This is a genomic window from Flavobacterium sp. 5 (genome assembly GCF_002813295.1).
Classification (GTDB): Bacteria; Bacteroidota; Bacteroidia; order Flavobacteriales; family Flavobacteriaceae; genus Flavobacterium.
Genome location: NZ_PHUE01000001.1, coordinates 2,306,860 through 2,364,530 on the forward strand (window position 1 = coordinate 2,306,860; position 57,671 = coordinate 2,364,530).

The following is a 57,671-nucleotide window of genomic DNA, read 5'->3' on the forward strand; positions in this document are numbered from 1 at the left end:
TTCTTTTAGTTTTGATGGACTTAAAAGTGGAATAATACCTGCTATAATTGTTTTGATTGCGGGGTTTGCATTTAAAAACTATTTATCAGAAAAAATTGTCTTTAAGACTGATATCCTTGCCGAAAAAGTAGGTGCACAATATAGCGTAATCGTTCAAGAATTTCTTGAAGAAGGTTGGCAATATGAACAACCAGAAGCCTAAAAAACACACTATTATTTTACTCTAAAATTATAAATTACCGTTGAGAAATCAGTGGTTTTTTTTATGTCTAAAATTAAAATTAACTCCAAAAAAGCAAAGGCAACTTTTTTAAAATACCAATGCGAATAATATTTTTATATATTTGTTGGCTATTTAAGTTATTATCTGCCTTAAATTAAGAATATCCTTATTATAATCATAAAAAATTAAAGGGTTAGTAAATCAATGTCAACAACAAAAGACTTTAGCGAACAATTGTTGGTAAGTGAACTCAAAAATGGTAACGAAAAAGCATTTCGTAAACTGTATGATTTCTATTACCAAGATATCTATGGTTATAGCATCAGTCTTTTAAAATCCAAAGAACTTGCAGAAGAAAATGTACAAGACGTTTTTTTGAAAATTTGGTTGCATCGAGAAAATTTAAATTTGGAACAATCCTTCAAATCTTTTTTATTTACCATTGCCCGAAACCAAGCTTTTAATCTTTTAAACAAAGCCGCAAATGATGTGCTTTTGAAAGAAGAGGTTTTTTACACTAGTGAGAAATCACATGCGGAAGGAGATTTTTCTATTCGCGAAGATGATTGTAAAAAATTAAAAAAGCAGGCGATAAAACAACTTCCACCCAAACGTAAACGCATTTTTAAAATGTCAAGAAAACAGGGTAAAACATATGAAGAAATTAGCCAGGAATTAGGTATTTCTGTCAATACTGTCAAAAATCAAATGAGTAAAGCCCTCGAATCCATGCGGATATTTTTTCGGGCTCATGATGGTTTTACTTAAAAATAGATTTCATTTTATTCTATAATCACTCCTTAGGGGTGATTTTTTTTGCTTTTTATTGAAATAATTTTTTATTTATAATGCTTTAAAAATCAATACTTTATAGTTTAAAATATTGATTTTTTATTTTTAATTATGTTAAAATTAAAAAAATTACAACGTTTGAGTAGTAGTCAACTCTCTTTCAACTGTATTATATAAAAGCAAACAAATATTTAGTCATGATGAATGAAAATTCAGAAATAAAAGAAATACTCAATAAGTTCATTTTGAACCAATGCACTGCTGAAGAAACAACAGTAGTAATTGACTATTGCAAAAACAATAACCTTACCACCGATTTCCCAACTGTTGATGAAGTGAAAACTTTATTGAATGAACTTCCTCAAATGGATGCGAATACAGCAGACCAATTATTTTCTAAAATTTTGATTCAGGCTCAAGAAAGCGAAGAAATCGAACAAATAAAATTTCCTTTCAAGAAATATTTGGCTATTGCAGCTTCGATTATTGTATTACTTTCTATTGGATTTTCATACAGAAAGAATTTTAATGCCCCAAAAATTAATCCTGTTATTAGCAGTAATGAGATCACCTTACAGTTAGAAAATGGTGATATTCAAGTTATTTCTGAGGGTAAAAAAAGCCAAGTTGCCGATGCTGATGGACACATTGTAGGAAACCAAAACGGAAACAAAATTGCATATGATACCGAAACATCAATTGAAAAACTGGTGTATAATACTTTGAAAATTCCAAACGGAAAACGATTTGAATTGGAACTATCTGACGGAACCATTGTGCACTTAAATTCAGGTACTACATTAAAATATCCTGTAAAATTCATAGCTGGTGCAAACAGACAAGTTTTTCTTGATGGTGAAGCTTTTTTTGATGTTGCAAAGGACAAGAAACACCCTTTTATCGTAAATGCCGATAAATTGAATGTTAGAGTTTTAGGGACACATTTTAATGTTTCCAGTTATCCAGAAGATGATTTAACTGATGTTGTGTTAGTAGAAGGTTCAGTAGGAATGTACTCGGCAAATGAAACTTTTAATGCTGATAAAAACACGATTCTTAAACCAGGATACAAAGGAAGCTTCAATAAAAATAACAATCGCATCAATACTAAAGAAGTTAATACAGATATGTATACGTGTTGGATGAATGGTGGATTAGCTTTTCGTGATATAACGTTTAATAGTATCTGTAAAAAATTAGAAAGAAAGTATGATGTTACTATCGTAGTCAAAAGTCAAAAATTAGCTAATGAAAAATTTAATGCCCGTTTTGGTGATAAATCTATAGAAGAAGTATTGAGCTACTTCGATGATGCCTATGGTTTTAATTATAGCAAAAAGAATAATATAATAACTATTAACTAACCCTTAAAACCAATGAAAAAATAATGAATTGAATTTACTAGAATAAAAAAATCGGAAAGAGCTGCGAACAATTTCCGATTGAAGAAGTGATTGAACCTAACAGATTAAATACAATCAATTAACAAAATTATGAAAAAAAAATCAAAGAATGATGGAATGCAATTTTCATTGTTCAAAATTGACCTGAAATTGAAACTAACTACACTATTACTTTTAGTTGCCATTTTTAATTCACGAGCCGATACTTATGCCCAAAAGACAAAAGTTAGCTTAGAATTAAAAAACACTACTGTGGAGAAGGTTATTGAAACTATTGAACAAAAAACCGACTTTAAATTTATTTATAAATTGAACGATATCGATTTAGATCGTGTAATATCTATTCACGTAAAAAATCAAAATATAAACATCGTTTTAGACTATATTTTTAAAGGGACTTCTACGGATTTTATTATTCGAGATACCCAAATTATGCTCAAAAAACCGAATATAATTAAAACCGAAATTCTTCCTTTTTTGCAACAAACCATAAAAGGAAAAGTAGTCGATGAGAATCGAATGCCATTATCTGGTGCGACTGTTACTGAGCAAGGAACAAAAAATAGTGCACTAACAGGCTATGACGGTTCTTTTGAAATTGTAGTACAAAGTAACACTGCGATGTTAGTTGCTACTTACATGGGCTATATTAAAAAAGTGTTTTTGGCAGATCAAATAAATCCAACAATACAATTAGAACCAGAAACAACTTCCTTAAAAGAAGTCGTATTAGTAGGTTATAGTTCTATGGCCAAAAGAGATGTAACAGGTGCAGTATCCTCTATTGTTCAAAAAGACATGAATCAAGGTTCTATTGTAAACCCCTTGCAATTGATTTCTGGTAAAATGGCGGGTGTAAACATCACTCAAACAGGTAGTGAACCAGGAGCTACCCCAAGTATTAGAATTCGAGGATTAACTTCATTAGTTGGAGGAAATGATCCATTGGTAGTTATCGATGGTGTACAAGGAAATCTTGATTTATTAAATCAAATTCCTCCAAGTGAAATTGCTTCTATAGACATTTTAAAAGATGCATCTGCTGCTGCGGTATATGGTTCTAGAGGAGCTGCTGGAGTGGTCCTTGTTACTACTAAAAAAAGTAAAGCTGGTAAAACTTCTGTAGAATACTCAGGAACAATGTCGGTAGATGAAATTCCAAACCCATTAGAAGTTCTAAATGCAGACGAATGGTGGCAACAAGCTCAGTCAGTGGGTGTACCAGCATTAGCAAATCATGGTGCAAGTACCGATTGGTTTAACATTTTGACACAAAGAGGATTTACCCAAACGCATGCTTTGGCCTTTGGTGGCGGAGCAGAAAAATTTAATTACAGAGCTTCTATTTCGGCTATTTTACAAGAAGGAGTCGTAATAAACACAAAAAGTAATAAATATATTGGACGCATCCAAGCTACTCAATTGGCAATGGATGACAAGTTAAAATTGACTTTTAATCTTAACAGTGGTATTATTGATACTGATTATAGTATTGGAACCATAGGTAGAGCATCATTTAGGTCTAACTTGATTACAAACTCTTACTTTGTAAGTCCCACTACTCCAGTTTATAATGTGGATGGTACTTATTTTAACGATCCTAACGTATTTAATTATTTAAATCCATATGCGGCTGCAGAAACCGTTTCCAATCATAATGAAAACAATAATTTGTTTGGAAGTTTAAAAGCTGAATTAGAAATTATCGACGGCGTAACTGCAGGATGGTTTGGAAGTTGGAGAAATACCAATATTACTCACGGCTACTATCTTCCATCAGAATCAACAGATGCTGAGGCTATTGATCAAAAAGGTTACGCCAATATCAGTAACAATAAGACAAATGAAAGGCTTATGAACATGAGCATTAATTACAAAAAAGTATTAGGCAATCATAGTCTGGATGTATTAGGTCTTTATGAGTGGCAAAATCAAACCTATCAAGGGAACTTTGCTCAAGCCCGTGGCTTTGTAAATGATATTGCTACCTACAATGCTTTGCAATTGGGCGATTTTTCAAATGCAAAACCAGGTGATATATCATCTTATAAAAATGACAGAACCGTAATATCTTTTTTAACTCGTTTTAATTATAGCTATTTAGGTCGTTATTTACTTACAGGAAGTATTAGAAAAGATGGTTCTTCTGTATTTGGAGACAATAACAAATGGGGGGACTTCCCATCAGTGTCTTTAGGATGGGCTATTGACAAAGAATCTTTTATGGCTAATCAAACCCTCTTTACTCAATTAAAATTACGTGGAGGATATGGAGAAACAGGTAATCAACAGGGATTATCTCCTCAACAATCTCTTTCGTTAGTGGGTCAAGGTACGCCAAATCTTACTTATTTTGGAGGCTCAGTAGTCAATAATTATGGTCAGATACAAAATGAGAATTCTGATTTGAAATGGGAAACAAAAAAACAGACCAATATTGGTATTGATTTTGCTCTTTTTAACAATAGACTTAAAGGTTCTTTTGATGCTTATACTGCTACTACAGATAATCTTTTATTTAATTACACTGTTCCACAACCTCCTTATCCTTTTGATAGAGTATTTGCTAATGTGGGAAGTCTTTTGAACGAAGGTATAGAGGCTTCATTAAGCTATGATTTAATAAGTAACGACAACATTCTCCTTACTCTAGCAGGAAACGTATCCTTTATGCGAAATGAAGTACTTAATTTGAGCGGAAGCATCGATGGAGTACCATTGAATACGGATTTTGTTGACTGGGGTGCACCAAACTCTTACTTGGTAAAAGGAAAACCAGTAGGTTCATTTTATACTTTGCATAGTACAGGAAAAGACAATGTTAACGCGGAGACAGTATTGGATCGCGATGGAAATGGTATTATTGATCAAGGATCAAGAAGTCCAGACAGAGCTTATAACGGTTCTTCAATGCCAACGTATACTTTTGCATTCAATCCTACTTTTAAATATAAAAATTTGGATATTTCAATGCTTTGGAGAGGTTCTGGAGGAAATAAAATTTATAACACCTTAAACAAAAGTTTGAGTTATCAGGAAAGTATTGGAAAATCAAATGTATTGAAAAGCTCAGTTCCTCTAGGAATGTTCACGACTCAATATGTTTCTGATTTGTGGTTAGAAGATGGTGATTTTATACGATTAGAGAATGTGGCTATCGGTTATAATTTTACTTTCAAAGAGGTTAAATATGTGGAATCTCTTCGTCTTACACTTACTGGTAACAACTTATTGTTATTTACTGATTATACTGGTATGGATCCAGAAATTAATTTAACTGGTGGCGGAGCCAATTTTGGAAGCGACATAGGGATATATCCTCGTACCAGAACAGTTGGTTTAGGTTTAAGTGTTAAATTTAAATAGTAAAAGAAAATGAAAATCAAAAATATAGTATTGATAGGGAGTTTAAGTCTCTTATCATTTGCAAGTTGCACCAATTTAGATGAAAATGTCTACGATAAATACGAAACAGATCCTTTTTATGACGCTCCACAAGGTGCTAATATAGCACTAGCTGGTGTTTATGCACAAATTGGAGGGAACTGGGACGGTATTGGATATGCTGGTGCCGATAATGGCTGGTATGACCTAAATGCCATGTCGAGTGACGAACAAGTAATCCCCCATAGAAATACAGGAGACTGGCAATTAGATTTTGCAATATTGTTCAAACACGATTGGCTGCCTTCCAGTTTTATTGTAGGCAATACATGGAGATGGCTGTATAAATCTGTATTTACTGCCAACTTGGCCATAGAACAGCTGGAAAAATCAAAAGCTGATCCTTCAAAAATTGCCGAAGCTAAAGTATTAAGAGCCTTTTTCTATTATTTGTTAATGGATGATTATGGTAATGTGCCTTTTTATACCTCAAATCATATTACGGTAGATAAAATTCCTCAGGCAGATCGCAAAGATATTTATGCTTTTGTTGTTAAAGAATTAACCGAAAATGTTGAATTACTTTCTGGTACTAAAGGAGGAGAATATTATGGACGTTTCAATAAATGGGCTGGTTATACATTACTGGCCAAAGTATATTTAAATGCAGGTGTTTATACAGGAACTCCTAAATGGGCTGAATGCCTTGCAGTTTGCGACAAATTAAATGAAGGTGGGTTTTCACTGCACCCAGGAATTGATAATGCATCAAGCCCGTTAGGAAATAAATACTTCGAATTGTTTGGAGATGTACTTCCAGAAGACGAAACGATATTAGCTATTTACTCTACGGTTGATGTGGTTTCCCGTAATATTTTTACAGTACGCAGTATGGCAGGAGCAAATGCTTCTAATTTGTTTGGGTATAATGGATGGAATGGGACTGTTATCCCAAAAGATTATTATTTAAAATATGACGATAAGGATATTCGCAAAAAACAATTTTTAGTAGGAGAACAACCTGGAGGTGTGAATTATACTCTAGAAATAGGTTCACTAGACAATCCTGGTGCTCCACCGCAAGCTGGAGTTCGTAATACTAAATTTTACCCTGCAGGAGCAAATACTGGCGGCGGGGCTTCTAATGATTTTCCAATTTTTAGATATGCCGATGTTATGTTAATGACGGCCGAATGTAATGTTCGCCTTGGAAATGCTGCTGCTGCAAAACCTTTTATTGATGCTGTAAGAAAGCGTGCAGGTCTTGATGCTCTAGCCGCTGACCCAACACTTACTGATATTTACGATGAAAGAGGATTCGAATTGAACTGGGAAGGGCACAGAAGACAAGACATGATTCGTTTTGATACCTTTTTGTTGCCAAACGAATTCAAAGCTACTTCACAACCGTATAGAAAATTGTTTCCAATTCCTACTGCGGCACTTAATGCAAATCCAAGTTTAAAACAAAATCCTGGTTACAACTAAAAAAGAACTCACATGAAAACATATATATATAAGTTACTCGTACTTTTCGCAGTAGCGCTGCTTGGCGTATCTTGTGAAGACACTGCGGAACTGACCACTTTGCAAAAGGTTAGTTTTCCATCGACTGTAGAAGCATCAACAAGCACTATTGTTCTTTCAGTTGATAATGAATCAGATCCGGTAGTTACTCTTTCTTGGCCTGCTGTGGTTTATCCAATACACGCTCCAGTTACTTATGCTTTACAATTTGATCTCCCAGACAACATCATCGGAGAAAAAGCTTGGGACACCGCCACTCGTCTCGTAGTTGGGGAAGATGTATTGAGCAAATCTTTATTGGGAGCAGAGCTTAATAGAATAGCTCTTAAACTAGGATTGCCTATAAATAAGGCAGGTGAAATTGTTGTACGTGTAGAATCATACATGGATCATACCATTTATTCTGAACCAATTGTTTTAACAATTACCCCTTATGAAGTCCCAGTAGTTATTGGTCAAATAATAATGCCAGGAAGTTATCAGGGCTGGAATGTTGATACAGCCGCATCTTTACTTGCAATAAGTACTGATGTATACCAAGGATATGTATCTATTCCTGCCGATGCTTTAGGTTTCAAATTAAATAAAGAAAGAAACTGGGCTCAATTTTATGGAGCTGGAGCTACCAACAATGATTTAAAAAACATGAGTGATACTGATTTTCAAATGCCAGGAGCTGGCTCTTATCAAATGACAGTAAACCTGAAAACTCTAAAATGGAATGCAATTGGTTATTCTTGGGGAGTTGTTGGAGATGCAACTGCTGGAAGCTGGGATAATAGCACCCCTATGAATTATGATCATGTTAATAAAACTTGGAAAGTTACTACCGAATTAAAACCAGGAAATGTAAAATTTAGACTTAACAATTCATGGGCAATTAATTACGGAGCAAAAAATAATGATGAAGGTATCATGTATCTTGATAATTCAGGAGCACATTACGTAGGAGAAGCTGGAACATATGAAATCACTTTTACTATAAATGATATTAATCCTGCTATAAATGGTTATCCAGCAACTGGTACTTATACCGTTAAAAAAATATAACAAAAAGAGATAGTCTGCATTCAATGAAATGGTTTGGTTAGTTAAATTGCATCCCTCTTTGCTGAAAAAAGAGGAGGGATGCATCCATTATCATAAAAAATGTGATTATTATAAAAAATAAAACAAATGAAAAAATACATCAAAATCGTTTTTGCAGTATGCTTCACTTCGGTAGTAGCCGCATGTAGTTCATCTGATGATACTCCAAATACACCTTCTCCGTACGAACAATACGGAACGCCATTTGAAAAAATGCCAGCCAAAGAAGATGCTATAATTTATCAAGTCAATATTCGTGCTTTTAGTAATGCCGGAACTCTAAATGGTGTAACCGAAAAACTGGATGCCATTCATGATCTTGGAGTAAATGTTATTTATTTAATGCCTATTTATCCTGTTGGAGTTCTTCATTCTGTTGGTACATTGGGCTCTCCATACTCAGTTAGAGATTATAAAGCGGTTAGTGCCGAATTTGGAACGCTTGCAGATCTTCGTAAACTCGTTGAGGAAGCTCATAAAAAAAATATGGCAGTTATCTTAGATTGGGTTGCTAATCATACTTCATGGGATAATGCTTGGATTACTGATCACCCAGATTGGTACCAAAAAAATGATAAGGGTGAAATCATTTCCCCTCCAGGATCGGGTTATGCAGATGTAGCACAATTAGATTTTAATAATCAAGAGATGCGAGCTGCAATGGTTGATGCTATGTCCTATTGGGTTTATAGTGCTAACATTGATGGTTTCCGTTGTGATTATGCAGATTTCGTACCTCAAAATTTTTGGTCACAAGCAACTACAACTTTAAGGCCAATTAAAAATCAAAATATATTAATGCTTGCAGAAGGATCAAAAGTAAATCATTTCGCAGCTGGATTTGATTATACTTTTGGATTTGGTTTTTTTGATGCTTTGAAAAAAGTATTCAAAGAAGGAAAATCAGCAACTTCTATTCAAGATGCAAATGCTGCGGAATATGCCACAAATTATAATAATTCTCAACGTATTGTACGATATACTTCAAACCACGATGTCAACTGGACAGATGGTACACCTCTGCAATTGTTTGGAGGTAAACAAGGTTCTATGGCTACTTTTGTAGTTGCTGCATATATGAAATCTGTACCTATGATTTATAATGCTCAAGAAATTGGGTACGCTCAAAAAATCGATTATTTCACTCACACTCCTATCGATTGGAGTACAGCCGATGCAGGTGTGCTAGCTGAATACAAAAAGATAATCGCTTTTAGAAATTCAAGCAATGCCATAAAAAGAGGAACTTATAAAGGGTATAGTAATGATGCTGTAAGTGCTTTTACTATGGAAACTGATACCGAAAAAGTATTTGTACTTTCTAATTTAACAAATTCTGCAGCAAAATATATTTTCCCAAATACACTTTCCAAAATAGCTTGGAAAAATGCTTTTGATAATGCTCCAGTAACCGTTACAACTGAAATTACTTTAGAACCATATCAATATATTGTGCTGAAAAATTAATGTAATAAACTGGTAGGGTTACAAATAGTCATATGATACCTTGTGGCTTATCTTTGCAATGGAAAATGATATAAAATTACATTACGAAGACTATTTGTAATCCTCATTATATTACAGCAAAGCCACAAAGACTACTAAGATTTAATTCATACTACCTTTTTGTTTAAATTAATTGTATGGTTGTTTAAATTTTTAATACTTCGAAACTATTTGTCTTTGTGCGCCTTTGCTTTACTCTTTTTACTCCAAAAAAATAAAAAAATGATTTTTAAACTAAAAAAAATACACCTCAATGTATTCTTATTGATTTGTCTTGCTCCCTTTTTAATACAAGCGCAAGAAATAAATTCGCCTAATAAGAATCTTGTTCTAAAATTTGAATTAAAAGAAAATGGTGTCCCTTCATACCAATTATCCTATAAAGGAAAATCTGTAATCAAGCCTAGTACATTAGGATTGGAGATCAAAGATGCTCCTTCATTTATGGATGGTTTTTTGATTACAAATACCGAACAAAAATCGGTAGACGAATCTTGGAGTCCTGTTATGGGCGAAGAAAAAACCATTCGTAATAATTATAATGAATTGGTAGTTACTTTAGCGCAAGCGAAAAATAATAACAGATACATTCGCATTCGTTTCAGATTATTCAATGACGGATTAGGATTTAGATATGAATTTCCGAAACAAAATGACTTAAATTATTTTGTAATTAAAGAAGAACGTACTGAGTTTCAATTAGCAGGTGATCATAAAATTTTCTGGATTCCAGGAGATTATGATACCAATGAATATGCGTACACTACTTCAAAAATTTCTGAAGTTCCCTCTTTGATGAAAAAAGCCACAATCGAAATCAATTCGCAATGGCCAATAAAAGAATTAGCAGTTCAAACTCCGTCGATGATGAAATCTAATGATGGTTTATACATCAACATTCATGAAGCAGCTTTGATAAATTATCCTGCAATGTATCTTGAATTGGATGCGACAACGTATAAAATGCGTAGTCATTTAGCACCTGATGCTGTGGGGAATAAAGGGTATATGCAGACTGATGCTCAATCACCTTGGAGAACCATTGTTGTGAGCGATAAAGCAACGGATATTTTGGCTTCCAAATTAATATTGAACCTAAATGAGCCAACAAGTTACAAAGATATTTCTTGGATAAAACCAGTAAAATATATTGGAATTTGGTGGGAATATTTTGTTGCAGGGAAAAGTACTTGGGCTTTCGGAAAGGAAAATAACGTAAAATTAACAGATGATTTCACAAAGCTTACGCCAAATGGAAAACACGGAGCGACAACCCAACGAGCCAAAGAATATATTGATTTCGCTTCAGCAAATGGTTTTGATGCAATCCTAATCGAAGGCTGGAATATTGGTTGGGAAGATTGGATTAACAATTGGAAAGAAGATGTTTTTGATTATGTAACGGCTTACCCAGATTTTGATGTCAAAGCAGTTCATGAATATGCAGCTTCAAAAGGAGTAAAAATAATCATGCACCACGAAACATCTGGATCTGCAACCAATTATGAACGTCGATTGGATCGTGCTTTTCAGTTCATGAATGATAACGGTTACGATGCAGTAAAAACAGGTTATGTAGGTAAAATTATTCCACGAGGAGAACACCATGATGGGCAATGGATGGTCAATCATTATATTAATGTAGCCAAACGTGCCGCCGATTATAAAATCATGATTGATAGCCATGAAGCTGTTCGTCCAACGGGCTTAAATCGTACGTTTCCAAACTGGATTGCTCAAGAATCTGCTAGAGGAACTGAGTTTGAATCTATGGGAGGATTAAATCCAGATCACACCACTATTTTACCTTTTACCCGTTTAATGGGAGGTCCAATGGATTTTACACCAGGAATTTTTCAAACTGATCTTTCGTATTATCGAACTGGAAGCAAGCAACGTGTCAATACTACTTTGGTAAAACAGTTGGCATATTATGTGACTATGTATAGTCCGTTGCAAATGGCGGCAGATATTCCAGGGAATTATGAGCGTTTTCCAGATGCTTTTCAGTTCATCAAAGATGTAGCAGTGGATTGGGATAATAGTTATATTCTAGAGGCAGAACCTGGTGATTACATAACAATTGCTCGTAAAGCTAAAGGAAAAGAGGCTTGGTTTGTTGGCGGAATTACCGATGAAAATACAAGAACTGCAATCATTCCATTTGATTATTTACCAAAAGGGAAAAACTTTATCGCTACTATTTATGCCGATGCCAAAGATGCCAATTGGAATGAAAAGCCACAAAGTTATACAGTAACTAAAGTGGTTGTAACTTCTAAAACAATTTTAAAACAATTTTTGGCTCCAGGTGGTGGTGTTGCAATCAGCATTACAGAAGGAAAAGATTCTGAAATGAAAGGTTTGAAGAAAATCTAAAATTATATGCGAGTCTTTATGCAACAGAAAAGACGTAGCATACAATTAATTGCAATAAATCTAACTGTAACTTCAACCTATGGTAATAAAACTGCTGCAAGATTTAATACTAGGGTTGGGGTACAGTAGTTGTAATTACAGCAAAATATTTACAAATTCATTCCTCTTTTGTCGGAATGGAAACAGATTATTTAGAGTTTTGAAGATGTGATAAAACAAAATGGACTACTTTAAAGATTCTTATTACACATCTTCGCGTGAGGGATAGAAGTGAAAAGCCCGCAAACAAGTGTAGCGATAGCGAAACTTGTTGAGGACTTGTAACGAATAGCCCGACAGCAATAAAAAAATGGCTTGCCAGCTAGCGAATTTTGCCATTTTTTTATTGGTGGCACGCCCATATTATTTTTTTGGAGTGAATTTCTGGATGTACTAATCCTCGATTTCCAGAATTCCTTTTTAGATTGATTAGGTTGAATTTGGTATACCACAAACGATTTCTGCTTAATGTGTTACCGCAATTTTGTTACGCTTACTCATTTTATTAACTATTAACGATTAGGTTTTCTTATTCATTGGCTAAATCAACTTTAGTTAATGATAGGGCTAAACCTATGCCAAAAAACCAAATTATGAAAATGAAAAAAATTACTAAATTATTTGCTGTTAGCAGTAGTTCATCTAAGGACTGGCTGTTTAATTTGTCTAGAAAAGTACTGATTTTTATGGTGCTAATGACAGGATGTGTTTATGCTCAGGATCCTGTACAATATGGAACACCTTATCAAGGAGTTCCCGATACGAGGGATGTAAATCTATATCAGGTTCACATTCGACCCTATAGTACTGCGGGTAATCTGGCTTCGGTTACTGCAGATTTAGATCGAATTAAAGCACTTGGCATCAATGTGGTGTATTTGATGCCAATTTATCCTTATGGTACTGATTCAAGAAGCTCTAAGTCTCCTTATTGTATTAAGGATTTCAAAACAGTAGGTTCTGAGTATGGGTCATTAACCGATTTACGAAACCTTGTAGATGCAGCTCATAACAGAGGAATGGCTGTGATACTTGACTGGGTTGCCAATCAAACTTCGTGGGATCACGCATGGATAACACAACATCCGGATTATTATGTGCAAAGCAATGGGGTTATACAACCATTGAATCCTTATCCAGATGTGGCTGCTTTAAATTTCAATAGCAGTCCTATGAAGAGTGCAATGATTGACGCCATGCGATATTGGATTTTTGCAGCCAATATTGATGGTTATCGTTGTGACTTCGTAGATAATTCGCCTGCTTCTTTTTGGACTCAGGCGATTAGTAATTTAAGAGGTATTTCTTCGCATAAATTATTAATGTTTGCCGAAGGGGCTTTTGCGCAAAATTTCACTTCTGGTTTTGATATGAATTTTGGATTTAAATGGTACAATGATGCGATAAAACCCATTCACGCAGGTACTTCTGTTGCTCAAATTCAAACCACTACGAATACTGAATATACTTCTGCAAATGCTTCACAGCAAGTAGCTAGATATACTGCTAATCATGACACAGAAACCTCAGAAACAGCTATGAATGTTTTTGGAGGCCATGATGGTGTAATTGCCAATTTTCTTATATCTGCTTATATGAGAGGAGTTCCGTTTTTGACCAGTGGACAAGAAGTCGATTTTAACCAAGTTATTCCGTGGCCTTATACTACTGTAAAAATCAATTGGAGCAATACCACTGCTAAAACAGATTTTACTAAAATACTAAATTTTAGAAACTCAAGTGTAGCGGTAAGACGAGGTACAATGACTAATTATTCAAACACCAATGTTTGTGCATTTACCAAAACATCTGGTAGTGAAAAAGTAACTGTAATTACAAACCTTAGAGGTTCGACGACTACCTTTGTGATACCGGCAGCAATGGCTGGATCTTTTAAAGAGGTATATACCGGAGCAAATATCACTCTAACTTCTGGAGCAACCTTAACTTTAAATCCGTATCAATATCTTGTTGTTACTAATGGGTATTACTATACGATTAAAAACAGATGGAAAGGAACTTATCTATATGATGCGGGTGCAAATGTTGGTTACGGGACAACAGTTGCCAACAATACCTATCGCTGGGAAAAAGTAATGATAGATGGTCGCTATACTCACTTTAAAAACTTAGGGACGGGAGAATTTATGCATATCGAAAATCAAACTGGTGCTGTGCAATGTGGAGGAATTAATACTGCTTGGGCAAGTGCTCAATGGACACCAGAATATATAGACGGCACTTGGATTAGAATTAGAAACAAATGGCAACCAGGGAGTATCGTAAATGTAGAAGGACAAACGGGTTTTGCTCAATATGCAGGAGCTCAAGATAGTTTTTACAGTGCACAATGGCAACTTGAGACTACTGCCGCTGGTACTTCAAAGGTGACGACTGAAAAAGGAGTTGTAACTGAAGATTCTCCAAGTTTAGTTACAGTTTATCCAAATCCTGCAACTAACAAGCAGTTCAACATTGATTTACCTAAGTTACAATTGGGAGATTCTGCCAACGTAATAATTACAGATATGAACGGAAAAACGGTAATGACAATTAAGCTTGATTCTTCTTCTATAATCTATCATAATCTAGGAACTGGTTTATACATTGTTAGCATTTCTACTAATGAATATACCGTTTCTAAGAAGTTAATAATTAAATAATTATAAAATTAAATTTTGGTTAGTAATTAGGGTGTGTAAATTTAATGTATATGCCCTTTTGCTTTTATGGCTTACTAATTAGATTAAATTAGTTTATAATGTTCAGGTTAGTTACAATGCTAGTAATTGAAACAAAAAAAGAAGCTTTTTAGGCTTCTTTTTTGGTAATTATTTATCACAGATTTATAAATTCATTCCTCCCGAAACTTCTATTCGTTGTCCATTTACCCATTTTGCATCATCAGTACATAAAAAAGCAATTACGCTGCCAATATCATCTGGCAAACCTACTCGTCCTAATGCAGTTACCGAAGAAATAAACTGATTCAACTGTTCATTATCGCGAACTGCTCCTCCACCAAAATCAGTTTCTATAGCTCCAGGAGCAACAATATTGACTCTGATTTTTCTTGCACCCAATTCTTTTGCTTGGTATTTGGTTAATGTTTCCATAGCACCTTTCATACTTGCATAGGCAGCATATCCAGGAAATGAAAACCGTGTCAATCCTGAAGAAATATTTACAATTCCGCCACCATCATTGAGTATTTCCAAAGCTTTTTGGGTTAGAAAAAAAGGTCCTTTGAATTGAATATTAACCAAAGTATCAAATTGATCTGCAGTAGTAGTTGCAAAACTTTCATGAAGACCAATACCTGCATTGTTGATTAAAAAATCAATTTTATCGGTGCCGAATGTTTCTTTTAAAGCGGTTGAGGTTTCTTGAAAAAAGGAATCAAAGCTATCCACTTCGGCAACATTCAATTGAATCGCAACTGCTTTTTGACCTAATTTTTCAATTTCATTGACTACTACTTCGGCTTCTTCTTTTTTGCTATTGTAAGTTAATACTATATCGAGTCCTTTTTTAGCAAGATTTAAAGCCATGTCTTTTCCTAATCCGCGACTTCCACCTGTAACTAAAGCTATTTTGTTTTTATTTTCCATCTTAAATTTTGTTTTAAATTAATGAGACAAAATTAGTTCCGAAGTAAAGCTTCCAAGTTGTAAATATCAATCCGAAGTTTGTAAAATTCAAATTAGTTTATTTATACTCTAAAAGATACTGGAGATACTGTCGTTTGTTTTTTGAAGAAATTAGAAAAATGAGCCAACTCTTCAAAACCTAAAGAATAAGCAATTTCCGAAATGTTCCAATCCGTTTCTTTTAATAAAATCTTGGCTTCATGAATCAATCGATCGCTGATTAACTCGGTGGTTGTTTTACCTGTATTTTCTTTTAAAACTTTATTGAGATGATTTACATGAATTGACAAACGTGTTGCAAAATCTTTGGCTGATTTTAATTCCAACCGTTGCCGAGGAGATTCAATTGGAAATTGTCTTTCGAGTAATTCTACAAATAATGAAGAAACTCTAGCTGCCGAATTATGTTTAGAATATAATGCTGTAACAGGCTGTAACTTTTGTCCGAAATGAATTAGTTCAGCCACATAATTCCGAATTAAATCGTATTTATAGACATAATCTGAATTGATTTCTTGGTGTATTTTTTTGAATATCAAATCAATTGCAATTGCTTCCTCTTCTGTTAACTGAAAAACTGGATAGCCATCTGTTTGAAAAATAGGCAACTTATCCAACTCTATTCCACTTTTGTCCTTAGTCAAAAATTCACTTGTGAACACACAAAAATGACCTGATTGTTCAGAGTCTTGCGGAACATAGTTATAGGGAATTTTTGGTGTGGCAAATAGTAGTGCATTGTGTTCAATTTCAATTATACGATCTGCATACTCAACTCTGTTTTTTCCTCGGATCAAACTAATTTTAAAATATGCTCTTCGATCATAAGGCATAAAAGACTTGTCTTTTAGTCTCTCATAAAGGTCTTTAATATTAAAAACATTAAAATGACCAATTTCTTTTTGAATGTCTTTGGGCAGTAATGAACTCGAATCAGGATTAGAGCCTCCTGAGATTTCCTGATAAAATTCGTCTATTGATTTTAATTTCATTGAGAATGAATTTGTAAAAATCAAATATAGTGATTAAAAATAATATTTTTGAAAAGAGAAAATTTAAACTATCAAGTACAAATGAACACCATATTGATAGTCCCAAGGCTAACCTTCTGACTTTTTAATTTATTCTAAACTTCCAACCTCGTTAATTTGGTCAAGTATATTAGTTTGATTTGGAGAAATATGATTTTTTACTTCAATTACATTTTCTTTTCTAAATAGTAAATCTAAAGCGTTGTATAATTTTAATAATACATCTCTATCCTCTTTCTGCATCTCTACAGCTTTATTAAAATCAAATACATAATTATTAGAATTACGAACTTCAACTTTAATTGTTTTAGGCGTGATTTTAAATTTAACTACATCCATATTTTTTAATTTTTAGATTCCAAACAACATTATTTTTCCCCACCCAATAACTCCATCATTTCCAATGCAACTCTAGTCGATTTTACATTATCAAAAGTTAATAAAAGACGTAAGCCTGCAGGCGTTTGCTTTTCTTTCATTACACATATATTATTATGTGTTTGTACAAACTGAATCACTTTATGAAAACGTTGCGAATGGTAATAATCCGATTGCTGATCGGACACAAAATAACCAATCATTTTTCCTTTTTTCATCACTAGTTTTTCAATTCCAACTCTAGTCGCGATCCATTTGATGCGAATACTGTTCATTAAAGCATTGGCTCTTGGTGGCATTGGACCAAAACGGTCAATCAGTTTATTTTGAAAAATAACCAATTCTTCTTCATTTTTAACAGAACCTAATTCGTTGTATAAACTCAAACGTTCGGTGACATTATTGATATATTCATCTGAAAACAACAACTCAAAATCGGTGTCGATTTGCAGGTCTTTTACATATTCCTTGGTTTCTATATTATTCTCTTCAGGATATAACTCCTTGAATTCATTTTCTTTCAACTCCTCGATGGCTTCATTCATGATTTTTTGATACGTATCAAAACCAATATCATTGATAAAACCACTTTGTTCCCCACCTAATAAATCTCCGGCGCCACGAATTTCAAGATCTTTCATCGCAATATTCAAACCGCTTCCCAATTCGCTGAATTGTTCCAAAGCCTGAATTCGTTTTCGGGCATCTTCAGTCATGTGAGAATACGGCGGACAGATGAAATAACAAAATGCTTTCTTGTTGCTACGCCCAACTCTACCTCGCATTTGATGCAAATCAGACAATCCAAAATTATTGGCATTATTAATAAAAATAGTATTTGCATTTGGAACATCCAATCCGCTTTCGATAATTGTAGTTGCTACCAAAACATCGAACTCTCCATTCATAAAAGCCAACATCAATTCCTCGAGTTTTGCTCCTTCCATTTGTCCGTGACCAATTCCCACTCGGGCGCTTGGCACTAAACGCTGAATCATTCCTGCAATTTCCTTAATGTTTTCGATTCGATTATTTATAAAGAAAACCTGTCCATTTCGCTGAATTTCATACGAAATCGCGTCTCGAATTAATTCTTCATTAAATCCAACTACATTCGTTTCTATAGGATATCGGTTTGGCGGAGGTGTTGTAATTACCGATAAATCTCGGGCTGCCATCAACGAAAATTGTAAAGTTCTCGGAATTGGTGTTGCCGTCAAAGTCAAGGTATCGACATTGGCAGCAATGGTTTTGAGTTTGTCTTTTACATTAACCCCAAATTTTTGTTCCTCATCTACAATCAATAATCCCAGATCTTTGAAAACTACATTTTTATTAACCAATTGGTGTGTTCCAATGACAATATCAAGTTTTCCTTCGGCTAATTGCTTTAAGGTTTCTGCCTTTTGTTTAGCAGTTCTAAAACGATTCAGATATCCGACAGAAACTGGCATATCTTTCAATCGTTCGGTAAAAGTTCGATAATGTTGGTAAGCCAAAATAGTGGTCGGAACCAAAATTGCTACTTGCTTGCTATTATCCACAGCTTTGAAGGCGGCACGAATGGCTACTTCCGTTTTACCAAAACCAACATCTCCGCAAACCAAACGATCCATTGGACGTTCGCTTTCCATATCGGCTTTGACTTCTTGAGTCGATTTGATTTGGTCGGGTGTGTCTTCGTAAATAAAAGAACTTTCTAACTCATTTTGCAAATAACTGTCAGGCGCAAATTGGAATCCTTTTTCTAATCTACGCTTCGCATACAACTGAATCAAATTGAAGGCAATATGTTTGACTCTTGCTTTGGTTTTTTGTTTTAAAACCTTCCAAGCATTCGAACCTAATTTATAAATTTTGGGTGGCGTTCCGTCTTTTCCGTTGTATTTGGAAATTTTGTGTAATGAGTGAATACTCACATACACAATATCATTATCGGCATACACGAGTTTAATCGCTTCTTGTGTTTTGCCTTCGACTTGTATTTTTTGTAAACCACCAAACTTTCCAATTCCGTGGTCAATATGTGTTACATAATCGCCAACGGATAAAGTCGTCAGTTCTTTTAAGGTTAGATTTTGCTTTTTTGAATAGCCGTTTTTGATGCTAAATTTATGATAACGTTCAAAAATTTGATGATCCGTATAACAACAAATTTGGTTTTCCTGATCGATAAAACCTTGGTACAATGGCAGTACAATAGTTTTATATTGTTTACGAATATTTTCAGAATTGGCTTCGTCTAAAGATTCAAAAATATCATGAAAACGTTTGGTTTGCGCCTCATTAGAACAAAACAAATAATTTTGATAACCGTTAAAATGATTATCACTCAAATTATTCATCAACAAATCAAATTGTTTGTTGAACGACGGTTGCGGCTGAATGTGAAATTCAAACTTTTTTGTTGTTTTGAAAACAGGTTTCGATCCAAATTCAACTATCGAAAAATCCAAAGCTCTATGAATAAAAGCCTTTTGATTTAAGAACAGTTGCTCTGGGGTAGCGTGTTTTATATCTTTAGAAAGTTTGTCAAAAGCTTCTTCGGCTTTGCCAAATTGCTTGTCTAATTCATATAAAAGGTTCTCGGTATTTTGCAAAAATAATACCGTTTTTTCATTGATATAATCTAGGAAACTCTCTCTGTTTTCCTGAAAAACTTTATTCTCAACATTGGGAATAATGGTAATTTTTTTCTGTTTTTCTAATGACAATTGCGTAGCAACATCAAAACTACGAATACTCTCTACTTCATTGCCAAAAAATTCAATTCGATACGGGTTATCATTAGAAAACGAAAACACATCGACAATACCTCCACGAACTGAAAATTCACCCGGTTCTGTTATAAAATCAACTCTTTTGAATTCGTATTCAAACAAAACTTCGTTCAAAAAATCAATCGAAATTTTATCCCCAATAGCTACTTTCAAAGTGTTTTTATCTAAATTTTGTCGAGTAACTACTTTCTCAAAAAGAGCTTCGGGATAAGTGACAATTATGGCAGGTTTCTTGCGTGAATTTATTCTGTTAAGCACTTCGGAGCGAAGTAAAACATTAGCGTTATCCGTTTCTTCAATTTGGTACGGACGACGAAAAGAACCCGGATAAAACAATACATCTTGTTCACCGATCATTTGTTCTAAATCGTTCAAATAGTAAGCAGCTTCTTCTTTATTATTTAAAACCACCAAAAAAGGAAGTTCTGATTTCTTAAAAAGAGACTGAATTACAAAGGAAGTTGCTGATCCCAACAAACCTTCCAAATGCATTTTTATTTGATTATTTCCCTGTAAACTAGCTACAATCTGAACTGTTTTGGGTGAAGAATCATAAACCGAATATATAGTAGTGGCTTTACTCAACGTTTTGTTCCGTTTGGATTTTTGCTATTCATAAAACTACTCGTACTTTTTGCCGTCATAGGACTAGATAGGCTTGGATTTGAAAGACTTGGACTTGCCCCAGATATGGCTCTGGTGGTATCCATTATCATCTGTAACAATTCAGATTCTCCGGTTTCCATTGGAATTTTACCTTTCTCTACAATTTTATCCATTTGTCTTTGTAAAGAAACCAGCTCAATATTAATTTCTGCAACAAGTTTTATCACTTTTTTATCTGAGATATCAGTCAGATTGATATACAAATCCAACATTTGAACTTGAGTAATCAAAGTGGCAATTCTACTTTTTATCTGTGGTGTATCAAATTGCGTTGGAATATTATTGTTCAAAGCCATCGCTTTGGTTGATAGTATTTTAGATTTTTTTTGAAAATCACCAATTGTTTTCTTTGGTTTTTTACCCAATTCATCCATAAACTCGCGCCATTGCTGCCAAGTTTTTACATATTCTTCGGAAGTAGTATTGATTGGAGAATCAAAAAAGGTCCACCCTTTTTTTATATTGGTAAAAATTAATTCTTTCTTTTTTGCATCTCTTAATTGATCAGCAAGGCGGCTATCGGTAGCATTGTTACACGAAAACTGCATCAAAATTACCAAAAAAAGTAGCGCTAATTTATTGTTCATTTTCAAATTATTTGAGCTACAAAGTTACAAAGTAAATTTATAATACCGAATTTCAATATCAGAATAACAATCTGTTAGTATTTCTTCTTTTTGTTTGAATTTAAACAATCAAAAAAGATAAATATTACCTATTTTAAAAACAATTTTGTGATTTTTATAACTTTTTTTGCTAAAATGTGATATTTAACGAAATCGTTATCTTTGTGGTTCAAAATTATGTTATATGAATCCAAAGATCTTAATAATAGGTGCTTGCGGTCAAATAGGAACCGAATTAACGTATCAACTTCGAACCCTTTATGGGACTGAAAATGTAATTGCTTCTGATATTCGGAAGTTGAATAATGACGTGGTTAATTCTGGTCCTTTTGAAGTGGTTAATGCTTTAGATTTTAATCAAATCGAACATTTAGTCGAAATTCATCAAATTACCGATGTGTATTTAATGGCTGCTTTATTATCTGCTACTGCCGAAAAAAATCCTGCTTTTGCATGGGATCTAAATATGAATTCACTATTTCACGTTTTGAACTTGGCAAAAGCTAAAAAAATAAAAAAGATATTCTGGCCTTCCAGCATTGCTGTTTTTGGACCAACAACTCCAAAAGAAAATACACCGCAATATACAATCATGGAACCTTCTACTGTATATGGTATCAGTAAGCAAGCTGGCGAAAGATGGTGCGAGTATTATCATAATCTTTTTGGTGTTGATGTTAGAAGTATTCGTTATCCTGGATTAATTAGCTGGACGACACTTCCAGGCGGAGGAACTACAGATTATGCTGTAGATATTTATCACAAAGCGTTAAGCGATGGTAAATACGAATGTTTTTTGAGTTCAGAAACTAAGATGCCAATGATGTACATGGACGATGCCATAACCGCCACCATCAATATCATGAAAGCACCCGTTGAACAAATTAAAATCCGTTCTTCTTATAATTTAGCAGCTATGAGTTTTACACCAACAGAAATTGCTGCCGAAATCAAAAAACATATTCCCGAACTTGAAGTAACTTACAATCCAGATTTCCGTCAAAAAATAGCTGACAGCTGGCCTGCAAGTATAGACGACAGCAGTGCTAGAGAAGACTGGGGTTGGAATCACCAATTTGACCTCGAAATGATGACCGTCGAAATGCTAAAAAACTTAAGGAAAGAAAAAGTATAAAATACATTCGAATTTATAATATCGGATTTTAAAAAAACATGTAGACAAGCTGTTTTTTTAAAACCCGATTTTTTTTAGGAGTTATATTAAAATCTGCATTTTCATAATTTCTATTCAAAATATAATAGTTTCCTGATATTTTTTTAAATTTGATAAAAACAGCAATACCATGAAACTAAAATCAAATGAACCCTTTTGGTTAGTTAAAAATGGAATTCTTAACTCTTACCCATCTGTAAGAGAGAACTTGGAAACAGAAATTCTTATTGTGGGAGGCGGAATTACCGGTAGTCTTATTGCGTATCAATGTATTGCTGAAGGATACAAAACAATACTGATTGACCGCAGAGAAATTGGTTTCGGAAGCACCTCGGCAACTACATCAATGTTACAGTACGAAATTGACGTTCCTCTATATCAACTCATCGATTTAATTGGCGAAGCTGCTGCTGTTGAATCGTACAGGGCGTGTTATAAATCAATTGATGACTTGAAAGAAATAGTACAACAGATAAAATCTGATTGTGGTTTCAAGAAAAAACAATCCCTTTATTTTGCTGCATTCCAAAAAGATGTGAGCGGATTAAAAAAAGAATTTGAGATTCGAAAAAAAAATGGCTTTCTTGTAAAATGGTTGGAAGCCGAAGAAATTGATAAAAAGTTTCAAATTAAAAACTCTTATGGAGGAATTTTATCAGAACAAGGAGGAAGTATTGATGCGTTTAAATTAACCCATGATATTTTAGAGTACAATCACAAAAAAGGATTGCAAATTTTTGACAAAACGGATATCAAAAATGTTACTTACAAAACAAATGGTGTGACGGTTATTACTGAATACGGAACGACCATTAAAGCCAAAAAAATAATTTATTGCAATGGTTTTGAAAGTATTGAAATCATTAAAGATGATTTTGTAAAATTACTTTCGACCTATGCTATTGTGGGCGAAAGATTTGAAGACAATCAACCTTATCTTGGAGAAACGCTTTTTTGGAATACTGAAAATCCGTATAAATATATGCGGACAACCGATGATAACAGATTATTGATTGGTGGTGAGGATGAAGATTTTGTTAATGCCGAAAAAAGAGATGAATTATTAAATCAGAAGTCGGATAAGTTGGTTAAATATCTGAAGAAAATTTTACCAAATTATGATTTCAGAATGGATTTTGTCTGGGCTGGTACTTTTGGAGAGACTAAAGATGGATTACCTTACATTGGTAAACATCCTAATTTTGACAGCGCTTATTTTGTGTTGGGCTTTGGTGGAAACGGTATTACATTTTCAGTTATAGGAATGGAGTTGGTTTCTAAAATGTTGAAAAACAAAAAACATCCATTACAGGAATATTTCAGGTTTAGAAGATAATTGAAGAATGTAAATTATTAAAGTAATCTTAATCATCATTCTTTTTTCACAATAAGTAATACTATATGAAACAAGGATCAATGCTTTCAACTTTTAAAACTTAAGCAAATTCTGAGCTTATTGTAATTCAATAAATAAAACAATCCACAAATATCGTTTGAGTAATTATATCCACTGATTTTTGTCAATTCTATAGGTAATTTTACGTGTGATTTATTTAAATTGCAACTAAGAATCAAATCTGTAAGAATATGTCAGAAACGGATGTAGAAAAAGGCGCTGAAAAAGCACGATTAGGATTAAGAACCGACAATAAAGGTTGGAAAAAATGGGGTCCTTATTTAAGTGAAAGACAGTGGGGAACCGTTAGAGAGGATTATTCACAAAGTGGTTACGCTTGGGGGAGTACTACTCATGACATGGCTCGTTCCAAAGCATATCGCTGGGGAGAAGAAGGCATCGCAGGTATTTCAGATAATAAACAACATATTTGTTTGGCTTTTGCTTTTTGGAATCACAAAGATCATATCTTAAAAGAACGTTTGTTTGGTTTAACACCAGCCGAAACCAATCACGGAGAAGATGTGAAGGAAGTTTATTATTATCAAGATGCAACTCCGACCCATTCTTATCAAAAAATGTTGTATAAATATCCTCATGCAGCATTCCCTTATGAGAAATTAATTCAAGAAAGTAAAAAGCGGAGTCGTCAAGAACCCGAATATGAACTGCTTGATACAGGTGTTTTTGACAAAGATGAATACTTTGACATTACAATAGAACATGCTAAAGCAGATGAGCAAGACATTTTAATCAAAGTTACTGTAGAAAACCGTTCCAAAATAGCAGCTCCTATTTCGGTACTGCCTACTATTTGGTTTAGAAATACATGGAGTTGGGGGTACGAAAATTACAAACACAAACCCACTTTAACTGGAGTAGAAAAATCTCATATTGAAGTACAACATCGATTGGTCGGTTCTTTTAATTTATATGCTGAAAATGCCAAAGAACTATTATTTTGTGACAATAAAACCAATTTTGAAAAACTTTATAAGTCACCAGCACAATCTCCGTATGCCAAGGACGGGATTAATGACTATATTATTAATGATAAAAAGAATAGTGTAAATCCAGAAGCCATTGGTACCAAAGCATCAGTTCATTATGATGATATCATACCTGCATACGGAAAAAAAGTATACCGCCTTCGATTTACTAATACCACTCTCGAAGATGCCTTTGAAAATTTTGATGTTATTTTCAAAAAAAGAATAGATGAGGCCGATGAATTCTATGATAAAATTCAAAAAGGAGTAAAAGATGAAAAATTAAAATCCATTCAGCGTCAAGCTTATGCAGGAATGCTTTGGACAAAACAATGGTATTATTACAATGTTTTCGAATGGTTAAAGGGTGATCCATCAACGCCGAGACCTGATGCCAATCGAAAAGAGGGACGCAATAGTGCATGGAAACACATGTACACCTCCAATATTCTCTCGATGCCAGACAAGTGGGAATACCCTTGGTTTGCCGCATGGGATTTAGCTTTTCATTGCTTGCCTTTGGCTAGACTAGATCCAGATTTTGCAAAGAGACAATTATTGGTCATTCTTCGCGAATATTATATGCATCCTAACGGACAAATTCCAGCTTATGAATGGTCGTTCTCGGATGTTAATCCGCCAGTGCACGCTTGGGCTACTTGGAAGGTATATGAAATTGATAAAGAAGCTAATAATGGGGTTGGTGATACCGTTTTCTTGGAACGTATTTTTCACAAACTACTTCTCAACTTTACATGGTGGGTGAATTTGAAAGATGAAAATGGTAATAACATCTTTGGAGGAGGATTCCTTGGAATGGATAATATTGGAGTATTTGACCGCTCTGCCGATTTACCTACTGGAGGTCATTTGGAACAAGCCGATGGTACAGGCTGGATGGCAATGTATTGCTTGAATATGTTGCGTATATCCTGTGAAATATCATTAAAAAATCCTGTTTATCAAGATATGGCTTCCAAATTTTTTGAGCATTTTCTTCATATTTCTGGAGCGATGCAATCTTTGGGAGACAATAAAGTTAGCCTTTGGGACGAAGATGATCAGTTTTATTATGATATGCTTCATAAAGCAAATGGCGATGCCGAATTGCTAAAAATTCGTTCGATGGTGGGATTAATTCCTTTATTTGCTGTTGAGGTATTAACTCCAGACTTGTTGGAAAAACTTCCGATATTTAGACGTCGTGTCGAGTGGGTTTTGAAAAACCGTCCTGACTTAGCAAGTTTGGTTTCCAGTTGGTATAATCCTGGAAAGGGAGAAACACGTTTACTCTCTACTCTTAGAGGTCATCGTATGAAAATGATTCTAAAACGTATGTTTGACGAAAAGGAGTTTTTATCTGATTTTGGAGTACGCTCGTTATCCAAATATCACAAAGAGCATCCTTATAAATTTAAACATGATGGAGGAACTATTCAGGTAGATTATACACCAGCTGAGGCAACGGGTGATATGTTTGGTGGAAATTCGAATTGGAGAGGTCCAATTTGGTTTCCTATGAATTATTTGATTTTGGACTCTTTAGAAAAATTTCATGGTTATTATGGTAAAGACTTTAAGGTCGAATTCCCTACTGAGTCTGGTAATATGGTAAATTTACAAGAAGCTGCTGAGGGTGTTGCCAAACGTTTATTGGCTTTATTCGTGCCTGATACCAATAAAAAGATTCCGATGTATGGAGAATACAAAAAGTTTCAGGATGATCCGCTTTTCAATAAAAATCATTTGTTTTTTGAATATTTTGATGGAGATAATGGTAAAGGCTTAGGTGCGAATCATCAAACTGGATGGACAGGGCTGATTGCCGAAATCATTAGACATTTGAATGAAAATGAAGATTAAAATTTAATATACTTTAAAAGAGTGAGTTTCTAGTTTTCGCTAAAGGTTTTTCTAGCTGGGTGAGGGATAGAAGCTAGCTACCGAAGTAGCGCGGATAGCCCGACAGCTTCCAGATAAAAGGGCTTATACTCGTTAAGAAGATTTAGCCCTTTTATCTGGAAGGTGGCACCTCCAAATGATTCTAACCTTATAAAAAAGAACCCCTAATTTTCAGATGAATGAAATTAGGGGTTCTTTAAGATTAACTAAAAAGTAATTATTCGATTATAACTTTTTTAACCGTTGCTGCATCCTGATTGATTAAGTATACGTAGTAAACTCCGCTCGGAAGACCTGATAGATTAATTGTGTTATTGGTGTTACCAGAATCTAAAGAAAATGTTTTTACTAATTGTCCTAAAGCATTATAAACAGTTGCTTTTTCTACTGCAATATTCAGAATGTTAATTTCACCTTTTGTTGGATTTGGATATACAACAGCTTTATTAAATTCTGAATCTTCAAGACCTAATGCACAAGTCTCTGAATAGATAGTTGTTGTTTCTTTGATTTTAGACCAGTTTGTATTGGAATAAGTAGCGTTGTCTACTTTTACACAACCCAAAGTAGTAATTCCTAAAAAGGAAGTTCCAGTAGCACTTGCTTTTTTACTTGTTATTGATTCGACAATAAGGTTTTGATTATTTCCGTTTTTTAAATTCAAATATACAAGTGGATTACCTTTTACATATAGAATTTGAAGATTAGTATTTTTAGAAAGATCTAAAGATGTAAGTTGGTTGTTGCTACAATCTAAAATGTTTAATGCTGTAAAATTTTCAATTCCGGTTAAATCTTTAATATTGCTGTTTGAAAGATCTAAATTGGTAATTGAACTTATATTGGCAATGGTAATTTTTCCGTTTAAGCCATCAGTATCAATTCCTAAATCAATTAATTTTTGTTCAAAATTTGAATCTGGAATCTCAGTGTAATAAGATGCGCAATTAGTATCATAACTTGCAGTTGCATCTTTTTGCGTTGCCCAATTCTTATCAGAAAAAGTTGCGTCATCAACCTGAATACAATTTAAATTTGGATTGTTTATAAAATTTAGATATCCAAATTTAGCATTGTTTCCATTTTTCAAATTTAGACTCGTTAATTGATTAGAATTACAATATATGCCGACCAAGACTGTATTTGCGCTTACATCCAAATTGGTTAGCTGATTTTTTGAACAATTTAAAAATTCCAAAACTTTATTTTTGCTTATATCCAAATTTGTTAATTGATTAGACTGACAATATAACTCAGTTAGAGAAGTGTTATTAGCAACATTCAAATTGGTTAATTTGTTTTCACGACAATCCAAAAGAGTCAATGCAGTGTTTGTATTTAAATCCAAAGTGGTTAATTGACTGGTATTACATCCCAAGAATGTTAAAGCAGTATTTTGACTTACATCCAAAGAAGTGATTTGGTTAGAGCCACAATCTAATTTTTTCAGAGCCGTGTTTGTTTTTACATCCAAAACGGTTAATCGATTTGTATAACAGCTTAAAGTATCTAAAGCACTATTTTTACTTACATCTAAAGTCGCTAATATATTGTTGTTACAACTTAAGGAAGTCAAAAATGCATTCTTACTTATATTTAACGCTGTTAATGAATTTTGACTACAATCTAATTTTTTTAATGCTGCAAAGTCTTGTATTCCTGTTAAATCTGTAATAGAACTATTGCTAACATATAAGTTTTCTATAGTGTTGATTCTAGATGTCAAGATTCTCCCGTCAATAGTACCGTCATCGATTCCAAAATCAATTAGTATTTGTTCAAATTTTGAATCTGGTATTAATGTATAAAGATTATCATTTACAGAATTAAATAAACCCGCTATTTCTTCCTGAGTTAGCACACGATTCCAAATTCCGATATCATCAATTGAACCTTCGAAATAGTTGTTTAATTTATTTCTTCCAATTCTAAAAAAATTGTTTAAGCCATTAGTATATAAACTTGCTGCTCCACCCATCTTAAACACACCATTTATATATAATGAATAAGTGTTATTCGAATCATCAAAAGTTAATGCAAAAAAGGTCCATTGATTATTAAAATAATTTTCTTGGGATTGAACGATTTTGGAATCAAATTGTATGTTTAAGTATCCTTTGCGATAAAAACTAATATTAAACCAATAATTTGGGTCATTTATATTCCCATAATTTAAAAGAGAAAAATCAACTTCTGCTGAGTTAACTGGAGTGGTTGTTTTGAACCAGCCTGTAATCGTGCGAGCTTCGCCTTTAAGAGGATAATCAGCTATATCTGCCTCAATGTTACTACTTGTACCATTAAAAGAGTAAGCACTATTGCTATTTCCGAATCGATCTGCTGTTGGAGTAACATCGGTAGCAATTCCATTATTTCCTTTTCCGCTAGTATCATTCGCATTGCCAGTAAAAGAATAATAAGCAAGCAAACCATTTTCTGGAATATTTAGGTTTTGTGATGACATTGATAAATTTGCTAAAAATAGCAGGATGAGTAGTTTTATTCTCATAGTTTAAGACTTTAAAATAGGTTTAGCAAGAATACAAAATATATTTTATTTTCCTACAAAATATAATAGTATTAACCTAATCGTTTTGTTTTTATAACAAAATCTAATTCTAAAAGCGTTTTATCACAAAAAAGCGTTAATGATTGCGTATTTTTTAATTTACTTCTACTATTTTTGAAGTTGATTAATAAAATTTGAAAACTACGTACTGATGAATAAAATAAATTTAACATCATTAGCTTTGCTAACAGCTTTGTCTTTATGTCTTTCGGCAAACGCCCAAACAGCAACTACTTATACCGCCAAAAAAGGAAAACTAAGTGAACCTGAATTACAAAGATGGTCACATTTAGATTTAGCCAAAGATAGTATTCCAGGAATGAGTGTAGATAAAGCCTATGCCGAACTATTAAAAGGTAAAAAAGGAGTTAAAGTTATTGTTGGAATTGTAGATTCTGGTGTAGATATCGATCACGAAGATTTGAAGTCAGTGGTTTGGACTAATAAAAAAGAAATTGCTGGAAACGGAATTGATGATGATAAAAATGGATATATCGATGATATTCATGGTTGGAATTTTCTAGGAGATGCTGTACATGAAACTTTGGAAATGACTCGAATCGTAAAAAAAGGTGATGACGGATCGGCAACCTATAAAAGCGCTTTGGCAGCTTATGATGAAAAAAATAATAAGGCTTTGAAAGACAAACAACAAGTTGATTTCTTAATAGCTACCGACAAAGCCATTCAAACAAATTTAGGAAAAGAAAATTATACTCTTGAAGATGTAAATGGAATCGTTACTACAGATCCTGATTTGACTAAGAGCAAAATGATTATGTCTCGTATTTTAACAAATGCGGGACCAACTTTTAGAGCAGAAATTCAAGAGTACAGTAAGTATGTTTACGATCAGCTTAATTATAATTTAAACAAAGATCTTGATGGACGTAAAGTGGTTGGAGACAATCCAGAAGACATTAAAAACACCAAATATGGTAATAATACAGTTTACGGACCAGACAAAGAAGAAGCGTTACACGGAACTCACGTTGCTGGAATTATTGCACAAGTAAGAGGTAATAATATTGGAGGGGATGGAGTTGCTGATAATGTAGAGATTATGGCGGTACGTGCAGTTCCAGATGGAGATGAGTACGATAAAGATATCGCTTTAGCAATTCGTTATGCGGTTGATAATGGTGCCAAAGTAATCAATGGTAGTTTTGGAAAAAGCTATTCTCCACATAAACAATGGGTTTTTGACGCTATAAAATATGCCGAAAAGAAAGATGTACTATTTGTCCATGCTGCTGGAAACGATGGGGAGAATATTGATTTAGATGAAAACTCAAACTTCCCAAATGATTCTGAAGATAATAAAAAAGAATTTGCATCAAATGTACTTACGGTAGGAGCTTTAACTAATCAATACGGGGATGGTATAATTGCTCCATTTTCAAATTATGGTGCTTTCAATGTAGATGTTTTTGCACCTGGCGATGAAATATATGCAACTATTCCAAATAATAAATACAAATATTTGCAAGGAACGTCAATGGCTTCACCAAATGCTGCTGGAGTTGCTGCTTTGATTCGTTCGTATTACCCAAAATTATCTGCCAAACAAGTAAAACAAATTTTGATGGATTCTGGAACACCACTTCCTTCTGACGTTATTTTAGGCGAACAGCAAGATGTAAAAGCCAAAGCTGATAAAACGTCAAAATCTGGCAAAATGGTAAATGCTTATAATGCACTTTTGATGGCAGAAAAAATGTCTAAAAAATAATTTTAACCTCTATTAATCTAATGGAAGAGTTTTTAACTCTTCCATTTTTTATTTTTAATACCATGCATAAACTCTTTTTATTTGTATTCGTTTCTGTAAGTTGTAGCAATTTATTTGCTCAAAAACAGGGATATTGGCAGCAACATGTCGATTACAAAATGGATGTAACAATGGATGTAAAAACCTATTTGTACAAAGGAAAACAAGAACTGATTTATACCAACAACTCTTCAGATACTTTAAAAAAAGTATATTATCATTTATATAACAACGCTTTCCAACCAGGGAGCGAAATGGATGCCAGAATCCAAAGCATTAAGGATCCTGATCCACGTATGGCTACCAAAATAAAGGTTGATGGCAAAGAGGTAAAAGAAAGCCGAATCAAAAATCTTAAGCCAAATGAAATTGGATATTTGAAAATTTCTAATTTCAAACAAGATGGTATTTCTGCTACTGCTAAAGAAGTTGGAACCATTCTCGAAGTGACTTTAGCTAAACCAATTTTGCCAAATTCAAAAACAACTTTCACATTAGATTTTGATGGCCAAGTACCCGTGCAAATTCGTCGTTCTGGGCGAAATAATGCAGAAGGTATCGAATTTTCAATGGCGCAATGGTACCCAAAAATAGCAGAGTTTGATTTTGAAGGCTGGCATGCTGATCCTTATATTGCCAGAGAATTTCATGGCGTTTGGGGTGATTTTGATGTGAACATTACCATTGACAAAGATTATACTTTGGGTGGTTCAGGTTATTTGCAAAACCCAAATGAAATAGGTCATGGATATCAAGATAATGGAGTTACTGTAGTATATCCTAAAAAAGAAAAAACTTTGACTTGGCATTTTATCGCGCCAAATGTTCATGATTTTACTTGGGCTGCCGATAAAAATTATGTGCATGATATTGTAAAAGGACCGAATAATGTCGATTTACATTTCCTTTTCAAAAATACACCAACAGTAGTTGAAAACTGGAGAAAAGTTGAACCTTTGCTGGTAAAGGTTATGGGCTTTTATAATAAAACAGTAGGGGATTATCCATACAAACAATATTCGTTTATACAAGGAGGAGATGGCGGAATGGAGTATGCTATGTGTACTTTAATGTTAGGTAACGGAACTCCAGAAGGAATTTTAGGTACCGCAACCCATGAGTTGGGACATTCTTGGTTTCAACATATTTTAGCGTCCAATGAATCCAAACATCCTTGGATGGACGAAGGATTTACTACTTATATCGAAGATTTAGCATTGAACGAACTAAAAGATAAAAAAGAAGAAAACCCATTTAAAAGTAATTATGCTAATTATTACAAATTAGTAGAATCGGGGAAGGAACAGCCGCAAACGACTCATGGAGATCGTTATGACGAAAATCGTCCTTATAGTATTTCTTCTTATATAAAAGGAAGTATTTTCTTGTCTCAATTGATTTATGTAATAGGGCAAGATAATTTGGACAAAACAGTAAAAAAATACTATCAGGATTTCAAATTCAAACATCCATCACCAAATGATATTAAGAGAACTGCTGAGCGTGTTTCGGGAGCGAATTTAGATTGGTACTTGGTAGATTGGACGGAAACGTTAAATACTATTGATTACGGAATCAAAGATGTAAAAGAGAGTGGTGATAAAACAACAATAACTCTGGAAAGAATAGGAAGAATGCCAATGCCTATTGATCTATTGGTAGAGTATACGGATGGAACCAAAGAAAGTTTTTACATCCCGTTACGTATGATGAGTTTTGAAAAAGAAAATCCAACTCCTGCTATTACAAGAACTATTCTTAACGATTGGGCTTGGGCGTTTCCTACTTTCGAATTTAACATTGGAAAACCTAAGACTACTATCAAGAAAATCACTATCGATCCTAGCGGTTTAATGGCTGATATAAAACAAAACAATAATGTTTACGAACTGAAGTAAAACAAGTATAATTAATAAAAAAAAGGCTCATTTTAAATGAGCCTTTTTTTATGATTTAATCCAAATTAAACGAAGCACCTATACTAAATGTAACTTGGTTGTTTAAATGATCAAATATTTCTTTATTCTTACTATACTTTGCAATTGGAAACCCAAATTCAGTAAATACACCAAAGCCATCAGTAAAAAAGTAACGACCTCCAAGATGACCTCCAAAATTGTGTAATCCTAAGCTTAAACCTGGATAAATATCTAATTGTTCTACACCAATTACACTGCTTAAATTTGCATTAATTCTAAATTTCGCATCAAAACGATCTTCAAAACTTGGTTCTTCATTAATATAAGAAGTGTCTCCATATATACCGGAATAGTTATCTACTCCTAATAAATAAGTAGCCACAAATCCATAAGAGAAATTTTCACCAAGACCAAAATCAGCAGAGCCCTGAATTCCTGAACCGCCGTCTTGAATATTGGCACCAATATTAATTTTCGCATCACCTTTGCCTTTAAAAGCTTGTTGTGCATTTGTTATTCCAAAAGAAACTAAAAATAAAACTGTGATAATTTTTTTCATTTGTTGAAAATATAAATAGATAATTAATTTTCGGCAAATATAATATTTAGATTTTATTTCGCCCTTTTTCAGTAGGATATAAACTAGGTAAAGGTTCGCTTTGCCAAAACTGTTTTGTATCCACATCCAGTATTGTTAGAGGTCCTTTAAAAGCTGCACTAGTATCGATATTCCAGATATTGGCTTTTTGCACTGGCGTGGTTTTTCCAATACGAGAAACTGGAGTGTGACCAATGTAGATTTCATTATATAATGTAAATCGTTTAGGATAGAGTAAGTGATCTGGTTTTAATTTTGTGTCTAGTGCTAATGCAGTTTCCCAAAGCGTTCTGTCCCAATAAAACAACTTAGGAAAATATTCATAATTTACTCCATTCATGTTGGTAAAGCCAGCGTGTATGAACATTCTATTTTGTTCATCTAAGTGATAATCTTTTAACGATTCTAAGAATTTCACATGCTTTTTTTTGGTTTCACTATTTACACTTTCATAGGCCAAAACGGTAGCTTCTCCACCATGCTGATACCATTGTTCATTATCCTTATTATCCTCTAGCCATTCTCTTAGTAACTCATCATGATTACCTCTGATACAAACAACATCATGAGTTTTTTGTAATGCAATCAAAAAATCAATTACTTGTGGGGACTGACTCCAGCCATCTACATAATCGCCCAAAAAAATGAGTTTGTCATTTGTGGTTACGCTTGCTCTTTCTAGAATTTGATGTAAGGCCCTCAAACCGCCATGTATGTCTCCTATTACTAATGTTCTCATATTCTCAATTTGTTCTTTTACAAAAATAGCAGAAAAGTAGTGTCGATTGATTTTTTTTTTAAAGAGATGAAGAAGCTTATTAAGGAAAAAGAAAATAGAAGGTAAAAAGTCTGGATTTCAGCTTTAAAGGTTTTAAAAAAACAATATAAGAATTAAACCTAAAGTAAAATTTATGTTTTTATTAAGAGTAAATCGGTTGAAATGCTATTTTTAGTCGTTGAATTTCAGATAGATATTGAGTTTAGTATAGTAATTTTTAGTACTTTTGAGATTCAAAAAATTATTGTTTTTTAGAAATTGTTTTGTATAAAAAATCATTATAATTTTACTTAAATTTTTTTAAAATGAATGCACTTCTTACTTTATTGCTTTTAATGACTAATTTTGTTTGTCAAGTTATTGTTGATTTGGTTACTTGGGTAACAGGATTGTTGAGTTAATTAAAAAAATATTATGATTCGATAATACTCTTATTGAACATCATATTTCATTTTTCTTAAAATGCGTAAAGCTTCTTTAAACGAAAGATACACTTGTGTGTAAGGTTTTAATAACTCTTTCGCATCTATCAGCTTTTGTTTCGCATCTTCAAAACCGTTGAGGTAACAAATCATAAAAGTAGAAGGTAAATGATTTAAATCCTTTTTTTCGCGTTCCGTTAGTCTACTGTTTTTTTGCAGTTTATATAATAAGGCAATGTTTGAGTTGTAAATATGGAATAGCATTTTCTTATTGTATTCCGGAGGCTCAAAAAGTATTTTTCGATCAATTTTATAATATCCATTATCCTGAAAATGGATTGTTTGCTGTTCAAGAGGGTAATAACTGGTTTTATCATTTAAACCTAAAGGTAAATATTCAATAATCGTAAAACTATCCTCATCATAAGTAATTTCAACTACATCTTGAGCTGAATAGAATAATTTAATCTGTTCGTTAATTAATTCTATATCGACTCGAGATAAATAAATTTTGTTTTTAGATTTCTTGACAATTCCTGCCCAACAAATGACAAACAACTCCTTGAAAACTTTGTATTTTGGTCCCATATCTTTATGACGGTTATTCATAAAATCTATCACACCATCAAGAGTATATTCGATACTGTTTCTCGAAACATTCTCGATGCCAATAACGGTTTCAGTATTTTGAAAATTTTTTTCAATTTCTCCCTCAATTGGCATTGTGTTACTTCCCCTTCGAACAAAAATGCTATTGGCAGTAATTGTATGTATTCCTTTTTTAAAGAAAGAAGTTTTACTATTGGGCTTTATAGTAACCAAACCAATGACTTTATCCTTTGGTAAATTTGGAAAAGGAACATTTTCATATTGAATTCTTGGAGGATTCTCAAGAAAGGCATTCACTAAATTTTGAATTCGACTATCATCAAAAAAATCGTCACCAACAATTTCATTGTTTTCATCTTCAACACCTACCACGATATAAGAGTTGTTAGTAGGATTAGAATTGGATAAAGCGCAAATATGTTTTAAAAATTTTGCTTTGCCTTCTCTGGTATGCAAATTTAGTTGTCTTTTTTTATCATAAAAGCTACTCTCATCATTGTGAGCAAGTAGATTTTTGATAAGAAGTCGTTTGTTAATCATTGTTAATCCTGAATAGTTTGAATAAAAAACACACTAAAGCAACAATTTTGTACGTTTTAAATTTAATGATTTTATATGAACTAATTTTATTAAAAATGTAATTATCAAAAATTATGAAGAAGATTAAAACAAGTAGATTAGTTATTTTTACAATGACAATGTTGAGTATCATTTTTATTGGGTGTAATGACAATAATGATTCTTCTAGTATGGATGGCACGTCAAAAGTCATGGTAAGATTGTCCGATGCTCCAGGTGATTATAAGGAAGTAAATCTTGAGGTTAAAGATGTTTTGATAAAAAGCAGCTCAAGTACTGATGATCAAGGCTGGGTAAGTATTGGGAAAAATCCAGGAGTATATAATTTATTGGATTTAACAGGAGGGGTTACTGTTTTAATAGCAGATGATATGGTTGCTTCAGGATATTTGGGGCAAATTAGATTATTGCTTGGTGAGAATAATACCGTGGTGCTTAATGATGGTACTACACATACTTTGAAAACGCCAAGTGCACAGCCAGAGCAATCTGGATTAAAATTACAAGTTAACCAGACGTTACTAGCTGATAAAACATATGAATTTTTATTAGATTTTGATGTAGAACATTCAATTGTTGTTCAGGCAGGAGCTTCTGGTATTTATAATTTACATCCAGTTATCCGAGTTTCAACCAACGAAACTTCGGGAAGTATAAAAGGAACGATCAGTCCGGTATTGGTTGGTTATCAGATTGTCGCGTCTGTTGAAGTTGGAACAACAACAGTATCTGCTTATGCAAATGAGGAAGGAGTATTTCAACTAGACGGATTGCCTGTTGGAATCTATATGGTTACACTGACTCCAGATATCGCTTCAGGTGTTGCGGTAAAAACTATTCCGGGAGTAGTTGTTGTTAATGGAACAGTAACAGATATAGGGAATATAGCATTATAAAATAAGTTTGCATTATTTTAGAAACCCAAAAAACAGTTGAATTTTAGCTGTTTTTTGGGTTTCTAATTAAGGCACATCATTTCCAGTACTTGCTGTCCAAAGAGAAAACCAATCTTCCAATTCAATTTCAATAGTAGTTGCTTGCATTAAATGAGCGAGTCGTTTTTGGTCAGAGGTTCCACAAACGGGTAAAATTCCACTAGGATGTTTCAATATCCAGGCCAATAAAATAATATCATTGGAGACTTCATATTTGGAAGCTAATTCATTTGCAACTTTTTGAATGCGTTGTGATTGCTCGTTGTCTTTTCTAAAAACGGTTCCCAAAGGAGACCAGCACATAGGAGTGATTCTGTTAGTTTGCATGTGATCCAAACTTCCGTCAAGCATTGATTCTAAATGAGTAATCGAAAATTCAATTTGATTATAGTTTATTTTTGTTTTGGTTTCGACCAAATTGCATTGACTAGGCGTAAAATTTGAAACTCCAAAATCCAAAATTTTGCCTGTTGTTGTTAATTTTTCAATAGCTTCGGCAATTTCATCTGCTTGCATTAATGGACTTGGACGATGTAATAATAAGAGATCTAAATAATCTGTTTGCAAATGTTTCAAAGATTGCTCTGCCGAGGCTATAATGTAATCTTTAGAATACTCATAATGCTTGATTGTATTGGTCCTGTTTTCAGACACCATTTGGATGCCACATTTTGAAATTAATTGAATAGCATTGCGATCTATTTTGCTTTCTCCAAAAGCTTTTCCAAAATCCTTTTCTGTTGTATATCCCCCATAAATATCAGCATGATCGAAGCTCGAAATGCCATTTTCAAGACATGAATTCATAAGCTTTATCATTTGTTCGGTGGAGCAGTTTTTGCCCCAGATTCCCCAAGTCATGGTGCCGGCAATAATTTTTGAAAATGGAATTTTACTCATGATTTATTTTTTAGTAACCCCTCATGGTTAAGGGGTTAATTCTATGAATTTGCTGTTTATTTTTTTTAGTTCTTAAAAATAGGTAAATGCAATCATAATTCGTCCTTAAAATTAGGGGTTTCGCAGAAGTTTTAACCATTTTTTAACATCTTACTTCTAAAAAAAAATTCAATTTGCACCATCAAATAAAGGATAGCAAAAACAAGAGGTTTAAATATAACAATATGGAACAAAATACAGCGACTTTAGACATTAGAGCAATCAATGAAAAAATCGAAAGAGAAAGTGCTTTTATAGACCTTCTCACAATGGAAATGAACAAAGTTATTGTGGGGCAAAAACACATGGTAGAGAGATTGTTAATTGGACTTTTAGGACAAGGACACATTCTTTTAGAAGGAGTTCCAGGATTGGCTAAAACATTAGCAATAAATACACTTTCACAAGCTATTCAAGGTTCTTTTAGTAGAATCCAGTTTACGCCAGATTTATTGCCTGCCGATGTTATTGGAACCATGATTTACAATATTAAAGCCAACGAATTCTCTATAAAAAAAGGACCAATTTTTGCTAATTTCGTTCTTGCGGATGAGATTAACCGTGCTCCTGCCAAAGTACAATCGGCTTTGCTAGAGGCGATGCAGGAAAAACAAGTTACTATTGGTGATACTACTTTCAAATTAGACAAGCCATTTTTAGTTTTAGCAACTCAAAACCCTATTGAGCAAGAAGGAACATACCAATTACCTGAAGCTCAGGTTGACCGTTTTATGCTAAAAACAGTTATCGATTATCCAAAGATGGAAGACGAGCGTTTAGTAATTCGTCAAAACCTTAAGGGAAGCTATGAAAAAGTAAATCCTGTAGTTTCGGTTGAACAAATTTTAAGAGCTCAAGAGGCGGTTCGCGAAGTCTATATGGACGAAAAAATTGAAAAATACATTCTGGATATTATTTTTGCTACTCGTTATCCAGAGAAATATAAATTAGCTGATTTGAAACCTTTAATCAGTTTTGGAGCTTCGCCTCGTGGAAGTATCAACCTTGCTACGGCTGCCAAATGTTATGCTTTTATCAAACGTCGTGGGTATGTAATTCCTGAAGATGTCCGCGCAGTAGTACACGATATTTTACGCCATAGAATTGGAGTTACTTATGAAGCCGAAGCTGAAAACGTTACGTCGGTGGATATCATCAATAAAATCATTAACGAAATTGAAGTACCTTAAAAGTTGATAGTTGATAGTTTTTTGTTGATGGTAAATGTGCCAGCAACTAACAACCAACAACTGTAAACCAAACTAAAAATGGATACAAAAGAGCTTTTAAAAAAAGTACGTAAAATAGAAATCAAAACCCGAAGATTGAGTGATCACATCTTTTCGGGCGAATACCATACATCGTTCAAAGGCCGGGGGATGACTTTTAGTGAAGTCCGTCAGTATCAATTTGGGGATGATATTCGTGCCATCGATTGGAATGTAACGGCTCGATACAACGAAGCTCACGTAAAAGTTTTTGAAGAAGAAAGAGAATTGACCATGATGTTAATGGTTGATATTTCGGGTTCAGAAAGTTTTGGTTCTAAAAATCAATTTAAAAAAGAAATTGTTACCGAAATCGCTGCAACAATGGCATTTTCGGCTACTCAAAACAATGATAAAATTGGATTGATTTTGTTTTCTGATCAAATCGAATTGTATATTCCGCCCAAAAAAGGGAGATCTCACGTGTTACGAATCATTCGTGAGTTGATAGAATTTGAACCTAAAAGCTATAAAACGGATATTGCACAAGCCTTGAAATTTTTATCAGGTACTCAAAAAAAGAAAGCCATCGTATTTGTTATTTCTGATTTTATGTCGGCAGAATATGAACATACATTGAAGATTGCTTCCAAGAAACACGATATTACGGGGATTCGAGTGTATGATATTCGTGAAGAGAAAATGCCAAATTTAGGTATGGTTTCTATGATTGATGCTGAGACTGGTGAAACCAGATTGATCAATACAGGATCAAAATCAGTGCGAATGAATTATGAAAAACACTATTACGATAATGTCAATTATTTTAAGGAAACTTTCAGTAAATCGGGTTCAGGAGTTGTAAACACGAGAGTGGACGAAAGTTATGTTACTAAATTATTAGGCTATTTTAAATCACGATAAGACAAACCTGTTAGGTTTAAATTAAGAACTAAATGAAAATTAAACTTTATCTACTATTTATACTAATAACGACTTCTATTTTTGCTCAACAAAAAAAGGTTGAAACCAGTATCGATACCACAAAAATTAAAATTGGAGCAGAGTTTAAATTGACTTTAAAAACATCTGTAGATACATTGTCTAAGGTTGTTTTTCCAAAATTAAAAAACATTGGAGCTCTTGAAGTAATTCAATCCTATCCAATTGACACCGTAAAAAAAGACGACCGTTATGAATTAATTAAAAAGTACGGTTTAACTCAATTTGATTCGGGTAAGTATACAATTCCTAGTATAAAAATTCTCATTAACAATAAAGAATTCTTGACAGACTCAATAAAAGTTGAGGTTGCCAATGTACAAGTTGATACATTAAGACAAAAAATGTATGACATTAAGGAGATTGTAAAAACAGAAGAATCAAGTGACTGGTGGAAATATCTTTTGGGCATTTTATTGCTTTTAGGAATTGGTGCTTTTATTTATTGGTATCTCAAAATTCGTCAAAAGAAAAAAATTGAAGAAGAAGTTTATAAAACGCCAATAGAAAAAGCAACAAGTTTACTAAATACCTTAGAAAAGAAAGAGCTTTGGCAACATGGTGAAGTTAAAGCGTATTATAGCGAATTGACAGACATTACTAGAAATTATATAGAAGAAGCTATAGAGATTCCAGCAATGGAAAGCACCACTTCTGAATTAATTGAAGGCTTAAAAGCTGCTTCTTTAAAAAAGAAAATGAAGCTTTCACAGGAAACAATTGAGAATTTATTTGCTGTTTTGAAACAAGCCGATTTAGTAAAGTTTGCAAAATCGACACCATTAGAATTTGAAATCACTGATGATAGAAATAAAATTCAAAAAGCGATTTTAACACTTGATGAGGCAATTCCAGTTGAAGTTCCAATTGAGGAAGACACAATTTTGAATGAAGCTCAAAAACAAAAGCAAATCCAAATTTTACTTAGAAAAAAGAGAAACCAACGTATTGCTATTTCTATAGGTTCTGTTCTATTTTTACTTTTTGCTACAACTACTTATTTTATAGTAACCAAAGGTTTTGATTATGTAAAAGATAATATTTTGGGACATCCAACCAAAGAATTGCTTGAAGGTGAATGGATTAAAAGTGAATACGGAAATCCTGGAGTGATAGTGGAAACACCGAAAGTTTTGAAACGAATAGATTTGACAAAGTCATTGCCCAAAGAAGGAATGGCACTCATCAAAGAGATGCAGTCTTTTGGATATGGAAGTTTGTTAGACAATTTTTATATAATGGTTTCTACTATAAAATATAAACAACAAGGAACGATAGATTTATCTAAAGGTATCGAAGGATCTTTAAAAGTTTTGGAAACTCAAGGAGCACAAAATATGATTGTTAAAGAAGAAGATTTTCAAACCAATAAAGGTATAACAGGAAAAAAAGGATACGGAACATTTTCTAGAATCGATAGTAATACTCAAACGAGTTCAAAAATATATTATGAAATATTACTTTTCGGACAAGAAGGAGGATTACAGCAAATACTGATTCTTCACGAAGAAGGAGATAAATATGCTACAGAATTATCAGATCGTATTTTGAATTCGGTAGAACTTAAATCAGCAAGTAACTAATGGAAAAAATAACCTTTTTAAATCCAGAATTTTTTTGGTTGTTTCTTCTAATGCCTGTTGCAATTGCTTGCCTATTTTGGAAAAGAAACCAACAAACGGCTACCCTAAAAATGAGTTCACTTCAGGGATTCAAAGGGACAGATTCAACGTTGGCAAAATTTAAACCCGCTTTGGATGTTTTACGTATATTGGCATTATCATTATTAATAATTGCATTGGCAAGACCTAGAACCGTAGATATAAGCAATAAAACTAAAACGACAAAAGGTATTGATATTGTGGTAGCTATCGACGTATCAGGAAGTATGTTGGCTAAGGATTTTAAACCCAACAGAATGGAAGCTATAAAAAGAGTAGCGTCTGAATTTGTAAATGAAAGACCAAATGATAGAATTGGATTGGTAGTGTATGCCTCTGAAGCCTATACCAAATCACCAGTTACAAGTGATAAAGCGGTTATCCTAGATGCTATTAATAGTATAAAATATGATAATGTTTTGCAAGATGGTACTGGAATTGGAATGGGATTGGCAACAGCTGTAAACAGACTTAAAGATAGTAAGGCCAAAAGTAAAGTGGTTATTTTGTTGACAGATGGAGTTAATAATGCGGGTTTTATCGAGCCAGAAACAGCATCGGATATTGCGCAGCAATACGGTATAAAAGTATATACTATTGGTATCGGTACCAATGGAATGGCCGAGTCTCCTTATGCAATTGGTCCAAATGGGCAATTACTTTTTCAAATGATGAAAGTAGAAATTGATGAGCAATTGATGAAGAATATTGCTAAGAAAACGGGTGGTAAATATTTTAGAGCAACCAGCAATGACAAATTAGTAGAAATCTATAACGAAATTAATAAGCTCGAAACTACCGAAATCGAAGAATTAAAATTCTATGATTATGATGAAAAATTCAGAGGTTTTGCTTTACTGGCGGGGCTTTTATTATTGATTGAAATAGGTTTACGAAATACAGTTTATAAAAGTTTTATATAATAATGCGATTTTGTCGCAATCACAGTTTATAATCAGATATAAAATACTGAAAACGTCAAACTGAAAACGGAATGTTAAAAAAATGGAATTAGACGAACAAAAATATTTATACTTACTTTTTATACTGCCTGTTGTGGCGGTACTTTTCCTAATTAATTTATATTGGAAAAGAAAAAAACAACGTGAGTTTGGTGATTTAGAAGTAATCAAAAGACTAAGTCCAGAGCGTTCTGTTTTTAAACCATTTTTGAAACTAGGAGTAATGCTTTTAGGATTAGCTTCTTTAATTATTGGTTTGGTTAATCCAAAAATCGGAACCAAAGTAGAAACCGTAAAAAGAGAAGGAATAGACATTGTTTTTGCAATGGACGTTTCTAAAAGTATGCTTGCCGAAGATGTTGCACCAAGCCGTTTAGAAAAAAGCAAGCAAATTGTGTCACAAATTATTAACCAGTTAGGAAGTGACAGGATTGGAATCGTTGCCTATGCAGGAAGCGCTTTCCCAGTATTACCTATCACTACTGATTACAGTGTAGCTAAAATGTTTTTGCAAAGCATGGGACCAGGTATGGTTTCATCACAAGGAACATCTCTTGATGATGCTATTAAATTATCAGGTACTTATTTTGATGACAAAAGCAAAACCAGCAAATTGCTGATCATGATTTCCGATGGAGAAGATCATTCTGAAGGAGCTGAAACCGCTGCTGAAGAAGCGAAAAAATTAGGAATGAAAATTGTTACTATTGGTGTTGGTACTGAAAAAGGAGGAACCATTCCATTAAAGAAAAATGGAAGAGTAGAAAGCTATCAAAGAGATAATAATGGAGAAATAGTCATTACCAAATTAAATCCAAACAGTTTAGCTACCATTGCTAAAATTACCGGAGGCGGATATGTTAATGGAAATAATACACATGAGGTGTTGGATTATATAAAAGCTACATTGGATAAAATTCAAAAAACCGAATTTGAAGCCACTCAAATGGCCGACTTTCAGTCACAATTTCAATGGTTTTTAGGTTTTGGATTTGTATTATTATTCATTGATATTTTCCTTTTAGAAAGAAAAACGAACTGGGTAAACAAATTGAATTTATTTAACGAGAATAAATAAAGTATTAAAATCAAAGTAAATGAATGAGTTAATTATTATTCAATACTTTGAAAGGAACATTTAGATGAAAATGAAAAATAAAATTATATACTTACTACTACTGCTTTTAACTTTTGTGGCTAATGCCCAAGAGAAAGACAAAGTTTTGCCTGAAGCAAATGAGGAATATGTAGCCAAGAATTTTGTAGATGCGGAAGCTAATTACAGAATTTCGCACTCTAAATTTCCAAATAGAACAGTAGCTTCATATAATTTAGGAAACGCTATTTATAAACAAAATCAATTTTCAGAATCTAAATACGCATATGCTAATGCGTTAAAAAATTTGAAATCAAGACCACAAAAGCATAAGGCTTTTCATAATCTTGGAAATGTTTTCATGAAAGAGAAAGATTATACACAAGCAGTTGACGCCTATAAAAATGCTTTACGAAATGATCCTACTGATGAAGAGTCGCGTTATAATTATGCTTTGGCTAAAAAAATGCTAAAAGATAATCCACCTCCAAAAGACGATAAAAAGAAGGACAAGGATAAAGACAAGGACAAGAATAAAGATAAAAAGGACGACAAGAAAGATCAGGACAAGAAAGACGGAGACAAAGACAAAAAAGACGACAAAAAAGACGGTGACAAAAATAAAAAGGATGATAAACCTAAAGATGATGGGCAGCCAAAGCCAAAACCAGGAGGTATTCCAAAACAACGAATGCAAAATCTTTTAGACGCCGTAAACAACGAAGAAAAGAAAATTCAGGATAAAGTAAATGCCAATAAAGTAAAAGGAGCTCCTGTCAAAACAGAGAAAGACTGGTAACCTTTAGAAGAAATTCAAAAAAATAAGTTTTTTGATTAAAACATTAAATACAAAAAGATTAAATAAGTAATGAAAAGATATTTAATTCTATTCTTATTCTGTTTTCAAGGACTTTTGGCTCAAGTACAGTTTGAGGCAAGAGTTAGTAAAACGACGCTTGGACTCAACGAGAGACTTCGTATCGATTTTGTGATGAATGTTGATGGAGATAATTTTATTCAACCTTCTTTTGAAGGCTTCAGAATTATTGCTGGACCAAGTCAACAAGTGAGTCAATCTTGGATAAATGGAAGAACATCTTTTGAGAAAAGTTATTCGTATTATTTATTGCCTACACAAAAAGGTGTTTTGACAATCAGACAAGCTGTTATCGAATTTAATGGACAGATTTATAAAACGCAACCTATAAAAATAAATGTAACTGCAGCGACACAACAACCAACAGATCCGAATGATTCTCAAATTTCGGCAGATGATAATCTTTATTTGGTAGCTGATATTACGAATACAAATCCGTATATCAATCAGCCGATTACAGTAGTTTACAAATTGTATTTCAGTTATAACATTGGAATTAATGGTTTGAATGAAGAAAGCAAACCGAAGTACAATGATTTTTGGAGTCAAAACATTGAAGTCAAAAATTTGGTTCCTGAAGAAGGAATGTTTAAAGGTGAGAAATACCGTTATGCTGTATTAAAGAAAGTTATTCTATATCCTCAAAAATCTGGAAAATTGGTAATCGAGCCTTTGTCATTGGATATTAATGTTAGATTGCCTACTAATCGCAGAGATATGTATGGCCGCGTGGAAAGCATTGATGTAAATAAACGCGTATCCGCAGGAGCAAAAACCATCAATGTAAAAGCATTACCAGAAGTAGGAAAACCAGCAGATTTTACTGGAGCTGTGGGTAAATTTGATTTCAAAGCTATTCCTTCTAAAACCACTTTAAAAAATGGTGAAAGTTTAGACCTTGTTTTGAGTGTTACAGGAACAGGAAATCTAAAATTATTTACGTTACCAAAACCAGAAGTGCCAAATGCATTAGAAATGTATGATGCGGTACACGACGAAAAAGTAAATACACCATTATCTGGAATGAATGGTAAAATATCCGATTCATATACTATTGTACCACAGTACAAAGGTGATTATGTTATTAAACCAATGCATTTTTCTTATTTTGATTTAGGAACGGGTACTTACAAAACAATAAGTTCTTCAGAGATAAAAATTAATGTGTTGGATGGACCTTCACAAACGGCAGAAACACAAGCTACAGCTAGTACTGGAAAAAATAAAATTGAACCTACTGAACAATTCAGATATATTGATTTAAGAACCAAACTTGTATCAAGTAAAGAACCTGCTTTTTTTGGTTCAAATAAATTCTATGCTTTGTTGCTTTTGCCATTTTTAATGCTTCCAATAATTGTATTATTCAAAAAGAAAAAAGAAGCAATCGATAGTGATGTTTTTGGTAACCGAATCAAAATGAATAATAAATTGGCTAAGAAATATTTATCTGAAGCCAAAAAACAAATCAATAATAAAGAGCCATTCTATGTCGCTTTAGAAAAAGCAATGCATAATTTCCTGAAAGCGAAATTGCATATTGAAACCTCTGAAATGAGTAAAGACAATATTCAGGAATTATTATTGTCTAGAAAAGCCAATCCTCAAGCCGTAAATGATTTTATTGCGCTTACCGAGAATTGTGAGATTGCGAGATATGCACCATCATCTAGTGCGACAATACAACATGATTTTGATAAAGCAGTAGCTATCATTTCTGAATTAGAAAAACAGATTTAATTTTGAAATTGAAATTTGATATTTATTAAAAATGAAAAATATTTTTTACTTATTATTATTTGTTTCACAAATTTTCTTTGCCCAAACAGGCTTTGAAAAAGGGAATGATTTATACAATGAAGGCAAATACGATCTTGCTGCCAAAGAATATGAATCAGTTTTGGCAACAAACAAAGAGTCTGCTCAATTGTATTTTAATTTAGGGAATTGTTATTATAAACTTCAAAAAACAGCTCCTTCGATTTATAATTATGAAAAAGCTCTAGTTTTAGATCCAAACAACCAAGAGGCATTAAACAATGTAAAATTTGCCCAAAAGAGAACTATTGACGAAATAAAAGTAATTCCTAAAGTAGGTTTTGGAAAGCTCCTTCGAGATTTTACTGGAATTTATCCATTTGATACATGGGCTTGCATTGCCATTGTTTTTGCAGTTTTATTTTTGTCCTTTTTTATAGGTTATTATTTTTCTCAAACAGGGATTATTAAAAGAATTTTCTTTGTGGGAATGTTTATCGTTTTACTATTTGTGCTAATGAGTGTTGCAGCAGCTTTTTTCGAAAAAAGTCATTTTGACAACGAAAGGCCAGCTATCGTTTTTGCCGAATCTGCCGATGTAAGAAGCGAACCTCAAAGCGCAAGCAGTTCTGTTTTTATTTTACATGAAGGTACAAAAGTGTACGTGGAAGAAACATTAAACAATTGGAAAAAAATTCAATTGACAGACGGAACCGAAGGTTGGATTGATAGCAAAGCAATAAAAGAAATAAAAGATTAAGTAAAGATGTATTCCTTTTTAGGAACAAAAACAAAGAGCCTGTAGTTTTTAACTATGGGCTCTTCTTTTAAGATTTAAATGAAAAATTGTTGATTCAACTGAAATCTATTAAATGTAACGGAAAACTACTTCCTAGCCTTATCATACCACTTCTCAATAGACGGAAATATAAATCCTGATATTTTTTGAATTGGATTAAAGAAAATAGATTTATCAAGAGTTTCTTTCTGGGCTAAATAATTATGATAATTTATTTTTTGAAAAACAGTTAAAAATATACTGATGATTAAAATGGTTTTTAATATTCTAAAAAAACCACCACCAAGGCTGTTAATCCAGCCCAAAAAAGCAAAATCGGCTATATTAGTCAACAGTTTTCCAAGCATATAAATTCCAATAACTACGACAATAAATGTTAAGATAAACGCAAAAATCTGAATGGTATATGGATTCCAATGCAGCCAACCTGACAGAATGTTTTTTAAAATATCTGAAAATTTTATAGCGATATAAATACCCAGAATAAGAGAAAGAAATGAAGCTAATTCAACAAAAAGACCATTTCTGATTCCTTTGTACAATGAAAAACACAATAGCCCACCAACAACAATATCAAAAAAGCTCATTTTTTTATTTTAAAATTTAGAGTTGCAAATATAAAAGAAATGTTTCTTACGCTTGCCAATTTTCAAGTTCTTATCTTTGTCAAAATAATTTTAGATTGTAGGTTGATACAATCATCATAACTGTATTTTAATAATTTAAAATTTAAAATTTAAAATCAAAAATGTCTAGAGACACACAACTAAAAGAACGCTGGGAAAAGCTTGTCAATATACTTTCTAATCAATTTTCGCAAGGAGAAGATTTAGATTTGGATGCTATTATTTATTTAATTGGAGTACAGGAACTTGGGAAAGTTCATCGTGAATTCAAAAAAGACGAAAAACTTAATTTGATGCACATTGCAATTTGCAGATTATTGGAGCCTTATGGATTTTATGAATTCGAATTTTTTGATGAGGAAGGCTGGCCACATTACAAAGTAAAAGAACAGTTGCCTCCTTTAAAAGCTGGAGAACAATCTGTTTTGATGAAAGAAGCTATTGTGAATTATTTTATTGAAAGAGAAGTGATAGAATAGTAGTCAGTTCATTAAAACAACTACAATTTTTTAGTTTTTAAAATAAAGAAAAAATTTTCTATATAAAACTAAAATTTAGAAGGTAAACTTTAAACTTTTAAACGGTAAACTTTAAACAAATTTCTTAAATTTGCACCCTTAGTAAAAGACAGATGATAGATAAGATAAAAGAATATATTGGAGAAGCACAAGCTTTCTCTACACAAAATCCAGCAGAATTAGAAACGTTTAGAATAAAATTCTTGGGTAGCAAAGGTTTATTGAAAGACTTATTTGCTGAATTCAAGAATGTACCCAACGATCAAAAAAAAGAATTTGGACAGGTAATAAATTTGCTTAAAACTTCAGCCGAAGAAAAAGTAAAAACTATTCAAGAAGCCTTAGCAAGTAAAGAAGAAGTAAAAGGTTTTTATGGAGACTTAACTCGTACAGCAGAACCGTCAATTATTGGTTCACGCCATCCTATTTCATTGGTAAAAAATCAAATTATTGATGTTTTTTCAAACATAGGATTCAATGTTTCAGAAGGGCCAGAAATTGAAGACGATTGGCATAATTTCACCGCATTGAACTTGCCAGAATACCATCCAGCGCGTGATATGCAAGATACTTTTTTCATACAAACCAATCCAGATATTTTGTTGCGTACGCACACTTCATCTGTACAAGTGCGTTATATGGAAAACAATAAACCGCCAATTAGAACCATTTCTCCAGGAAGAGTTTTCCGTAATGAAGCTGTTTCTTCACGTTCACACTGTATATTCCACCAAGTGGAAGGATTGTACATTGACAAAGATGTTTCTTTTGCAGATTTGAAACAAACCCTTTTGTATTTTACTAAAGAGATGTTCGGGAAATCAAAAATTCGTTTGCGTCCTTCGTATTTTCCATTTACTGAGCCTAGTGCCGAAGTAGATATTTATTGGGGACTAAAAACAGAAACCGATTATCGAATCACAAAAGGAACTGGCTGGTTAGAAATTATGGGTTGCGGAATGGTAGATCCTAATGTTCTTACGAACTGTGGAATCAATCCTGCCGAATACAACGGTTTTGCATTTGGAATGGGAATTGAGCGTATTGCAATGTTATTGTACCAAATTGGAGATATTCGTATGTTTTATGAAAATGATGTACGTTTCTTAGAGCAATTTAAATCAAGTATATAATTTAAGTCGAAAGTCAAAAGTCGAAAATTTCAGTGTTTGAGATTTTCGACTTTTGACTTTATAATTTTTGACTACCATGAAAAAAGATATTTCCATTCCCGAAGTTGAAAACGTATTCCTTGCCGCCGTTCAAGAATGGAGCGATGATTTTATGGAAAAAGTTTGGTATGCCTATTTAGTGAATGATAGCGATTTTCAATTAGATAGTGTTATGGTGGTTTCCAAAGCTTTTGGAACCATTGACGGCGAAATGAAAAAAACATCTCTTTTACGTCACGCTTTTGTAGAAATCCCAGCTGTTTCGGTTGTCAAAATAGAAATGATTGAAAAAAGTGTCTTGGCACTCAATAATGAATTCATGTTAACCTATTTTATTGGTAACACATTATACGATAAGAAATTTATTTTCAAGGCAAATTCAGTCACCGAAGAAACCACAGAAGAAGTGCCTATTTTATTTGTTGAAGGTGTGATGGTAAAGTAAAAAAATAGTATATATAAAAAAGGCATTTTCATATTTTTGAAAATGCCTTTTTTATTTTATTTTGAAAAAATATTAATCCAATTCCTCAGTTAATTTTTTGAACACAGCCTTAGCTTCTTTTCCTTCATATAAAATGCTATAAACTGCATCGATAATAGGAGTACTTGCGCCATATCCTTGGTTCAATTTGTAGGCACTTTTTACGGCATAATATCCTTCGGCTACCATACTCATCTCCATTTGTGCGGATTTTACCGTATACCCTTTCCCAATCATATTACCGAACATTCTGTTTCTTGAAAACACAGAATAACCAGTTACCAATAAATCTCCCAAATATGCAGAGTCATTAATGTTACGTTTCATTTTATGCACTTTCTTGATGAATTTTTTCATCTCACGAATGGCATTACTCATAATAACCGATTGGAAGTTATCACCATAACCCAATCCATGTGCAATACCTGCAGCTACAGCATAGATGTTTTTTAACATTGCTGCATATTCAGTTCCTATAATATCATCAGAAATTTTTGCTTTGATATAATTACCAGATAAATTTTTGGCTACCATAGAAGCTTTATCAGGATCTCCACAAGCGATAGTTAAATATGAAAGTCTTTCTAAGGCAACCTCTTCAGCATGGCAAGGACCAGTAATTACCCCAATATTATAGTATGGAATGTCGTATTTGAAGTGAAAATGTTCACCTACAATTAAACTGGTTTCAGGAACAATTCCTTTTATAGCAGAAAAAATTATTTTGTCTTTTAGTGAAACGGTTAATTTTTCTAATTCACTGTTCAAAAAAGCAGAAGGTATTGCAAATATGATGTAGTCAGCATAAGCAACAGCTTCATTAATATCGTTGGTAAGTTTGAGTTTTTTGTTATCAAACTCTACCGAACTCAAATAATTTGGATTGTGTTTGTAAGTTTTAATGTGTTCAATAGCAGCGTCATTTCGCATGTACCATGAAATCTCTGAAAGATTTACACACAACATTTTAGCTATAGCAGTAGCCCAGCTTCCGCCACCAATTACTGCAAATTTTAAATTATCGGCCATTTTTTATTAAATTTAATCAAAAGTACTTAAAAATTGACCAATAATGCAAATTAATTTTTTCTGAGAAACCTTGAATTCATAAGGCTTTATCTAGATTTTGCGAAAAAAAATAAAGATTTCATAATTTTTTTTAGATTTCATACAATATTTAGACAATACTTGCGTTGTAAGTGATTATCAATAAATAGTTTAGAATTTAAATATGAAGATTGAGTTAGTTAGTTTTGTTTTAGTATTTTAAAAGGCGTTCTTAATGGTTAAGGGAACGCCTTTTTTTATAACTTTTTTTGACTAAAATTAGTAACTCATTATTACAATTTCTTTCACTCTTTCTAAAGTGATATTTTGTTTTTCTCCCAAAGCTTTCCAGCCTCTTTTTTCGAAACGGTCAACTATAAAATCAGCTGTTTTTTCAAAATTTTCTGCATTTTCAGAGAGTAGAGTTTTCATTCCCATAGTATGAAAGAAAGCTACCGTTTTTTCAATGGCTTCAGCAGCAACTTCGTTTTCAGTTCCTGATAAATTAAAAACACGTTTTCCGTATTGTGCTAATTTTTCTTTTTTGGTTTCAAACATTACTTTGTATAAGTTTGGTCCAATGATGGCAAGTGTTCTGGCATGATCAATTCCATAAAGAGCAGTTAATTCATGACCAATCATATGTGTAGCCCAATCACTTGGAACGCCTTTTTGGATTAATCCGTTCAAAGCCATAGTACAACTCCACATAAAATTGGATGCCAGAGCATAATCTGCTGGATTTTCTACAACACCAGGGCCAACTTCAATTAATGTTTGCAAAATTCCTTCTGCAATTCGGTCTTGTAGCATTCCTTCATGAGGATAGGTTAAATATTGTTCTAAAACGTGTGTATAGGCATCGACAACACCATTTTGTATTTGTCTTTTTGGTAAAGAAGTAATTACCGTTGGATCACAAATAGAAAATTTTGGAAACAGAGCTGAACCTCCAAAAGCTAATTTTTCTTGTGTAGCTTTAATAGTAACAACGGAACCAGAATTCATTTCACTTCCAGTTGCAGGCAAAGTTAAGACAGTACCAAATGGAACAGTATTTTCTTTGATTAGTAAACGTTTTTGTAAAATATCTATAGGATTGCCTTGAAAATGAACGGCTGCCGACATAAATTTAACTCCGTCAATAACCGATCCTCCACCTACAGCTAAAATAAAATCGATTTTTTCAGCTTTAATAACGTCAACCGCTTTCATTAAGGTCTCGTAATGTGGATTGGGTTCAATTCCACCGAATTCTACAATTTCAAACCCTTTTAAGTTTTTAATTACTTGTTCGTGAATACCATTTTTAAAAATGCTTCCGCCACCATAAGCCAATAATATTTTAGAATTTTGAGGTACTAAAGAGGTTAATTTTTCTATTTGTCCTTTTCCAAAAACTAGGTTTGTCGGATTGTATAATTCAAAGTTTAACATAGTGTTTTTTTTAAAAGTTGGTAAGTGACTAAGTTGCTGAGATTCTAAGTTTTTTAAGTTGGAACTAAAATCTTTGCAACTTAGCTTCTCAGAATCCCAGAGACTTTATTTTATTTTTTTGAGTTCAACTGAGTTAATAATTTGGCAGCTACCAATTTGGATGAAGCTGGATTTTGACCTGTAATTAATAAACCATCTTCGACAGCATAAGCTCCCCAATCAGCGCCTTTACTATAAGATGCACCATTTTTTTGTAATTCATCTTCTAATAAGAAAGGAACAATTTTTGTTAAGCCAACAGCTTCTTCTTCGGTATTTGCAAATCCAGTTACTTTTTTACCTTTCACTAAAAACTCTCCATTTACTTTTACATTTTTCAAAACGGCAGGTGCGTGACATACAAAGGCTACTGGTTTTTTATGTGTATAAAAGGATTCAATTAAAGCGATTGAATTTTTATCTTCAACTAGATCCCAAAGCGGTCCATGACCTCCAGGGTAAAAAACGGCATCATAATCTGCTTGATTGATGGTTGAAAGTTTATGGGTGTTTTTTAATTTTTCCTGTAAAATTTTATCCGAATCAAATCTCTTAGTATCTTCTGTTGCCGATGCAGGATCAGCACTTTTTGGATCAATTGGTGGTTGCCCACCAAGAGGAGATGCTATTGTAATTTCGATACCTTGGTCTAATAATTCATAATATGGTGCAGCAAATTCTTCTGACCAGAATCCTGTTTTTTCTCCTGTATTACCCAGTTTATCGTTACTGGTAACAACAAATAATACTTTTTTCATCTTTTTACTTTTTTGCGCGGTTGCTATAAATGAACTCACGGTTAATGCTAGAATAGCTAAAATTGTTATTTTTTTCATGTTTTCGTTTGTTTATAGTACAAATGTATAGCGAATATGATATCAGTAAAAATAATTTAAATTATGTTTGTGATAAATATATTTATATCATGGTTAATTTAGAGTGGTACAGAACATTTAAATCGGTTTATAAAAACGGAAATTTTTCTTTGGCTGCCAAAGAATTGTTTATAAGTCAACCCGCTGTAAGTCAGCAAATAGTGATGTTGGAGGCACATGTAGGCTATAAACTCTTTAATCGAAAATCCAAAGGAGTAGAGCCAACAGAGTATGCTAAGTTACTTAATAATCTAATCATCGATGCTTTAGACCGATTGGAAAATGTGGAGAATGGTTTTCGTGCCAAAGCGTTTAATGCTAATAGGTTACTTTCTATTGGCGTTTCTAGGCATTTGATGAGTAGTATCGGTAGTGCGTTACTTTCTAAATTTGATTTTATCGATTTTACTTTTCATAATAATGACGCTTTGTTTGATTTGGTGAATTCTAAAAAATTAGATTTTGCTATAGTAACCAAACAGTTTGATACTTTTGATACGATTCAGAAAAAGGTGGGGGATATTAAGCAAGTTATTGTAGGATCTACCAATCTTGATCTTTCAGCATTAAAACCAAAAATGGAAGCTAAAGATTATGTTGCGATTGAAAACTGGCTGAACGAACAAAAATGGTATAGTCATGATGCGGGAATTCCACATATTAAACTATTTTGGCTACATGTTTTTGTTAAAAAAAGACCAGCAATGGTAGCTAATTATATCATTCCATCCGAATATGAAATGCTTGAAATTCTTAGTAAAAATAGTGGAGTCGCAGTGACTTGGGATATTAATGCTAAAAATTTAATTGAAGAAAAAAAATTGCAGTTGATATGGAATAGCAATGAAATGCCAAGTACAGATGTATTCTTGTTATCGAGTAAAAACAGTAATTTGAATTCTGTTTTTCAGGATATAGAAAATGAACTAAACATTGTTTTAAGTTAACTATTTTCTATAAAAATTATTATGATCAATATAGTCCCAAACTTTATGAGGCAATAAAGGCTGAACATTCTTTCCTTTTTTGATATTGTGACGAATATCAGTCGAAGATATTTCTACAATTGGAGCATCAATAATATGAACTTTTGGATGTGATTTCAATTCGATATTTTCTTGTTCAGATGAAATCCTTGGATAAACATAAATAGCATGGTTTTCTAAAATAACTTGATAGTTTTTCCATTTATGTAGGGTTTTCAAATTGTCTTCGCCCATAATCAGTGAAAATTCATAATCAGGATATTTTTCATGTAAATGAATTAAAGTATTCACCGTGTAATTGGGCTGAGGGAGTTTAAATTCAATATCAGATGGTTTTATTTTTGGGAAATCCTCAGTTGCCAGATACACCATTTGTAAGCGCTGATGATCGTCTAGTAAAGTGGCTTTCTTTTTTAAAGGATTGTGTGGTGTTACAACCATCCAAACCTGATCTAAATCGGCATGTTCTGCCATATGATTGGCAATAATCAAATGTCCTACATGAATAGGATTATAAGTTCCGAAATAGAGTCCGATTTTCATTTTTTTAAGGCAATAGGCAGTAGGCAACAGGCAAAAGAAATTATAACTTTTGCCTTATGGCTTATGGCTTATTTAACAAAGTTCTTGACCAATTGACTTGCTTCTTCCAAAGCTACATCCAAATCATAGTTTTTGATAATCACATCAAATTGTGGAGCTGTTGCCAGTTCTACAGAAGCTTTTGCAATTCTCATATTGATTTTGTCTTCGCTTTCGGTAGAACGTTCTTTTAATCTTCTTTTGAGTTCATCTACACTTGGAGGTTTTACAAAAACGGCCAAGGTTTCTTCAGGGAATTTAGATTTGATTCGCAAACCACCGGCAACATCAATATCAAAAATTACATTTTTGCCTTGAGCCCAAATGCGTTCTACTTCGCTTTTTAGCGTGCCATAAAAATTATCACGATACACTTCTTCCCATTCTACAAAGTCTTCGGCTTTGATATGTTTTTTGAACTCTTCTAAAGACATGAAATAATAATCTTTCCCACTTACTTCTTCACCACGAGCTTCACGCGTAGCAGCCGAAATAGAAAATTCTAAATTTAAATCTTCTTGCTTTAATAAATGTCTAACGATGGTCGTTTTTCCTGATCCCGATGGTGCCGAAAACACTATTAATTTTCCTTTTTTCATTTTTTAAATCTGAAATCTATATTTTTAAAGTACGTTTAATACTTGTTCTTTTATTTTCTCTAATTCGTCTTTCATCTGAACCACTAATTTTTGCATTTGAGCATGATTCGATTTAGAACCCATAGTATTGATTTCACGACCCATTTCTTGAGTAATAAAACCTAGTTTTCTACCATTAGCTTCTGTTCCTTTGATAGTTTCTAAGAAATAATCCAAGTGGTTAGTTAAGCGAACTTTTTCTTCAGTAATATCCAGTTTCTCTAAGTAATAGATTAATTCTTGTTCAAAACGATTTTCATCTACATTTACTTTCAGCTCAGCAATCGCTGTTTGCAAACGGTCTTTAATAGCTTGAACACGTTCTGGATCTAGTGCCAAAGCTTCATTCATATATTGACGAATATTACCAATACGCAATTGAAATTCATTCTCCAGAGATTGTCCTTCGTCTCTGCGAAAATTTAAAATATTTTGTAAAGCTTCTTCGATTGCAGTTTGGATTTGAGCCCAATCATTTTCGTCGATTTCTTCACGTTCAATTTTCATAGTGTCTGGCATACGAACAGCCATTTTCATCAATTCAGTTTCATCAGCATCAGCATACACTTCTCTTAATTGTTTAATGTAGGCTTTTACGATAGGAACATTGACTTTAGTCGAAGTTTGTTCAGCAGTACTTTCGATAAAAATAGAAAAATCTACTTTACCTCTTTCCAGTTTTAAAGCAATTTGATTACGTAAACCCAGTTCCATTTCGCGGTACAGAGAAGGCATTCGAACATTTAAATCTAAACCTTTACTGTTTAAAGATTTTACTTCAACTGTAATTTTTTTGGTTGGTAATTGCAAAGTAGCTTTACCAAAACCAGTCATTGATTGTATCATATATTTTTCTAAAAGTGTTCAAAGATAAGAAAAGTTCGGAGTAATTAGTAATTAGTGATTTGTTGTACTAAACACGACTAATTGCTTGTGAGGGCTTCCTTATTTATAGCTCCAATAGAATTTATTTTAGACATTAGATAATGCTAAATGAACCTGATGAATGTTTTGCTGGCTATTACCAATGTATATTTTATCGTTTATGATAAAAACTGGACGACTTATAAAAGTATAATGCTCCAAAATGTATTTTTTATAATCATCTTCGGTTAGGGATTTATTTTTTAAATCCATCGATTTATACAATTGCGCTTTTTTACTAAATAAAGCTTCATAGCTTCCTGAAAGACTATGCATTTCTTCTAACTCTTCAATGGTAATTGGGTTTTGTTTGATGTCATGAAAAGCCAAATTATGATTATTTGGAAGCGCTTTTATTATTTTTCGACAAGTATCACAAGAAGCGAGATAATATATTTTGTTCATTTTGATTTATTTTCTAAATGCAAAGGAAAACATTTGACGCTTAAAATGTTTAATTTTATGCAAAAATTAAAGATATTATGAAAGATACATTCGAAGTTAACAGCACTAGTAGAAAAATGTTAGATGCTTATTTTGAAAATTATACATTAGAACAATTAAACAAAATTCCAGAAGGATTTACTAATAATTTAATTTGGAATATTGCTCATGTTATAGTGACACAGCAAATATTAGTTTACAAATTATCAGGATTACCGATGATGGTATCGGATGCAATGGTAGAAAAATACCGAAAAGGAACTAAACCAGAGAATGATGTAACGCAAGCAGAAGTAGAGGAGATAAAGGAATTGTTGTTTGATACTTTACATAAAACGGAAGTAGATTATAACAATGGTGTTTTTGTAAATTATCAGGAATATCCAACTTCTACTGGATTTATTTTGAAAAGTGCAGTGGGTGCAATTGAATTCAATAATTTTCACGAAGGCTTGCATATTGGAATTATGATGAGCCTCAGAA

Annotated in this window: 46 protein-coding genes (2 of these 46 only partly in view); 28 read left to right on the forward strand and 18 right to left on the reverse strand. The window is 33.0% G+C overall.

Annotation, left to right across the window (positions count from 1 at the left end):
- The 9 genes from CLU82_RS09390 to CLU82_RS09430 all read left to right on the forward strand — a co-directional run.
- Window positions 1-202: the 3' portion of a hypothetical protein gene (locus CLU82_RS09390; protein ID WP_100842850.1), read on the forward strand. It extends 296 nt beyond the left edge of the window; the window shows 202 of its 498 coding nt (coding positions 297-498); the start codon falls outside the window, past its left edge; it ends in the stop codon at window positions 200-202.
- Window positions 203-427: 225 nt separating this feature from the next.
- Complete coding sequence (locus CLU82_RS09395; protein ID WP_100842851.1) at window positions 428-991, forward strand: RNA polymerase sigma factor; 564 nt, start codon at window positions 428-430, stop codon at window positions 989-991.
- Between the two features lie 221 nt (window positions 992-1,212).
- Window positions 1,213-2,379: a FecR family protein gene (locus CLU82_RS09400; RefSeq protein WP_232735237.1), complete on the forward strand. Its 1,167-nt coding sequence runs from the start codon at window positions 1,213-1,215 to the stop codon at window positions 2,377-2,379.
- A 129-nt stretch (window positions 2,380-2,508) separates the two neighbouring features.
- Window positions 2,509-5,784 (forward strand): SusC/RagA family TonB-linked outer membrane protein, encoded by a 3,276-nt coding sequence (locus CLU82_RS09405; protein ID WP_100842853.1) that lies wholly within the window; start codon window positions 2,509-2,511, stop codon window positions 5,782-5,784.
- A gap of 9 nt (window positions 5,785-5,793) precedes the next feature.
- Entirely contained in the window at window positions 5,794-7,290 is a 1,497-nt protein-coding gene (locus CLU82_RS09410; RefSeq protein ID WP_100842854.1) for a RagB/SusD family nutrient uptake outer membrane protein, read from the forward strand.
- A gap of 12 nt (window positions 7,291-7,302) precedes the next feature.
- Window positions 7,303-8,379, forward strand: a complete 1,077-nt coding sequence (locus tag CLU82_RS09415) for a SusE domain-containing protein (RefSeq protein WP_100842855.1) — start codon at window positions 7,303-7,305, stop codon at window positions 8,377-8,379.
- A 126-nt stretch (window positions 8,380-8,505) separates the two neighbouring features.
- Window positions 8,506-9,885, forward strand: a complete 1,380-nt coding sequence (locus CLU82_RS09420; RefSeq protein WP_100842856.1) for an alpha-amylase family glycosyl hydrolase — start codon at window positions 8,506-8,508, stop codon at window positions 9,883-9,885.
- 261 nt (window positions 9,886-10,146) lie between these two features.
- Window positions 10,147-12,303 carry a glycoside hydrolase family 97 protein gene (locus tag CLU82_RS09425; RefSeq protein ID WP_100842857.1) on the forward strand — a complete coding sequence of 719 codons (2,157 nt, stop codon included), beginning with the start codon at window positions 10,147-10,149 and terminating at the stop codon, window positions 12,301-12,303.
- A gap of 638 nt (window positions 12,304-12,941) precedes the next feature.
- Window positions 12,942-15,005: an alpha-amylase family glycosyl hydrolase gene (locus tag CLU82_RS09430; RefSeq protein WP_198520210.1), complete on the forward strand. Its 2,064-nt coding sequence runs from the start codon at window positions 12,942-12,944 to the stop codon at window positions 15,003-15,005.
- A 183-nt stretch (window positions 15,006-15,188) separates the two neighbouring features.
- Here the strand turns inward: CLU82_RS09430 and CLU82_RS09435 are convergent, their stop codons facing one another.
- The 5 genes from CLU82_RS09435 to CLU82_RS09455 all read right to left on the reverse strand — a co-directional run bounded on the left by CLU82_RS09435 (window position 15,189) and on the right by CLU82_RS09455 (window position 21,434).
- Window positions 15,189-15,953: an SDR family NAD(P)-dependent oxidoreductase gene (locus tag CLU82_RS09435; RefSeq protein ID WP_100842859.1), complete on the reverse strand. Its 765-nt coding sequence runs from the start codon at window positions 15,951-15,953 to the stop codon at window positions 15,189-15,191.
- 101 nt (window positions 15,954-16,054) lie between these two features.
- The gene (locus CLU82_RS09440; RefSeq protein WP_100842860.1) at window positions 16,055-16,984 is read right to left on the reverse strand and encodes an AraC family transcriptional regulator; all 930 of its coding nucleotides are present in this window, start codon (window positions 16,982-16,984) and stop codon (window positions 16,055-16,057) included.
- A 129-nt stretch (window positions 16,985-17,113) separates the two neighbouring features.
- Window positions 17,114-17,362, reverse strand: a complete 249-nt coding sequence (locus tag CLU82_RS09445; protein ID WP_100842861.1) for a hypothetical protein — start codon at window positions 17,360-17,362, stop codon at window positions 17,114-17,116.
- A gap of 29 nt (window positions 17,363-17,391) precedes the next feature.
- The gene (gene mfd / locus CLU82_RS09450) at window positions 17,392-20,673 is read right to left on the reverse strand and encodes a transcription-repair coupling factor (protein ID WP_369829046.1); all 3,282 of its coding nucleotides are present in this window, start codon (window positions 20,671-20,673) and stop codon (window positions 17,392-17,394) included.
- A gap of 89 nt (window positions 20,674-20,762) precedes the next feature.
- The gene (locus tag CLU82_RS09455) at window positions 20,763-21,434 is read right to left on the reverse strand and encodes a hypothetical protein (protein ID WP_198520211.1); all 672 of its coding nucleotides are present in this window, start codon (window positions 21,432-21,434) and stop codon (window positions 20,763-20,765) included.
- Window positions 21,435-21,657: 223 nt separating this feature from the next.
- On the opposite strand from CLU82_RS09455, the gene CLU82_RS09460 reads away from it, so the two are divergent.
- From CLU82_RS09460 to CLU82_RS09470, 3 genes are all read left to right on the forward strand, one after another.
- Window positions 21,658-22,608: an L-threonine 3-dehydrogenase gene (locus CLU82_RS09460; protein ID WP_100842863.1), complete on the forward strand. Its 951-nt coding sequence runs from the start codon at window positions 21,658-21,660 to the stop codon at window positions 22,606-22,608.
- 169 nt (window positions 22,609-22,777) lie between these two features.
- Window positions 22,778-23,983, forward strand: a complete 1,206-nt coding sequence (locus CLU82_RS09465; RefSeq protein ID WP_100842864.1) for an FAD-binding oxidoreductase — start codon at window positions 22,778-22,780, stop codon at window positions 23,981-23,983.
- 251 nt (window positions 23,984-24,234) lie between these two features.
- A complete protein-coding gene (locus CLU82_RS09470; protein ID WP_100842865.1) occupies window positions 24,235-26,895 on the forward strand; it encodes a glucosidase in 2,661 nt (886 codons plus the stop codon).
- Window positions 26,896-27,151: 256 nt separating this feature from the next.
- On the opposite strand, the gene CLU82_RS09475 is transcribed toward CLU82_RS09470, so the two are convergent.
- The gene (locus CLU82_RS09475; protein ID WP_100842866.1) at window positions 27,152-29,443 is read right to left on the reverse strand and encodes a LamG-like jellyroll fold domain-containing protein; all 2,292 of its coding nucleotides are present in this window, start codon (window positions 29,441-29,443) and stop codon (window positions 27,152-27,154) included.
- 211 nt (window positions 29,444-29,654) lie between these two features.
- On the opposite strand from CLU82_RS09475, the gene CLU82_RS09480 reads away from it, so the two are divergent.
- Entirely contained in the window at window positions 29,655-31,235 is a 1,581-nt protein-coding gene (locus tag CLU82_RS09480; RefSeq protein WP_100842867.1) for a S8 family peptidase, read from the forward strand.
- Between the two features lie 62 nt (window positions 31,236-31,297).
- Window positions 31,298-33,172, forward strand: coding sequence for a M1 family metallopeptidase (locus CLU82_RS09485; protein WP_100844994.1), 1,875 nt, complete (start codon window positions 31,298-31,300; stop codon window positions 33,170-33,172).
- Between the two features lie 55 nt (window positions 33,173-33,227).
- Here CLU82_RS09485 and CLU82_RS09490 read toward each other — a convergent pair whose 3' ends face one another.
- The 3 genes from CLU82_RS09490 to CLU82_RS09500 form a co-directional block, all read right to left on the reverse strand.
- Complete coding sequence (locus CLU82_RS09490) at window positions 33,228-33,752, reverse strand: DUF6646 family protein (RefSeq protein ID WP_100842868.1); 525 nt, start codon at window positions 33,750-33,752, stop codon at window positions 33,228-33,230.
- Between the two features lie 46 nt (window positions 33,753-33,798).
- Window positions 33,799-34,530 carry a metallophosphoesterase gene (locus tag CLU82_RS09495; protein WP_100842869.1) on the reverse strand — a complete coding sequence of 244 codons (732 nt, stop codon included), beginning with the start codon at window positions 34,528-34,530 and terminating at the stop codon, window positions 33,799-33,801.
- 470 nt (window positions 34,531-35,000) lie between these two features.
- Window positions 35,001-36,140, reverse strand: coding sequence for an ATP-binding protein (locus CLU82_RS09500; protein WP_100842870.1), 1,140 nt, complete (start codon window positions 36,138-36,140; stop codon window positions 35,001-35,003).
- A 113-nt stretch (window positions 36,141-36,253) separates the two neighbouring features.
- Here CLU82_RS09500 and CLU82_RS09505 point away from each other — a divergent pair, with 113 nt between their 5' ends.
- Window positions 36,254-37,075 (forward strand): DUF4382 domain-containing protein, encoded by an 822-nt coding sequence (locus CLU82_RS09505; RefSeq protein ID WP_100842871.1) that lies wholly within the window; start codon window positions 36,254-36,256, stop codon window positions 37,073-37,075.
- 66 nt (window positions 37,076-37,141) lie between these two features.
- Here the strand turns inward: CLU82_RS09505 and CLU82_RS09510 are convergent, their stop codons facing one another.
- Complete coding sequence (locus CLU82_RS09510) at window positions 37,142-38,014, reverse strand: aldo/keto reductase family oxidoreductase (RefSeq protein ID WP_100842872.1); 873 nt, start codon at window positions 38,012-38,014, stop codon at window positions 37,142-37,144.
- A 224-nt stretch (window positions 38,015-38,238) separates the two neighbouring features.
- On the opposite strand from CLU82_RS09510, the gene CLU82_RS09515 reads away from it, so the two are divergent.
- The 8 genes from CLU82_RS09515 to CLU82_RS09550 all read left to right on the forward strand — a co-directional run bounded on the left by CLU82_RS09515 (window position 38,239) and on the right by CLU82_RS09550 (window position 47,377).
- Window positions 38,239-39,243 carry a MoxR family ATPase gene (locus tag CLU82_RS09515; protein ID WP_100842873.1) on the forward strand — a complete coding sequence of 335 codons (1,005 nt, stop codon included), beginning with the start codon at window positions 38,239-38,241 and terminating at the stop codon, window positions 39,241-39,243.
- Between the two features lie 78 nt (window positions 39,244-39,321).
- Window positions 39,322-40,185 (forward strand): DUF58 domain-containing protein, encoded by an 864-nt coding sequence (locus CLU82_RS09520; RefSeq protein WP_100842874.1) that lies wholly within the window; start codon window positions 39,322-39,324, stop codon window positions 40,183-40,185.
- Between the two features lie 32 nt (window positions 40,186-40,217).
- The gene (locus CLU82_RS09525; protein ID WP_100842875.1) at window positions 40,218-41,846 is read left to right on the forward strand and encodes a hypothetical protein; all 1,629 of its coding nucleotides are present in this window, start codon (window positions 40,218-40,220) and stop codon (window positions 41,844-41,846) included.
- Window positions 41,846-42,847 (forward strand): VWA domain-containing protein, encoded by a 1,002-nt coding sequence (locus CLU82_RS09530; RefSeq protein WP_100842876.1) that lies wholly within the window; start codon window positions 41,846-41,848, stop codon window positions 42,845-42,847. Before CLU82_RS09525 ends, CLU82_RS09530 begins: the two co-directional genes overlap by 1 nt.
- Before the next feature lie 82 nt (window positions 42,848-42,929).
- Entirely contained in the window at window positions 42,930-43,964 is a 1,035-nt protein-coding gene (locus tag CLU82_RS09535) for a VWA domain-containing protein (RefSeq protein WP_100842877.1), read from the forward strand.
- Window positions 43,965-44,034: 70 nt separating this feature from the next.
- Window positions 44,035-44,781, forward strand: coding sequence for a tetratricopeptide repeat protein (locus tag CLU82_RS09540; RefSeq protein WP_100844995.1), 747 nt, complete (start codon window positions 44,035-44,037; stop codon window positions 44,779-44,781).
- Between the two features lie 69 nt (window positions 44,782-44,850).
- A complete protein-coding gene (locus tag CLU82_RS09545; protein WP_100842878.1) occupies window positions 44,851-46,599 on the forward strand; it encodes a BatD family protein in 1,749 nt (582 codons plus the stop codon).
- Window positions 46,600-46,630: 31 nt separating this feature from the next.
- Entirely contained in the window at window positions 46,631-47,377 is a 747-nt protein-coding gene (locus CLU82_RS09550) for a tetratricopeptide repeat protein (RefSeq protein WP_100842879.1), read from the forward strand.
- 125 nt (window positions 47,378-47,502) lie between these two features.
- Here the strand turns inward: CLU82_RS09550 and CLU82_RS09555 are convergent, their stop codons facing one another.
- Window positions 47,503-48,003, reverse strand: coding sequence for a CvpA family protein (locus CLU82_RS09555; protein ID WP_100842880.1), 501 nt, complete (start codon window positions 48,001-48,003; stop codon window positions 47,503-47,505).
- Window positions 48,004-48,164: 161 nt separating this feature from the next.
- Between CLU82_RS09555 and CLU82_RS09560 the strand changes: the two genes are divergently transcribed.
- The 3 genes from CLU82_RS09560 to CLU82_RS09570 all read left to right on the forward strand — a co-directional run bounded on the left by CLU82_RS09560 (window position 48,165) and on the right by CLU82_RS09570 (window position 50,177).
- Window positions 48,165-48,521, forward strand: coding sequence for a hypothetical protein (locus CLU82_RS09560; protein ID WP_100842881.1), 357 nt, complete (start codon window positions 48,165-48,167; stop codon window positions 48,519-48,521).
- 152 nt (window positions 48,522-48,673) lie between these two features.
- The gene (pheS, locus tag CLU82_RS09565) at window positions 48,674-49,693 is read left to right on the forward strand and encodes a phenylalanine--tRNA ligase subunit alpha (protein WP_100842882.1); all 1,020 of its coding nucleotides are present in this window, start codon (window positions 48,674-48,676) and stop codon (window positions 49,691-49,693) included.
- A 76-nt stretch (window positions 49,694-49,769) separates the two neighbouring features.
- Window positions 49,770-50,177 carry a hypothetical protein gene (locus tag CLU82_RS09570; protein ID WP_100842883.1) on the forward strand — a complete coding sequence of 136 codons (408 nt, stop codon included), beginning with the start codon at window positions 49,770-49,772 and terminating at the stop codon, window positions 50,175-50,177.
- Window positions 50,178-50,249: 72 nt separating this feature from the next.
- On the opposite strand, the gene CLU82_RS09575 is transcribed toward CLU82_RS09570, so the two are convergent.
- The 3 genes from CLU82_RS09575 to CLU82_RS09585 all read right to left on the reverse strand — a co-directional run bounded on the left by CLU82_RS09575 (window position 50,250) and on the right by CLU82_RS09585 (window position 53,575).
- Entirely contained in the window at window positions 50,250-51,245 is a 996-nt protein-coding gene (locus tag CLU82_RS09575; RefSeq protein WP_100842884.1) for an NAD(P)H-dependent glycerol-3-phosphate dehydrogenase, read from the reverse strand.
- A gap of 297 nt (window positions 51,246-51,542) precedes the next feature.
- On the reverse strand, window positions 51,543-52,700 hold the full coding sequence (locus CLU82_RS09580; protein ID WP_100842885.1) for an iron-containing alcohol dehydrogenase: 1,158 nt from the start codon (window positions 52,698-52,700) through the stop codon (window positions 51,543-51,545).
- A gap of 110 nt (window positions 52,701-52,810) precedes the next feature.
- Window positions 52,811-53,575 (reverse strand): type 1 glutamine amidotransferase domain-containing protein, encoded by a 765-nt coding sequence (locus tag CLU82_RS09585; RefSeq protein ID WP_198520212.1) that lies wholly within the window; start codon window positions 53,573-53,575, stop codon window positions 52,811-52,813.
- 89 nt (window positions 53,576-53,664) lie between these two features.
- Between CLU82_RS09585 and CLU82_RS09590 the strand changes: the two genes are divergently transcribed.
- Window positions 53,665-54,561 carry a LysR family transcriptional regulator gene (locus CLU82_RS09590; protein WP_100844997.1) on the forward strand — a complete coding sequence of 299 codons (897 nt, stop codon included), beginning with the start codon at window positions 53,665-53,667 and terminating at the stop codon, window positions 54,559-54,561.
- Here CLU82_RS09590 and nadD read toward each other — a convergent pair whose 3' ends face one another.
- The 4 genes from nadD to CLU82_RS09610 all read right to left on the reverse strand — a co-directional run bounded on the left by nadD (window position 54,562) and on the right by CLU82_RS09610 (window position 57,149).
- Window positions 54,562-55,143 carry a nicotinate (nicotinamide) nucleotide adenylyltransferase gene (gene nadD, locus CLU82_RS09595; RefSeq protein ID WP_100842886.1) on the reverse strand — a complete coding sequence of 194 codons (582 nt, stop codon included), beginning with the start codon at window positions 55,141-55,143 and terminating at the stop codon, window positions 54,562-54,564.
- A 68-nt stretch (window positions 55,144-55,211) separates the two neighbouring features.
- Window positions 55,212-55,781, reverse strand: a complete 570-nt coding sequence (gene gmk / locus CLU82_RS09600; RefSeq protein ID WP_100842887.1) for a guanylate kinase — start codon at window positions 55,779-55,781, stop codon at window positions 55,212-55,214.
- A 24-nt stretch (window positions 55,782-55,805) separates the two neighbouring features.
- Complete coding sequence (locus CLU82_RS09605) at window positions 55,806-56,666, reverse strand: YicC/YloC family endoribonuclease (protein ID WP_100842888.1); 861 nt, start codon at window positions 56,664-56,666, stop codon at window positions 55,806-55,808.
- Window positions 56,667-56,792: 126 nt separating this feature from the next.
- Window positions 56,793-57,149, reverse strand: coding sequence for an arsenate reductase family protein (locus CLU82_RS09610; protein WP_100842889.1), 357 nt, complete (start codon window positions 57,147-57,149; stop codon window positions 56,793-56,795).
- Window positions 57,150-57,226: 77 nt separating this feature from the next.
- Here CLU82_RS09610 and CLU82_RS09615 point away from each other — a divergent pair, with 77 nt between their 5' ends.
- Window positions 57,227-57,671 carry the 5' portion of a DinB family protein gene (locus CLU82_RS09615; protein WP_100842890.1) on the forward strand. Its footprint extends 11 nt past the window's final position, so 445 of the gene's 456 nt are visible here — the first part of the coding sequence; its start codon is at window positions 57,227-57,229; its stop codon lies beyond the right edge, outside the window.

Excerpts from the sequence above, each read along its gene's own strand:
- CLU82_RS09395 (WP_100842851.1), top strand. The coding sequence starts at position 428 with ATGTCAACAACAAAAGACTTTAGCGAACAATTGTTGGTAAGTGAACTC.
- CLU82_RS09400 (WP_232735237.1), top strand. The coding sequence starts at position 1,213 with ATGATGAATGAAAATTCAGAAATAAAAGAAATACTCAATAAGTTCATT.
- CLU82_RS09405 (WP_100842853.1), top strand. The coding sequence starts at position 2,509 with ATGAAAAAAAAATCAAAGAATGATGGAATGCAATTTTCATTGTTCAAA.
- CLU82_RS09410 (WP_100842854.1), top strand. The coding sequence starts at position 5,794 with ATGAAAATCAAAAATATAGTATTGATAGGGAGTTTAAGTCTCTTATCA.
- CLU82_RS09415 (WP_100842855.1), top strand. The coding sequence starts at position 7,303 with ATGAAAACATATATATATAAGTTACTCGTACTTTTCGCAGTAGCGCTG.
- CLU82_RS09420 (WP_100842856.1), top strand. The coding sequence starts at position 8,506 with ATGAAAAAATACATCAAAATCGTTTTTGCAGTATGCTTCACTTCGGTA.
- CLU82_RS09425 (WP_100842857.1), top strand. The coding sequence starts at position 10,147 with ATGATTTTTAAACTAAAAAAAATACACCTCAATGTATTCTTATTGATT.
- CLU82_RS09430 (WP_198520210.1), top strand. The coding sequence starts at position 12,942 with ATGAAAAAAATTACTAAATTATTTGCTGTTAGCAGTAGTTCATCTAAG.
- CLU82_RS09435 (WP_100842859.1), bottom strand. The coding sequence starts at position 15,953 with ATGGAAAATAAAAACAAAATAGCTTTAGTTACAGGTGGAAGTCGCGGA.
- CLU82_RS09440 (WP_100842860.1), bottom strand. The coding sequence starts at position 16,984 with ATGAAATTAAAATCAATAGACGAATTTTATCAGGAAATCTCAGGAGGC.
- CLU82_RS09445 (WP_100842861.1), bottom strand. The coding sequence starts at position 17,362 with ATGGATGTAGTTAAATTTAAAATCACGCCTAAAACAATTAAAGTTGAA.
- mfd (WP_369829046.1), bottom strand. The coding sequence starts at position 20,673 with ATGCATTTGGAAGGTTTGTTGGGATCAGCAACTTCCTTTGTAATTCAG.
- CLU82_RS09455 (WP_198520211.1), bottom strand. The coding sequence starts at position 21,434 with ATGAACAATAAATTAGCGCTACTTTTTTTGGTAATTTTGATGCAGTTT.
- CLU82_RS09460 (WP_100842863.1), top strand. The coding sequence starts at position 21,658 with ATGAATCCAAAGATCTTAATAATAGGTGCTTGCGGTCAAATAGGAACC.
- CLU82_RS09465 (WP_100842864.1), top strand. The coding sequence starts at position 22,778 with ATGAAACTAAAATCAAATGAACCCTTTTGGTTAGTTAAAAATGGAATT.
- CLU82_RS09470 (WP_100842865.1), top strand. The coding sequence starts at position 24,235 with ATGTCAGAAACGGATGTAGAAAAAGGCGCTGAAAAAGCACGATTAGGA.
- CLU82_RS09475 (WP_100842866.1), bottom strand. The coding sequence starts at position 29,443 with ATGAGAATAAAACTACTCATCCTGCTATTTTTAGCAAATTTATCAATG.
- CLU82_RS09480 (WP_100842867.1), top strand. The coding sequence starts at position 29,655 with ATGAATAAAATAAATTTAACATCATTAGCTTTGCTAACAGCTTTGTCT.
- CLU82_RS09485 (WP_100844994.1), top strand. The coding sequence starts at position 31,298 with ATGCATAAACTCTTTTTATTTGTATTCGTTTCTGTAAGTTGTAGCAAT.
- CLU82_RS09490 (WP_100842868.1), bottom strand. The coding sequence starts at position 33,752 with ATGAAAAAAATTATCACAGTTTTATTTTTAGTTTCTTTTGGAATAACA.
- CLU82_RS09495 (WP_100842869.1), bottom strand. The coding sequence starts at position 34,530 with ATGAGAACATTAGTAATAGGAGACATACATGGCGGTTTGAGGGCCTTA.
- CLU82_RS09500 (WP_100842870.1), bottom strand. The coding sequence starts at position 36,140 with ATGATTAACAAACGACTTCTTATCAAAAATCTACTTGCTCACAATGAT.
- CLU82_RS09505 (WP_100842871.1), top strand. The coding sequence starts at position 36,254 with ATGAAGAAGATTAAAACAAGTAGATTAGTTATTTTTACAATGACAATG.
- CLU82_RS09510 (WP_100842872.1), bottom strand. The coding sequence starts at position 38,014 with ATGAGTAAAATTCCATTTTCAAAAATTATTGCCGGCACCATGACTTGG.
- CLU82_RS09515 (WP_100842873.1), top strand. The coding sequence starts at position 38,239 with ATGGAACAAAATACAGCGACTTTAGACATTAGAGCAATCAATGAAAAA.
- CLU82_RS09520 (WP_100842874.1), top strand. The coding sequence starts at position 39,322 with ATGGATACAAAAGAGCTTTTAAAAAAAGTACGTAAAATAGAAATCAAA.
- CLU82_RS09525 (WP_100842875.1), top strand. The coding sequence starts at position 40,218 with ATGAAAATTAAACTTTATCTACTATTTATACTAATAACGACTTCTATT.
- CLU82_RS09530 (WP_100842876.1), top strand. The coding sequence starts at position 41,846 with ATGGAAAAAATAACCTTTTTAAATCCAGAATTTTTTTGGTTGTTTCTT.
- CLU82_RS09535 (WP_100842877.1), top strand. The coding sequence starts at position 42,930 with ATGGAATTAGACGAACAAAAATATTTATACTTACTTTTTATACTGCCT.
- CLU82_RS09540 (WP_100844995.1), top strand. The coding sequence starts at position 44,035 with ATGAAAAATAAAATTATATACTTACTACTACTGCTTTTAACTTTTGTG.
- CLU82_RS09545 (WP_100842878.1), top strand. The coding sequence starts at position 44,851 with ATGAAAAGATATTTAATTCTATTCTTATTCTGTTTTCAAGGACTTTTG.
- CLU82_RS09550 (WP_100842879.1), top strand. The coding sequence starts at position 46,631 with ATGAAAAATATTTTTTACTTATTATTATTTGTTTCACAAATTTTCTTT.
- CLU82_RS09555 (WP_100842880.1), bottom strand. The coding sequence starts at position 48,003 with ATGAGCTTTTTTGATATTGTTGTTGGTGGGCTATTGTGTTTTTCATTG.
- CLU82_RS09560 (WP_100842881.1), top strand. The coding sequence starts at position 48,165 with ATGTCTAGAGACACACAACTAAAAGAACGCTGGGAAAAGCTTGTCAAT.
- pheS (WP_100842882.1), top strand. The coding sequence starts at position 48,674 with ATGATAGATAAGATAAAAGAATATATTGGAGAAGCACAAGCTTTCTCT.
- CLU82_RS09570 (WP_100842883.1), top strand. The coding sequence starts at position 49,770 with ATGAAAAAAGATATTTCCATTCCCGAAGTTGAAAACGTATTCCTTGCC.
- CLU82_RS09575 (WP_100842884.1), bottom strand. The coding sequence starts at position 51,245 with ATGGCCGATAATTTAAAATTTGCAGTAATTGGTGGCGGAAGCTGGGCT.
- CLU82_RS09580 (WP_100842885.1), bottom strand. The coding sequence starts at position 52,700 with ATGTTAAACTTTGAATTATACAATCCGACAAACCTAGTTTTTGGAAAA.
- CLU82_RS09585 (WP_198520212.1), bottom strand. The coding sequence starts at position 53,575 with ATGAAAAAAATAACAATTTTAGCTATTCTAGCATTAACCGTGAGTTCA.
- CLU82_RS09590 (WP_100844997.1), top strand. The coding sequence starts at position 53,665 with ATGGTTAATTTAGAGTGGTACAGAACATTTAAATCGGTTTATAAAAAC.
- nadD (WP_100842886.1), bottom strand. The coding sequence starts at position 55,143 with ATGAAAATCGGACTCTATTTCGGAACTTATAATCCTATTCATGTAGGA.
- gmk (WP_100842887.1), bottom strand. The coding sequence starts at position 55,781 with ATGAAAAAAGGAAAATTAATAGTGTTTTCGGCACCATCGGGATCAGGA.
- CLU82_RS09605 (WP_100842888.1), bottom strand. The coding sequence starts at position 56,666 with ATGATACAATCAATGACTGGTTTTGGTAAAGCTACTTTGCAATTACCA.
- CLU82_RS09610 (WP_100842889.1), bottom strand. The coding sequence starts at position 57,149 with ATGAACAAAATATATTATCTCGCTTCTTGTGATACTTGTCGAAAAATA.